This window comes from Arthrobacter sp. TJ-266 (assembly GCF_058269115.1).
In genome coordinates, this window is record NZ_JBZCNC010000002.1 from 171379 (window position 1) to 229049 (window position 57671).

Sequence of the window (57671 nt, forward strand, 5' to 3'; positions counted from 1 at the left end):
CCTGCCAGGTGAACCTTCTCCAGGCCAAGCTCATCAGTGATGAGGCCGTGAACGTACTTCGCGAGGGTCGCCTTGTCGTAGCTCGGGGGCGATCCCTCACTGTCACCGAGCCCTGGCAGATCGACGGCATACACGGTGTAGTGCTCCGCCAGGGCCGGCATGATCGTGTGCCACGCGTACCAGGACTGCGGCCACCCGTGCAGCAGGACCAGTGGTTCCCCTGTTCCGCCAGTGACGTAGTGCATGTTCACATCCTCAACCTGAGCTGTTCCATGACGGAAGGTCCGGTTGAACTCTTCATCGTCCTTCGTCGCAGAATCAGAACCTGCCGGTGAGGATCCGGTCGGGTTCGCCGACTGCGACTGCGACGAGGATGTCGACGTGGCAGCGGATTCGGGTGATGTGTTGGTAGTTGAGCATCCTGCAGATGTGAGAGCGAGGGCTACGAGCAGCGCCTGGATCTTACATATGCGGTAGGAACGGACAGCTGATGGTGGAACCGATGTGGTCATGTTTACCTCCGTGTCACAGCGTCAGTCGAGAGCATCCGTACTTGCAAATTTATTTGCTGATCCGCATTATGAGGTGGTGACCAGCGATGAGATGGACGTACTGTCAGCAGTCGGACCGAGGTTGCGAGAGCTGAGGAAAGCGCACCGGTTCACGCTTGTCGCGCTGGCGGAGGAGTCAGGGCTTGCGACGAGTACTTTGTCCCGGCTCGAGACCGGGAAGCTACGGCCGACGTTGGAGCAGTTGCTTCCGTTGGCGAGGGCGTTCAATTTGCCATTGGATGATCTTGTCGCGGCTCCTCTGACGGGGGATCCGCGGATTCACCTACGTCCTGTGCGGCACTCCGGCCTGACCTTCATTCCCCTGGCCCGACGTCCCGGCGGTATCCAGGCATACAAGATCGTGTACCCGCCGTTAGGCAAGGAATCGACGCTGAAGCGTCAGACCCACGAGGGCTACGAATGGCTGTATGTGCTCAACGGAAAGGTCAGGCTATTTCTCGGCGCCGAGGAGTTCCTGCTCGGGCCCGGTGAGGCGGCACAGTTCGATACACGGACCCCGCACTGGATCGGTAGCGCGACGAAGCAACCGGCCGAAGTCATCACCCTGATGGGTGCACAGGGAGAACGCACCCACCTGGCCGTTACTTCGAAGTGAATCCAAGCCGTGCAGTCGCCGGTAACGACAGAGCACGTGCCTTTCTGCTCTGTCATTGCGGACAAGGCATGACTCAAGCTTCGCGGCGCAGGACCACGATGTTTTCCGTGACCGCCGCCTGCGTCACTCCATCAGCGGGTGAGAGCGCGGTGCGGGTCCGGGCGGTGACAGTCAGGGACTGCCAGCCTTGATCCAGGCCTATCCCGGCATGGGTCTGCTCCACGGTTGGGTATGTGGCGTCCTGATTCCATGACCAGGGCGCTGAGGAGGCGTGGTCGATGATGATGAGCAGTCCGCCACGGCGGATCTGCTGCGCTGCGCGGCCAATGATGGCGTTGCGGTCAATGTTGACCGGTGACTGGAAATAGCAGCCAAAGACGAGATCGAACTCGCCGGCGGGTATGACTGACGCCAGATCGGCCTGGACCGCGTTCACGGAACCAGCGGTAAGCGTCCGCTGGGCAAGATCATTGAGGCGGCGAGCAGCAGTGGCTGATGCGTCAGTCGCTGTTACGGCCCACCCTTGTCCGGCCAGCCACAGCGCATCGCCCCCGCGTCCGGAGCCCAGCTCCAATGCGTGCCTCTGCCCGTGGTCAGGCGCGAATTCATTGATGATCGTGACGAAAGCGTCGTTGGGGTCAGGAGTCCCCGATGGTGGGTTGCTTCGTGCGTAGTGTGTTTCCCAGAAGCGTTCGCTCTCGGATCCGTTCGTGGTGTTCATACCCGGACATCCTGTGTCTGCCGCGCGGCCGCAATGTCGTCGAGGACAAGACTGTGGTTGATTGCCCCGGCCGCAGCGGCAGCTGCCCCGATCGAGATGGGGACATTCGCATAAGGGTTGGCGACGTTCCCTGCAGCCCAGATCCCCGGGATGCTCGTCTGCCCAGTGCCGTCGAGCTGCAGGAATTCCCCGCCGGGCATGGGGACCTTCGCCGGCTGCAGTTCCTGCAGGAAGTGATCGGCGGGAATGAGTCGGGGTGCGGTGAAGATGGCCGCCGCACTGATGTGTCGACCATCGACCATGTTCACCCCGGACAGCGTTCCATCATTGCCCGCACTCACATGCGCGACAGCACCTTCAACGATGTCGATGCCGCGTGCCTCGAAGTCCTTCCGATCCTCGTCCATCGGCGCTTCGAGTCCGTTCGTCAGGTAGACGATCTTCTCGCTCCACTGTCTGAGCAGCTGGGCCTGGAAGACACTTCCAGGCCCAGTAGCGAGGATGCCGATCGCCTGATCACGCACCTCATAGGCGTCGCAATAAGGGCACATCGCTACACCGCGTCCCCAGAACCGCTCGAGGCCCTCTACGTCAGGAAGCTCGTCCCGCCCACCGGTGGCGACGAGCACCCGGCGAGCTGTCTCCATACCGTTATCGGTGCTGATCTGGAAATCCACTGCAAGGCTGCTGATGCTATGAACGACACCGGAACGGATCACGCCACCGTATTGCTCGACCTCGCGGCGCCCATCGGCCAGCAACACGGCAGGAGATGTGCCATCCCGACCGAGAACGGCATGCATGTGATGCGTGAACCTATTCCGCGGTTGCCCAGTATCAAGAACAAGTACACGGCGACGAGCCCGTACGAGAGTGAGCGCACCGCTCAATCCTGCCGATCCGCCGCCGACAACGATCACGTCCCATACCTGGTTGCTTGTCATGCCGTAAGAATGGAGCTCACTCATCCTGAGAGTGAAAGATTTTTGCAGTCTCGCAAATCAGGACCCATCGAGGATCAGGGTTCGGTCCCCCTGATGCATTCAAGACCAGCCGAGGCCGACTCCAACCCTCGTGGCTCTATTCCCACTGTTGGTCCTACTAGCCCTAAGCCGGACCGGCTCCTGCTGTGCGCGACCACTCTGGGAGGAGGCTGTGCATAGCCACCGCCCGCCCTAGGTGAGCTACCGGTTCGGTGACGAATCGGGTGTGTGCGGACGGGCTCTCTGGTTCCTGCTGTCCAGATGTGTGCGGACCGAGCAGCGAAGCCTCGGACCTGGTGCCGTGCACATGTGGTCAGGAGCCGCACCACCGTTCCATGCCATTGGTCAGCTCCGACCGTTTGTGTGCCTATGCGTTTGCTACACAGCCGCTTCAAGCGCGTTGGTGGCTTATCGACGGTTGAAATGTCGGAAAACGTGGTCGTACAAAACACCGGTTGCTGTGGCCTGCACATATTTGTTGATGGTATCCACGGCCCAGTCCTGTGTGGTCCAGGTGCCGGGTTTGTAGATTCCCAGGGCGGTGTTGAGCAGTACATCCCCGGTGTAGACCACTGGGAACACGACCGCGACGGCTTTGGCACCACGAAGGCCCGCGTGAGCTGCGATTCCATACGCTGATCCCCACATGGTGCCGAGGCCGAAGTGGGTACACCAGTTCAGCTGGTCGCGTCCCCGTTGCGTCTGAGGGTGGACGGGCAGGATGTGCTCGGCGAGATCCGCGGGCGCGTAGCTGGTCTTCCGTTCAGTGAGAGGCATCTCGACGAATTTTTGGAAGGCGGCCATGACCACCGTTCCGGCAACGCCTGCCGCTAGCCCCCGTGTGATGGAACTGATCAGTGAGGGTTCCCGAGGGCTAGGCATGCTGCCGAGTATTGATTCGTCACGGGCGTGTTCGCAATGCTTGTTGCTCACGATGCTCTGGGTTGCTGGGTGAGTCCGCACGTGATGCGGCAGTGATGCAGTAGAAGGGCCTGCCTTGACAAGCTCAAGCAGGCGGTGTCGGTGGTGGTGAGCAGCTTCGGTGTGATGTACATCGGTTGGTGGGTTTGCCTGACTGTCGCGCTTCGCCTCAGGCGCCGGTAGCGTGATCGTTCAGGTCGGCCATCGGTGACCATCGGTGGCCGGGGTGGAAGGTGGAGTGTTCTGAGCGATCAAGTTGTTCTCGAGGAACTGTCTCTTCCAGGGCTGTTGCAGGACATGGTGCCAGAGAGCTCTGATGTGAACGAGTTCCTCGATGGGCTTGTGAAGCTAGCCGGTGACACTCTCTCCTCTCCCGGCCAGGAGACCCTGTGCGGGATCACGCTCTTGCGCGCACGAACCAAGGCAACGGTCGCGAGCAGCAATGAGCAAGCTCAACTCATGGACGAGATCCGGTACCCGTTCGACGACGGACCGTGCCTGCGCGCCGCGCGTGAGGGACAGGTGTACAGCGCCGGACCCTCACCTAGTGCCTGGTCGGACGCCGGCGGGAGTCGAGGGGGGCGGGTGACGCTTGGGCAAATGCGCGCCCGCCGGGGTAATTTCGTAGGGTGACTCCCGCCCCCGACGCAGCGCCGTCGTTCTACATCACCACCGCCATCTCCTACCCGAACGGTGAGCCGCACATCGGGCATGCCTACGAGACGCTCGCCGTGGACGCGATGGCGCGCTTCAAGCGCCTCGACGGGTACGACGTCATGTACCTCACGGGAACCGACGAGCACGGGCTCAAGATGCAGCAGGCGGCGGACCGCGAGGGCATCCCCGTGCGGGAGCTGGCGACCCGCAACGCGCGGGCGTTCCAGGAGATGAACGACGTCGTCGGGACCTCCTACGACCGCTTCATCCGCACCACCGACGAGGACCACTACGCCGCCGCGACCGAGATCTGGAAGCGCATGGAGGCCAACGGGGACATCTACCTCGACAAGTACGCGGGCTGGTACTCGGTGCGGGACGAGGCGTTCTGGGGCGAGGACGAGACCGAGGTGCGCGACGACGGCGTGCGCTATGCGAAGGAGACCGACACCGAGGTCACCTGGACGGAGGAGGAGAGCTACTTCTTCCGCCTGTCCGCCTACCAGCAGAGACTGCTCGACCTCTACGAGGCGCACCCGGAGTTCGGTGCGCCGCAATCGCGGTTCAACGAGGTCATCTCGTTCGTCACGCGGGGCCTCGAGGACCTCTCGATCAGCCGCACCACCTTCGACTGGGGCGTCCCGGTTCCGGGGAATCCGAAGCACGTGATGTACGTCTGGGTGGATGCGCTGACCAACTACCTGACCGGCGTCGGCTACCCCGACACCGCGTCCGAGCGCTTCCGGAGGTTCTGGCCCGCCGACGTGCACGTCATCGGGAAGGACATCTCCCGGTTCCACGCCATCTACTGGCCGGCCTTCCTCATGTCCGCCGGGCTCGAGGTACCGAAGCGCGTCATGATCCACGGCTTCCTGCACAACCGTGGCGTGAAGATGTCGAAGTCGCTGGGCAACACCGTGGCACCGGCGGACTGGGTGGACCAGTACGGCCTCGACCAGGTGCGGTTCTTCCTCCTCCGCGAGGTGCCCTTCGGCGCGGACGGCTCGTACAGCCACGAGGCCGTGGTGGGCCGCATGAACGCGGACCTCGCGAACAACTTCGGCAACCTGGCACAGCGCTCGCTGTCCATGGTGGCCAAGAACTGCGACGGGGCGGTCCCGCGGCCGGGGGAGTACGCCGCGGCGGACACGCAGATCCTCGACCAGGCGCACGCGCTCCTCGAGCTCAGCCGGGCAGCCTACGACCGCCAGGAGTTCTCCCGTGCGCTCGAGGCGGTATGGACGGTCCTCGGGGACACCAACGCCTACTTCGCGGACCAACAGCCCTGGGTGCTCCGCAAGACGGACCCGGAACGCATGAACACGGTGCTGTACATCACGCTCGAGGTCCTGCGGGTGGTCGCGGTCCTCGCCCAGCCGGTCATGCCGACCAGCTCCGGCGAGATCCTCTCCGCACTCGGTCAGGGCACGGGGCCCGACGACGCCCGCCGCCTCTTCAGCGCGCTCGGCGTCGCGATCGAGCCCGGCACGCCCCTGCCCGCGCCGACGCCGGTGTTCCCGAAGTACGAGGAGCCGACGGAGGCCTGACCCCGGCACCGCGCGGGCTCTCAGCGGCGCAGGAAGCGGGCGCCCGCCGTCTCCGTCATGACACGCGCCACGGTGTCCTGCTGCTGTTTGGACGCGTCGAGCAGCCGCACGAGGGCTGTACGGTTCAGCACGGCGTCCTGCGGGCCCACCGACGACGACGGCACGAGCGCCAGCAGGGTGGACCACAGTGCCTCCTTGCCCTTGAGGAGCGACTGCAGGGCCTCGAGCTCGAGCTGCGCCCCTCCCGTGGTCCTGCGCCGCGCCGGATTGAGCGGATCGAACCGCGCGACCACGGACGCGCCGTGGGCGAGGGTCATCTTCAGCAGGCTCGGTCGGTGGCCGAGGGCTTTGATGAGGCCCTTGAGGAACGCGCGTTCCTCGCCGATCTCGTGTGCAAGCCGGTCGAAGTCCTGCTCGTGGGGCGTCCCGGCCCAGGATCCACGTGCGGCCTCGAACAGCCGGACCCCGTTGGTGGCGCCCACGAGGTGTACGTCCAGGTACGGCAGCAGGGTGTCGAGGTCCAGCTGGGCGACCGGGATGAGGGAGGGGTGCGGCGAGGCATCCGTCATGGTGTCTCCGTCCAAGGGGCTTCGGGCGGTCCGACGGCCGCGTGGTCGAGCAGGGGCAGTGTGATGGCGACGGTCGTGCCTTCGCCGAGTTCGGAGGTGATGGAGATGGTGCCATGGTGCGCCTCGAGGGTCCGGCGTGCCACCGCGAGGCCCACGCCCGCACCGGGCAGCACCTGCTGGGTGTTGGCCGCACGCTCGAACGGGTCGAAGAGGCGGGGGAGGTCGTCCGGCGGGATCCCGATCCCGGTGTCCGTGACGAGCAGCGTGACGCCGGAGCCGGCGGGCTCCACGGCGAGCTCGGTGATGATCTCGCCGTCGGGCCGGCTGAACTTCAGGGCGTTCGAGAGGACGATCCCGAGAGCTGCTGCGAGCTCCTCCCGGCTCCCGGCCACCACGACGGCGCGGTCCGGTACGGAGCACGCGAGACGGACGCCGGCGTCGGCGGCCTCCGTCTCGAGGGAGCGCGTCATGTCCGCCACGAGGTGCGCGAGGTCCACGGGACCGTGCTCCGACGTGTCCGTCCGCTCCGTGGAGAGCGATGAGATGTTCTCGATCAACTGGTTCAGCTTGGCCGTGTTGCGCTCCACGGCCCGCAGCATGGTCTGCGCCTCCGCCGGCAGCTCACCGCCGAGCCCGTCGAGGATCATCTCCAGGTACCCGGTGATCGAGGCCAGCGGCGTCCTCAGCTCGTGGTTCACGCTGCCCACGAAGTCGGTCTTCGCCTGATTGAGCGCGCGCAGCTTCCGCACCGCCTGCTGCTGCCGGGAGATGAGCTGCGCCTGGATGAGGCCGTGGGCGAGGTTGCCGAGCACGTGCTGGGTCAGCGACGCCTCGACCGCCGACCAGCCGAGGGTCGAGGGCGCCTCGCTGACCAGCCAGAGGAGGCCGAACGGCGTGTCGCCCTCACCGAGCGCGAGGACCACACCGCTGACGCCCCCGGAGCCCGCGAGAGAGTCCGTGATCCAGGGTGGTACCGCCACCTTGCTCGACGCGCCTTCGACGGAGATCGCCTCCGTCTCATCCGGGTCCGCGCTGCTGAACGCGGCGACGATCGACCGCTCCCACAGGCCGAGGGCCAGCGCGAGGTCCTCCGGTCGGTGATCCTTCCGGGGGACGCCGAGCCCTGCGTGCCCTGACGCTGCGGTCCAGGCGCTGCCGCGCGCGGCGACCCGCTCGTCCTCGAACACCTCGAGCGCTGCGTGGTGTGCTCCGAGCGTCCTGCCCACCCCCGAGAGGAACTGCTCCGTCATCACCGTCGGGTCGTTGGTCGCGCGGATACCGGCGGAGATGTCGCGCATGGAACCCCGCAGCACGGCCGTTGCGTCGCGCTGCGCCCGGTGGCGGCGTCGTCGGCTGATGGCGGCCAGGGTGCGGTGGAGCAGCTCCGCGTCCCTGACGGGTCGGAAGACGACGTCGGAGACGTACGGGGCCATGGAGGGCGGGAGGGGCCCCACGCCGCCCTCGGGGAGCACCAGCAGCACGGGCAGGCTTGCGAGCTCGGGGTGATCGGCGATCATGCCCGCCGCCGACGCGGCGTAACCCCGGGCCAGGTCCAGATCCACGATCAGGACGTCCGGCCGGGAAGCCAGGACGTCCTCGAGCAGGGCGGGCGTGTCCGCCGCGGGCAGGGTCTGGAGTCCGCCCGCTGTCAAAGGAGCCGCGAGCGTGGCGCGGTCGCGCGCGGAAGCGCACGCGATGACCGCGAGTGCGCCCCCGGGCGTTCCTGCTGCTTCGTCCTCCGCCACGGCGTCCTCTCCGGCCTCGAGCTGCGAAGCCCATGATAACTGCCGGGCGCCCGACCGATCCTGACCCGCCGCGCGCATTCCCGCGCTTGTCAGGGCGACTCGGCGGTCGTGTGCACGCCCGTCGAACGTCAGTCGCTCGCCAGGCCGGCGACCGGCGAGAGCCGCGCCGCCCTGCGGGCCGGGAGCACCGAGGCGAGGAGCCCGGCTGCGACGGCCACCGCCAGCACGGCGCCCACCTGCCCCAGAGGGACCGACGGCGTGACCGCCGCGATGCCGCCCAGGGCCGACTGCGCCCCGAGCCACCCGTACAGGACACCGAGGACCGAGCCGAGCAGCGCGGCGACGCCCGAGATGAGCACCGCCTCCACGGCCAGCGTGCCCCGCAACTGCCCCCGGGTGAGGCCGAGGGCCCGCAGCAGCGAATTCTCGCGGCGTCGCTCGAGCACGGACAGCGAGAGCGTGTTGGCCACCCCGATGAGGGCGATGAGGACGGCCACGGCGAGCAGCGCGACCACGATCAGCAGCATCACGTCGATGATCTGGTTGTAGGCCACGCGCTCGATGGCCGCACCGGTGACCTGGTACTCCGAGAGTCCCGTCGCGTCGACGATGCGCGACTGCACGTCCACGACGGCTGCGGCATCCAGGCCGTCGTCGAGCTGCAGCCAGAAGGTGGGGCCCACGTAGGCGGCCAGCGTGGTGCCCTCGAGACCGTCGAGTACACCGGCGTCGGCGGATCCGGCAGGCGCGGCCGGGTCTGCACCGAGGTAGGTGCCGAGCGCGTCCGCGGGCGTCCCGCCGAGATCCGCAGCCGTGGCCTCGGTGATGAGCGGCCGGAAGAACGCGGCATCGGTCACCGTCACCGGCACCGTGGCCGGTCCGTCCGCACCCTCGAGGGTGACCTCCTCGTCGGTCCAGGTCTGCGGCGCCAGCACCATGCCGTCCACGAGCTCGACGCCCTGCGAGCGCAGCACGCCCGCCACCTCGTCGGGATCCACGGCGAACACGAGCTGCCCGCCGTCGTCCGCGCTCGTGAGCATCACCGGGGTGAGTTCCACGGCCTTCAGGACGCCGTCCACCGCCAGCAGGGTGGGAGCGTCGACCGTCGTGGCGGGTGCCCCGGACGCGGCTGCCGCCGAACCCGTACCCGCCACCTCGAGATCCACGGCGTAGTTCTCGGCCAGCTCGCGGTCGAAGGTGGTGCGCGCGGTCTGCGCGCCGACCATCATCATCGTCACCAGCGTGACCCCGACGATCAGCGCGGCCGACGACGCCGTGGTGCGCGCGGGGTTCCGCACGGCATTGACGGACGCGAGGTTTCCGGGAACGCCGAGGGGGCGCGCGAGGCGTCCCACGAAGGCGACGCTCGCGGGCACGAAGAACGGTGCCAGCAGCACGACGCCGAGGAAGGAGACCGCGCCGCCGGCCATCGCCGGCAGGATCGACACGGTGGCCGCGCCGAACGCGAGCAGTCCGCCGCCGAGCACGAGGGCGGCCAGCCCTGCGACGAGGCGGACACGGCCGCTCCTGCTGCCTGCCGCGACCGGGTCCGCGGGACGGAGGGCCGCCAGCGGCGCCACCCGTGTCGCGGCCCGAGCGGGCACGAGCGCCGCGAGGAGCGTCATGCCCACACCCACGGCGATGCCCGTGACGACGGCGGAGGCCGGGACGGCGAGCACCGCGAAGCTGCCGAACGAGGTCTGCCGCGCGAGGGCGACGAGGCCCGTCATGAGGCCCACCGCGAGCAGAACGCCCACGGCGGCGGACACGAGCCCCACGATCGCCGCCTCCACGAGGACCGAGGTGCGGATCTGGCGCCGGTCGGCGCCGATGCACCGCAGCAGGGCGAGTTCGCGGGTGCGCTGGGCCACGAGGACCGCGAAGGTGTTGGAGATGACCAGACCGGCGACGATCACGGCCACGGCGGCGAACGCCAGCAGGATCCCGGTCAGGACGTCGGTGCCGCCGGAGAGCCGTGCCACGTCGTCGACGGTCTGCTCGGCGGGGGTCCGCACCGAGAGTGCCACCTCGGACGCGTCGGCGCCGTCCGTGCTCGCGGCGTCACCGGAGGCATCTTGCGCGGACGCATCGGCCGAGGCGGCCGGACTCCCCAGCGCCGAGGCGACCTCGGCCGTGACGGCGGCGATGTCCGCGCCCGGCGAGAGCACCAGCTGCACGTTCACGGAACCGTTACCGGTTCCGGTTCCGGTTCCGGCGAGCGTCTGCACGAGCGCGGGCGATGCGAGGACCTGGACGGACGCGGACAGCGACGGGTCGGCGTTCGGCTCGAACACCCCGGTGACGGTCAGTGCGTCCGTGGGGGAGCCGGCCCCCGCGTCGGGCGTCGACGTGCCGGACGGGCCGAATCCGCCGTCGTCGATCGCGACGGTGTCACCGGGCGCGACGCCCAGCCGGGCCGCCGAGTCCTCGTCGAGGGCCACGTCGGAGGGGCCGGTGGGGTAGGACCCGCCGGTGACGACGGCCGTCTCCAGTTCCGACGGGGCGGTGGACGTGAGCACCGCCATCGAGGTCTCGGATCCGCTGGTGAGCTGCGTGTAGACGCGGTCGTACGGATGGGCGGTGGAGACGCCGGGAACGGCACGCAGCCGTTCGACGGCGTCGGACGGGACGTACTGGCCTCCCTCGCCGGTGACCACGAGGTCCGCCTTCGCGTAGGAGGACCCTATGCTCGCGCCGAGGCTCGCACGTGTGGTGGCGTTGACCATCAGGGTGGCGGAGAGGAAGGCCACGCCGAGCATCACGGCGAGGCCGACGGCGACGAACCGCCGGGAGTGGACGCGGACCTGCGCCAGGGCGACCTGCAGCACGTCAGGCTCCCAGCTGCGCGAGTGCGCCGGCGATGGCGTCGGGGGAGGACTGCGGGAGCGCGCCGACGAGCGCGCCGTCCTTGAGGAGCACCACGCGGTCGGCGTAGGACGCCGCCACGGGATCGTGCGTGACCATGATGATGCTCTGGCCCATCTCGCGGCTGCTGCGGCGCAGGAGCGAGAGGACCTCGGCCCCCGTGGCGGTGTCGAGGTTGCCCGTGGGTTCGTCACCGAAGACGACGTCGGGGCGGGTCAGGAGGGCGCGGGCGACGGCGACGCGCTGCTGCTGCCCGCCGGAGAGCTCGTGGGGGCGGTGCGAGAGGCGGTCCGTGAGTCCGAGCGTGGTGCAGATCTGCTGCAGCCAGTCCCGGTCCACCGTTGCTCCGGCCAGGGCCACGGGGAGGGTGATGTTCTGCTCCGCGGTCAGGGTCGGCACCAGGTTGAAGCCCTGGAAGACGAAGCCGACGCGCTCGCGCCGCAGCCGGGTGAGGGCGGCGTCGCCGAGGCCCGTGATGTCGGTGCCGCCGATCCGCACGGAGCCGGAATCGACGCCGTCGAGCCCTGCGAGGCAGTGCATGAGGGTGGACTTCCCCGAACCGGACGGACCCATGATGGCGGTGAAGCGTCCGCGCTCGAACTCCACGGACACGTTCGCGAGCGCCCGGACGGCCGTGCCGCCGTGTCCGTAGGTCTTCGAGATGGCGATGGCGGCGACGGCCGGCTCCGAGGCCCTGCCGTCGGTGCCGGTGCCGGAGGGGGTGTCAGAGGGGGTGTCAGAGGCGGTGCCGGTGCCGGTGTCGAGCGGCTGGAAGCCGCCGGAGTGCGAGCCGCGCGGCTCGGGGGTGAGGTTCGTGGTGGTCATATCTCGACGGTATCCACGCGCCGCGTTCCACGGATCAGCGCCTGGTCCGGGGTTCCCGGCAAGCACCTCATACCGGGGGATGAGCTCGTCTCATCCCCCGCAGGCGGTCAAGGACGGACGACGCCGGTCTCGTAGGCCATCACCACGGCCTGCACCCGGTCCCGTGCCTCGAGCTTCGCGAGGATGTGGCTGACGTGCGTCTTGATCGTCGCCTCGGACAGGAACAGCGTCACGGCGATCTCCGGGTTGGAGAGCCCCTGGGCGATCAGCTCGAACACCTCGCGCTCGCGCACGGTCAGCCGCTGCACGGCGGCGGCGTGGATGCTCTGGGTCTCGGACGGTTGGCGGAGCAGCGGTGCCACGTGATCCAGCAGGCGCCGGGTGGTCGAGGGGGCGATCACGGCGTCCCCGCGGTGCACCGTCCGGATGGCGTCGAGCAGTTCCTCGGGCGGAGCGTCCTTCAGCAGGAATCCGCTCGCGCCCGCGTGAATGGCGGACAGCGCGTACTCGTCCAGGTCGAAGGTGGTCAGCACCACGATGCGCGGACCGGCCGCCCCCGCGCCGGTGCCCGAGGTGAAGGGCGCCAGGATGCGCCGGGTCGCCTCGATGCCGTCCATGCCCGGCATGCGGACGTCCATCATGACGACGTCGGCCCGTGTGGCCGCGAGCGCCCGTACGGCCTCCTCGCCGTTCGAGGCCTCGCACACCACGTCGAGGTCCGGCTGGGACGTGATGAGCATGGCGAACCCGCTGCGCACGAGGTGCTGGTCGTCCACGATGGCGACACGGATCGGCCGGTCGCCCGCCGGAGCTTCCGCCGGCCGATCCGTCCGCGGGTCGCTGATGCCCGTGCCGCTGCTGTCCCCGGGTGTGCTCACGTGGTTCTGCTCCTGTCCCCGGTCGCGCGACCGGCGTGTGCGTTCCTGCTGGTGGTCTGGGTGTCGTGCTGCTGCAGATGATGCTGCGGAGTCGGTGTTACGCCTGCGTGTACGGGATGAAGGCCTTCACCTGGTAGCCACCGCCCGCACGTGGTGCGGCGGTGACGGTACCGTCGTACAGCCGCACGCGCTCCATCATTCCGGTGATGCCCTGACCCGCTCCGGCGGTCGCGGGATCCGGCGCTGCACCGCGGCCGTCGTCGTCGATCATGATGGTGAGGCCCCTTGCACCGTAGTCGAGCGTCACCTCCGTGGTGGTGTCCGCACCCGCGTGCTTGAGGACGTTCGTCAGCGACTCCTGGACCACGCGGTAGGCGGTGAGTTCGGCGCCGAGCGGCAGGGCCCGCCGGGGTGCCCCGATCCTGTGGCACGCGACCCTGACGCCGGACCTGCGGACCGACTGGATGAGGCCGTCGACGTCCGCGAGCGTGGGGAGCGGGCGCGTGGAGGCGGTCTCGTCGCCCCGCAGCACGCCGAGCAGCCGCCGCATCTCGCGCAGCGACCCCCGCCCGGTGTCGGCGATGGTGCCGAGGGTCTGCACGGCGACCTCCGGTGCGCGCGCGCTGGCGTACCGCGCGCCGTCGGCCTGCGTGATGATCACCGAGAGCGAGTGCGCCACGATGTCGTGCATCTCCCGGGCGATATGGCTGCGCTCGTCGGCTGCGGCGAGATCCCGCTCCTGCTGCCGCTCCACCTCGAGACGCCGCGTCCTGTCCTCGAGCGCCTGGTAGGTCAGACGGCGGGAGCGAGCGAGGTCCCCCGTGGTCCAGGCGAGGAGCACGAGCGCCTCGACGAGGAAGAGCAGGATGAGGAACACCGGCACCACGGTGAGCACCGAACCCTCGCCCACTCCGAGCAGGCTGCCGAAGCGCACGAGGCCCACGGCCCCACCGACGGCCGCGAGGGTGAGCCCACCGAGGCTGGCCCAGCGGGGACCGTGCGCGGCGAGCGTGTAGAGCGTGATGAGGATGACGAACTGGGCCGGCACGGGGTCGATCCCGAGGACCAGCTGGAGGACGGAGAACCCTGCGACGACACCCGCGGACGGGAGGACGTGCGACCGGCGCCACGCGAGAGGGGCGACGAGCACGGCCGAGACGATGAAGGCCGTCGCGTCCGAGGAGACGGCGAGGAAGACGTAGGGAAGGACGAGCGCGACGGCGAGCGCGACGGCCAGCCCCGCGTCGATGGAACTCGGATGCGCGCGGAACCAGTGCGCCAGACGCAGGTGGAGGTCCATGTGTACCAACTCTAGGACCGCGGCTCAGCGCGGCACATCCGACCGCGGGTGGAGATGTCTCACTCCTCGGACCGATTGTCGCGCCGTCGGGCCCGCTTCCTACGCTGGCTCCATGACCGCTGCTCCCCGCCACCTCGATCTCGCCGTCATCCCCGGAGACGGAGTCGGCCCCGAAGTCACCGCCGAAGCCGTGAAGGTCCTCCGGGCCGTCGTCGGGGAGGCCGTGGACCTCGCCCTCACGCACTACGACCTCGGCGCAGAGCACTGGCTCACCACCGGCGAGACCCTCCCGGACGAGACGCTCGCGCGTCTCCGCCGCCACGACGCCATCCTGTTCGGCGCCGTCGGGGCGGCCCCGGGGGACACGCGGATCCCCTCGGGCCTGATCGAGCGCGAGTTCCTGCTCAAGCTCCGCTTCTCCCTCGACCACTACGTCAACCTCCGCCCCTCGAAGCTCTACCCCGGGGTGCCGAGCCCGCTCGGCGACCCCGGCACCATCGACTTCCTGGTGGTGCGCGAGGGTACGGAGGGTCCGTACACGGGGAACGGCGGTACCCTGCGCGCGGGCACGCCCCACGAGGTGGCCACCGAGGTGTCGCTGAACACGGCGCACGGCGTGGAGCGCGTCGTCCGCGACGCCTTCGTCCGAGCAGCTGCGCGCCGGAAGAAGCTCACGCTCGTCCACAAGCACAACGTCCTCGTGTACGCGGGGCACCTGTGGAAGCGGACGGTGGAGGCCGTCGCGCTCGAGTTCCCGGACGTCGTGCACGACTACCTCCACGTGGACGCCGCCATGATCTTCCTCGTCACGGACCCCTCCCGCTTCGACGTGATCGTGACCGACAACCTCTTCGGGGACATCGTCACCGACCTCGCCGCCGCCGTCAGCGGGGGCATCGGCCTCGCGGCGTCGGCCAACCTGAACATGGACCGCACGGCGCCCTCGATGTTCGAACCCGTGCACGGCTCGGCACCGGACATCGCGGGCCGGCAGATCGCGGACCCCACGGCGGCCATCCTCTCGGCGGCGCTCCTCCTGCAGCACCTGGGGCTCGACGCCGAGGCACGGCGCATAGAGACCGCGGTCGAGGCGGACATCGCGGCCCGCGCGACGCTCATCGACGCGCCGCGCAGCACCTCCGCGGTGGGCGATGCCATCGCCGCCGCCGTGTCCTAAGGTGGTGACAGTTCACTGATCCGGCGCCCTGGCGGCGGCGGATCACCATTTCCACCACCTTTCACCAGCGGGACGACGGCGGCTGCCGGCGCGGCCCGGACCACCGCGGAGGACCCATGACAGCGACCGACACCCACTTCGCCCAGCACCTCTCGACGCAGCGGGCCACCGCCGAGCACCGGGCTGCCGTGCTGGCCGATCCGGGTTTCGGTAACTTCTTCACCGACCACACCGCGATCGTCGACTTCAGCGTCGACGAGTCCGGGGTGGGGGGTTGGCACAGCGCCCGGCTGGAACCCTACGGCCCCATCGCCCTCGACCCCGCCGCCGCCGTGCTGCACTACGGCCAGGAGATCTTCGAGGGGATGAAGGCCTACCGGCACGCCGACGGTTCGGTGTGGACGTTCCGCGCGACGGCCAACGCCGCGCGGCTCAACCGCTCGGCGGCGCGCCTGGCCCTGCCGCAGCTCCCCGAGGAGCTCTTCCTCGAGTCCCTCCGGCAGCTCGTGGTGGCGGACCAGGAGTGGATCCCCTCAGGCGACGGCGAGAGCCTGTACCTCCGGCCGTTCATGATCGCGACCGAGGCGTTCCTCGGGGTGCGCCCGGCACGGGAGGTCTCCTACCGCGTCATCGCCTCACCCGCGGGCAACTACTTCGGCGGTGCCGTCCGGCCCGTGGACATCTGGGTGTCGCGCACCTACGCCCGCGCGGGTCGCGGTGGCACGGGAGCTGCGAAGGCGGGCGGCAATTACGCATCCTCCCTCGCCGCGCAGCTCGAGGCGGAGGCGCACGGGTGCAAGCAGGTCCTGTTCCTCGACCAGTTCAACGACAACGCCGTCGAGGAGCTCGGCGGCATGAACGTCTTCTTCGTGTTCCGCGACGGGTCGCTCGTGACCCCTGCACTGTCCGGGACCATCCTCGAGGGCATCACGCGGTCCTCCATCATCCAGCTCGGGCAGGATCGCGGACTGCGTGTCAGCGAGCGGAAGATCACCCTCGACGAATGGCGCGAGGGCGTGGCGAGCGGCGACATCACCGAGGTGTTCGCCTGCGGCACCGCTGCGGTCATCACCCCCATCGGCAGGCTGCGCGACGGCGATGAGTTCATCGGTGCGGCCGACGCGCCGGTGGGTGAGGTCACCATGGGGATCCGGAGTCAGCTGCTCGGGATCCAGACCGGCACGGTCGAGGACACCCATGGCTGGCTGACGCGCCTCGCCTGATCGTCCGCGGGCAGTGGGGCCGGGCCGTGCCGAGCCCCTGTGCCAGTGAGCCCGGCTCTCCCGGCCGTGCGAGGCGGTCCGGACAGGGCTGACAGGACGAGCCGGTCCGGATCGAGCGGCTCGGCTGCATCGAGCAGGGGTCAGGGGGCGATGGCCCCGGCGGTCGTGCCCTCCGCGTCGGCACTTCCCCCGGGGATCTCCTCGACGCGGAGGAAGCGGGTGGTCGCGAGGAGTGCCCCGATCTCCTCCGCGGGCAGCGGGCGGCTGAAGTAGTAGCCCTGACCGCTCGCGCAGCCGAGAGCGCGCAGCTGGTCGGCCTGCTCACGGGTCTCGATGCCCTCGAACACGGCCTCGAGTCCGGCGGCGCGGATCAGTTGGAGGATCGCGGCGACGAAGTCGAGTTGACCGGGCTTGCTGTTGAGCTCCACGAGTAGTGAACGGTCCACCTTGACCATGCTCACGGGCAGTTCGCGCAGATAGCTGATCGAGGAGTATCCCGTCCCGAAATCGTCGATCTCGATCCCGACGCCCAACTGCTTGAGGCTGAGCAGCGAATACATCTCCACCTCACCCCGCGTCACGATCGCGGTCTCCGTGATCTCGACCACCAGGTTCTGCGCGGGAAGGTCGAGTTCCCTCAGGAGCGTCCGGATGTGGTCCACGAGGTCGAGCTGCTTCAGTTCGACCGCCGAGAGGTTCACGCGTAACTGGAAGTCCTGATCGAGCGGGTGCGACTTGCGCCACCGAGCGAGCTGCCGGAGGGACGCCGACATCACCCACCGGTCGAGGTCATGGATGACACCGATCTCTTCAGCCAGGGGGATGAAGGTGTCGGGCGGGATGAGCCCCCGGAGCGGGTGCTGCCAGCGCACCAGCACCTCGACCCCGAGGATCCGGTTGGTCGCGAGGTCCACGACCGGCTGGTAATGGAGTACCAGCTCGTCGGAGCTGATGGCGCCGCGCAGCTCGGTCGCCATCTGGCTACGGAGCTGCCGCGAGTACAGCATGACGGGCTCGAACACCTTGATGATGCTCCGCCCCTCGCGCTTGGCGGCATACATGGCGGTGTCGGCATCGAGGAGCAGCTCCTCGGCGGTCTGGCCGGCGGCGCCGAGCCGCACGCCGATACTCGCCCGCGAGTGCACGTAGAGCGAGTCGAGCCGTATCTGCTCGCCGAGGACCTCCAGGGCGCGGCGGGCCACCTGCATGGCAACGTCCATCGTCGCCTCGGGCAGGAGGATCGCGAACTCGTCGCCACCCAGTCGTGCCACGAGGTCGCTCTCGCGCACCACGCTGTTCAGGCGCGTCGCGACCTCCTGCAGCACCCGGTCCCCGGCGTCGTGCCCGAAGCGGTCGTTCACGTTCTTGAAGCTGTCGAGATCCAGCAGGAGCAGCGCTGGGGGAGCGGCCCCTGCTCCTGCCTGAGCGAGGGCTTCCTCGATGCCGTCCATGAGTGCAACCCTGTTGGCCAGTCCTGTCAGGGCATCGGACATGGCCATCTTCATCATGTCGAGGTGTGCCTGTCTCAGCATCGCGGTCCGGCTCTCCACGCGCTTCTCGAACTGCTCGTAGACCTGCTCGAGCTCCTCGGCGAGAAGGTTGACGCCGGTGATCACCGCGTCGACCTCGTCGCGAGCGCTGGAGGGCTCGATGCGGCTGCTCAGTTCACCGCGCGACAACCGCACGATGCTCTCCACGAGCAGAGCGAGGCGGGGATCCTTGTGGTCGGTGCTCATCGCTCTCAGAGTACATTCCGGGTGTCCGCGAGCCGGGCGGACGGGCCACGACCGGCGAAGCTCGTCGCGGCGACGATGGCGCGGGCCCGGCATGTCGACAACGGCAGTACTCGCGCCATGGATCCCCCTCCGAGCGTTCGCCGACGAAGACGTGGTGTGGGCCCAGTGGCGAGATGGACTCAGTAGATCATCGGAGGGATGCGCGGCGTTGTACGCCATCGGTTCCCTGACGGGAAAAACAGTAGCACCGGGTGCGAGGGTGGACGACGGCCTGGCTGCGCAGGATCTGCTCAAGGTAGGCATAGGTGCAGGCAGCCCGTGACCGCGGATCGGTCACCACCCGGCCGGGCTCCGTGGACCGCGCACGAAGGAGCCCCGGTCGGGGCGGGAGTAATGGGGGAAAACGCCCGGCCCGACCGGGGCCTGCTCACGATTCTACGTCAGGATCGTCGCCGCAACCGATCGAACCGCTCTCGCCCTACCCTTGACGATCCGTTCGGGGGCCGGGATCCGTCGAGTCAGACCCGTTCGATGCTGCGGATGAGGGTCCTGGCCGTGGAGGCCCTGTCCTCGGCCCCCGACTCGACGAACAGTTCCTCACTTCTGGCCAGCTGCGCGACGGCCTCAAGGTCGCGGTGCGTCGACATCAAAGCCTGCCCGAGGAGGAAATGGGCCTGCGCGGCGGTGTGCAGGGCGAGCAGGTCCTCCTGGCGGACGATGTCCTCGAGGCTGGGGAGGGCGGAGTCGAATTGTCCTGTGAGGACCAGCCAGTGGGCCCTGATGAGACGCAGCTCGACCTGGTCCCTCGCTGTTCCTCCCACGATCGAGCTCGCCATCTCCGCCCGCTCGATACACTCGAGGGTCTCGGGATCAAGCACACCAGCAGCGAGGCGAAAGTCTGCCGATCCGCGATTGAACCGTGCCCACAGGTCCAGATCATTGCTGGGTGACAATCTTTCTGCCGCACGGCGATGATACGAGACTGCGTCGTCGATTCGCTTGAGAAGAAAGGCCACGTTGCCGATGGCCCAGTAGGACTGACCTGCGTAGGTGTTCTCCGGGTCCCCCGCGAGGTGCTCGTCGAGGACGAGGCACTCCTGCCAGGCATCTTCGAGGGACCCGCTCTCGGCCAGGGCGGCGATCAGGGCATTCTGAGCTTCGATCGCGATCTCACGATGATCAGGCAGTTGCTGGGTCTCGCCGACGGCCGACCGAGCTTCCCGGATGGCCTGCTTCAGGTCACCGCTTCCCTGCAGAGCGAACGCGCGCAAGGTGAGGACGCGAGCCCGGAGTGCTGTGGAGTGTTGAGTCAGAGCGTGCATCGCGAGTTCATCGGCCCCGTCCTTGGACTCCAGCATCTTTCCTTGCTTCCTCAGCGCTTCTGCCCGCAGGTAGGACGCATTCCACCAGCTCTCCTCCTCCTGGTCGGCGAGCGAGGATGCTGCCCAAAGTTCTGCCAGTTCCTGCGCCGCCGAGTAGTTTCGCTGGGCCCACGCTTCGCGAGCGCGGAACTCAAGCATCATCCGTTCTCCGGAATTACCACCGCGAGTCATGTGCATGTGCCGCTTTCGCTGGGAGACCCTGACCCGAACATCCTCTGTCCTTTGCCACGCGCCCACAACGACGCACAGAAGATCTTTAAAGTTTTTCCGAAGAATGTTACCAAAGTGACTGGTGTGGCTTACGATGAATTCCGAGCCGCTTGTGATAGAGCGGCGGTCTCAACCACTGTCGACACACCCACCGAAGGACCCACCATGAAGCGCTTCACCTCCGCCCTCCTGCTCGCCGGCCTCCTCGTCTCCGGCGGCGCTGCTGCTGCCCAGGCCGCACCGGCCAAGGCCGGTGTCACGGCTCCCGTCTCATCGACCGATCGCGTCGGCTCCTGGCCGTTCTAGTCGTCGACGCAGGATCCCTCGGTCCTGCTGCTCGTGTGACTGCTCTGCACTGAACTGCGGGTCCCGCTGAAGAGTGGGGCCCGCAGTGCCGTTTAACCACTGTCTTCAAAGACTGCTCTGCCGGCCCTTCCATCGGGCCGGGAACGCCGGAAGCCGCCACGGCCGATCAGGCTAGGCTTGGCGGCATGCGTATTGCTCGGTTCGTTGTCAGTGATGATCCCCTCTTCGGCATCGTGGAAGGAACACCCGGTGAGGAGGAGGTCGCCGTCATCCAGGGTGACCCCTTCTACGCCGGGATCCAGTTGACGGGAGCCCGCCACGCGCTCGAGGACGTCCGGCTGCTGGCCCCCGTCATCCCGCGGAGCAAGGTCGTCGGGATCGGCCGTAACTACGCCGACCACATCCAGGAGATGGGGAGCGAGACACCGGCCGCCCCCCTGATGTTCCTGAAGCCGAACACGTCCGTGATCGGCCCCGGTGACCCGATCATGCTGCCCTCCTTCTCCGACCAGATCTCCTACGAGGCCGAACTTGCCGTGGTCATCGGCCGGATCTGCAAGGACGTCCCTCTGGAGCGCGTGGACGACGTCGTGTTCGGCTACACGTGTGCCAACGACCTCACCGCGCGTGATGTGCAGAAGACGGACGACCAGTGGGCGCGGGCGAAGGGTTTCGACACCTCGTGCCCCATCGGGCCGTGGATCGAGACGGACCTCGATCCGGAGAACCTGAGCGTCAGGGGAACCCTCGACGGCGACCTGCGGCAGGACGGCTCGACGAGCGACATGATCTGGGGTGCGCGGGAACTCGTCGCGTACGTCTCCCAGGCCTTCACGCTGCTCCCCGGGGACATCATCCTCACGGGCACGCCGGCCGGTGTCGGGATGATCACCGACGGGCAGCGGTTCGACGTCGACATCGAGGGGATCGGCCGACTCTCCAACCCGGCACGGCGCTAGGCCGGGCACCGGCGCATTCGCTCCTACGGGCGGTGCGCACGCGGCTCCGCGCGGCAGCATCACGGGGGGTCCCGCCTAGACTGGGGGCACCATGACTACTGCCGCAGATCTCCCCACCGTCACCGATTCCACTCCCGTCAGGGTCCGCTTCTGCCCGTCACCGACCGGCACGCCGCATGTCGGCCTCATCCGGACGGCGCTCTTCAACTGGGCCTACGCGAGGCACCGTGGCGGCAAGCTGGTGTTCCGCATCGAGGACACGGATGCTGCACGTGACAGCGAGGAGAGCTACCACCAGCTCCTCGAGGCGATGACCTGGCTCGGGATCGACTGGGACGAGGGCGTGGAGGTGGGCGGTCCGCACGCGCCGTACCGCCAGTCCGAGCGTGGCGACCTCTACCGCGACGTGATCGACCGGCTGACCGCAGCCGGGCACCTCTACGAATCCTTCTCCACGCCCGAGGAGGTCGAGGAGCGGCACCGCGCCGCGGGTCGCGACGTGAAGCTCGGGTACGACAACCACGACCGTCACCTCAGCGACGAGCAGAAGGACGCCTTCCGCGCGGGCGGCCGTCCCGCCGTCCTGCGCCTGCGGATGCCCGACGAGGACATCACGTTCACCGACCTGGTGCGGGGTGAGATCACCTTCCGGGCCGGCAGTGTCCCGGACTTCGCCGTGGTGCGCGCGAACGGCGCCCCGCTCTACACGCTGGTCAACCCGGTCGACGACGCCCTCATGGGCATCACGCACGTGCTGCGGGGCGAGGACCTGCTCTCGTCGACCCCCCGGCAGGTCGCGCTGTACCGCGCACTGATCGACATCGGCGTGGCGAAGTACATGCCGCTCTTCGGCCACCTGCCGTACGTCATGGGGCAGGGCAACAAGAAGCTGTCCAAGCGGGACCCGGAGTCGAACCTCTTCCTGCACCGCGAACGCGGCTTCATCCGCGAAGGGCTGCTCAACTACCTCTCCCTGCTGGGCTGGAGCCTGTCCGCGGACGAGGACATCTTCTCCGTGGAGCAGCTCGTCGAGGCGTTCGACGTCCGGGACGTCCTCGCGAACCCGGCACGCTTCGACCTCAAGAAAGCGGAGGCGATCAACGGGACCCACGTGCGCCTGCTGGACCCCGCCGAATTCCGCAGCCGCCTCCTGCCGTACCTCGCAGCTGCCAGCCTGATCGGGGCCGATCCGACCGACGCGGACCTGCGGCTCGTGGCTGCCGCCGCACCGCTCATCCAGGAACGCATCACGCTGCTCGGCGAGGCACCGGAGATGCTCTCGTTCCTCTTCAAGGCCGACGACGCCGTCGACGTCGCGGACGACGCTCGGAAGGGCCTCCCCGAGAACCTCGGTGAGGTGCTCGACGCCGCGCTCGCCGCCCTCGAGGAGTGCGAGCCCTGGGAGACGGAAGCGCTCCAGGCCGCCCTCCGGTCCGCGCTCGTTGACACCCTCGGACTGAAACCCCGCCTCGCGTTCGGGCCGGTGCGGACCGCCATCACGGGGCGCCGGGTCTCACCACCGCTCTTCGAATCGATGGTCATCCTCGGCCGCGAGTCCTCGCTCGCACGGCTGAGGGCCTTCCGCTCCTCGGTCGACGACGCGTGACGCAGGAGCGAAGCGCGCCGGGCGCGCAGGATACGGGCGCGCAGGTTTCGGGCGGGTCCGCGGTCCTGTTCGACATCGACGACACGCTCGTGGACCTCGCGCAGGCGATGGGCACCACGCTGCAGGCCATCCCCGACCCCGCGCTCGACCATCTCGGTGATGACGACTGGGTGCGGTACAAGGCCCTTTACGCCACGGATCCGCAGCGACACTACGACCGCTTCCTGGCCGGTGAGCTGACCTTCGAGGAGCAGCGCGTCCATCGGGTGCGTCACGCACGCGCCGTCTTCACTCCCGAGCCCTTCCTCGGCCGGATGGCCGAGGACTGGGTGCGCGAGTACGAGCGGACGCTGCCGCTGCACTTCAGGGCGTACGACGACGTCGTGCCCCTGCTCGACGCCCTTGACGCCCGTGGGATCCCCTACGGGGCGGTGAGCAACAACGTCGAGGCCTACCAACGGGCAAAGCTGGACCGCGCGGGCCTCCAGCGGATCGTGGTCCTCGTGGGCATCGACACCGTGGGGGTCGCGAAACCGGATCCCGGAATCTTCCTCGAGGGTGTCCGGCAGCTCGGGTCCGACGCGGCCCGGACGGTGTACGTGGGCGACAACCGGATGGTCGACGGCATCGGAGCGCGGGCGGCCGGCCTGATCGGTGTCTGGCTCGACCGGTCGGGAGCGGGGTACGTCCCACGAGCGGGGAGCACGGGTGTGACGGGCATGCCTCCGGAGGTGCCAGCCGATGACGTGCACAGCATCCCCACGCTCGACGCCGTTTTGCAGTTCGTCCCCTCGGTCCGGTAAAGTCGATTCTCGGCGCGGAGCAGTTATGCGGCCGGAGCACAGCACGATCAGGGCTCCGGAACGTGCCATTGGGGTATGGTGTAATTGGCAACACACTGGTTTCTGGTACCAACATTCTAGGTTCGAGTCCTGGTACCCCAGCGCACTTCGGTCCACGGATCGGATGGCACGAGCAGTACAGCAGCAGTAGTAATATGGAGAGTACTGGCCCCATCGTATAGCGGCCTAGTACGCTGCCCTCTCACGGCGGTAACGCGGGTTCGAATCCCGCTGGGGTCACAACGTCCTCGTGGACACACGAAGCAAGTCCCGGTCACCATCACGGTGGCCGGGACTTTCTCGTTTCCGGAGGCCCGCCTTCCCGGTTCCTGTCCCGGTTCCACTCCCGTCCCCGGTCGTCGTGAGCACCGATGCACCGTTGCGCCGGTGAAGACTACCCGGCGACGACGCAGATCGGTCCCCGCGGGCGCGCGGTGACGGCTGGCATGATGGAGCAATGAGCGCACCCTCCTCGGCCGGCGGACCCCGCGGACTCGCCCCGCTGCTGCGGGAGGTCCACACGGCCCTCGAGCGACTCTCCTTCCCCCTGGCCCTCCCGACGTCGATCCGCGCACGCACGGAGACGACGGCCGCCCGCGAACAGCTGACGGACTACATCCTTCCCCGGCTCGCCCACCTCGACGCGCCGCTCCTCGCCGTCGTCGGAGGCTCCACGGGCGCGGGGAAGTCGACGCTCGTGAACGCACTGATCGGGCGGCCGGTGTCCGTCACCGGGGCGGTGCGCCCCACGACACGGCAGCCCATCCTCCTGCACCACGCCTCCGACGCCGGCTGGTTCGACGACGCGCGCATCCTCCCCGGGCTCAGCCGCGTCCGCCTCGCGGACGACGGCGCTGCCTCCGAGCACTCCGGGGAGCAGGCGGTGCGCGGCCCGGGCGGCACGACCGGTAGGGTCCGTGACGCGGTGGAAGATGGCTCCGCGACCGGCCGTACCCGGCAGCAGGTGCCTCCGGGGTACCTGCCGCAGCAGGCGTCCTCGACTTCCCCGAACACCCTGCTGCTCAGGCCGACAGCTGCTCTCCCCGCCGGCCTCGCCCTGCTCGATGCCCCCGACGTCGATTCGATCGCCGACGAGAACCGGCGCCTGGCCGGACAGTTGCTCGCGGCCGCCGATCTGTGGATCTTCGTGACGACCGCGAACCGGTACGCGGACGCCGTCCCCTGGGCGCTGCTCGCCGAGGCAGGGCGCCGGGACGTGCTGGTCGCCGTCGTCCTGGACCGCGTGCCACCCGGTGTGGAGGAGGAGATCCGCGGAGATCTGATGACACTGCTCAGCGCGGAGAACCTCGGGCACGCGCCCATCTTCGTGGTCCCGGAGCTCCCGCTAGGCGGGGACAGGATGCTGCCCCCGAGCGCGGTGGAGCCGATCGCCCGGTGGCTCCGTGCTTTGGCCGCGGACGCCGAGGGCCGCCGCGACATCGCCCGGCGTACGGTCGCCGGAGCCACGCGCGCCCTCGCCGGCAGGATCGACACGATCGGCACCGCGGTGGCTCAGGAGCAGTCGGCCGGGGACGCCCTTCGAGCGGCAGCGGACCAGGCCTACGGGGACGCCCTCGACGCCGTCATGGCCACGACCGAGGACGGCACGCTGCTGCGGGGGGAAGTGCTGGCGCGCTGGCAGGACTTCGTGGGGACCGGCGAGTTCATGCGCGGTATCGAATCGAGGATCGGACGCGCGAGAGACCGCATCGGCGCCTTCTTCACCGGCCGTCCCGCGCCCGCGGAGACCGTGGCGGAAGCGATCGGCAGCGGGCTGCAGACCGTCGTCGTCGAGGAGGCGGCGCGTGCGGACGAGACGACGCGCAGGCGCTGGCGGACGGAGCAGGCCGGCGAGGTTCTGCTCGCCGACGTACCGGCCTGGCGGTCGGAGCAGGTCTCGGAGGACATCGCACGGGAGATCCGCGCCTGGCAGCAGTCGATCCTGGAACTCGTGCAGGCCGAGGCCGGTGACAAGCGATTCACCGCGCGCATGCTGTCCTTCGGGGTGAACGGCGTCGCCGTCGCCCTGATGGTCGTCGTCTTCGCGTCCACCGGAGGGCTCACGGGAGGTGAGGTGGGCATCGCGGGCGCCTCCGCGATCGCCGGCCAGAAGCTCCTCGAGGCGATCTTCGGCGACGACGCCGTGCGGCGCCTCGCCGCCCGCGCCCGGAAGGACCTCGCGGAACGCGTCGGAACGCTGCTCCGGCGGGAGCGCGAGGGCTTCGACCGGGTGCTCGAACCGCTCTCCGGGCAGACGGCCGCGGAGACGCTCCGCGTGCTCGCCCACGAACTCAGGACCGCGCTGCCCGCGGACCAGCGCTCCACGGAGGGTCCGGCGTGAGCCGACACAGGGGAGCGGTCGTCGAGTCCTCGCTCGCGGCCTCGCTGACCTCCACCCTCGACCAGCTGCGCCATGTTCTCGAGCTCGGGGAAGGACGGATTCCCGAGGAGGTGCTCGCACGTGTGCACGCCACCCTCGATCGCGCGGGAAGCCGGCGATCGCTGTCCGGCGACCACACCGTGGTGGGGATCTTCGGCGCGACGGGGAGCGGCAAGTCGTCCCTCGTGAACGCTCTCAGCGGCACGGACGCGGCGCGGGTGGCCGTCCGCCGACCGACGACCTCCGAACCGCTCGCCCTCATCTGGCGGTCAGCAGGCAGCGGGGAGCTCCTCGACTGGCTCGGCGTCACGCAGCGCTTCGAGCTGCCCGAGGGTACGCCCCTCCTCCCCGGTCGGGCGGTGCCGGGCGTCACGACGGAGAGCCCGGCCGGCTCCGTGTCCGGAGGCGGGGGCGGTGCGGGCGATCAGCAGTTCGACGCGGTTTCCGACAACGCCCCCGCGGGGCCGTCGGCGCCTGCTTCGGAGGTGCGCGGCACAGGAGGCGTGCTCGCCCGCCTCCTCCGACGACGTCGGAACCCGGGTACCGGTGCTGCGGGTCCTGATCCCATGGGTAGGTCGCAGGGCGGCGCAGAGGCCGGTTCGTCACCGGTCCGTCACCGCGATGACCGAGGATCCTCCGACGGAGCCCAGAGGACCCGGACCGCTCCGATGCTGTCCACGCCGGCTGTGAGGGCCGACGACAGGGGTGTCCGGGCCGGCGATCGGGCCGACGCGGCAGGCGACCGGACCGCCCCCGAGAGCGATCAGGCCGGCCTGATCCTGCTCGATCTGCCCGACTTCGACTCCACGGCGCTCGCCCACCGGGAGATCGTGGAGCGCCTCGCCGGCCAGGTGGACGTCCTCGTGTGGGTCGTGGATCCGCAGAAGTACGCGGACGCGGCGCTGCACCACGGCTTCCTCCGCGGGTTGACCTCGCACGCGACGGTGACCCTCGTTGCCCTCAACCAGGTCGATCGGCTCGCACCCGCGGATGTGGCCCCCGTTCTGGACTCACTCACGGGCATTCTCGCGGAGGAAGGGCTCGCCGGGGTGACGGTGCTCGCGGTGTCGGCGCGGACAGGCGCCGGCCTCGAGGAGCTCGCCGCCCAGATCCGGACGCTTGCGGAGACCCGCGCGGCAGCCACCAGGCGGCTCGCAGCCGACGCCTCGCGTGCGGCGTCGGAGCTCAACCCCCTCGCCGTCCGGCACCCTGTCGCGATGCCGTCGCGGGAGGCGCAGCAGGCGCTCACCGCACGGCTCGGTGCGGCCGCCGGCGTGCCGACCGTCGTCGACGCCGTGCGCAGTGCCTACCGACGGGACGCCCACGCCATCACGGGCTGGCCCGGCACCCGCTGGCTCGCGCGGTTCCGCCCCGATCCGCTCCGACGGCTCAACCTCCGCCGGCAGGAGGTGCTGCCTGATCACAGGAGATCCTCACTCGCCCTCACCCTGCCCGCGCAGGGCGCCACCGTGGATCAGGCCCTGCGCGTGTTCGGGGACGCGACCGCCGGGGACGTCGTCGAGCCCTGGCGCTCCTCGCTCCGCGATGCGGCGCGCTCGACTGCGCCCCGGTTGACGGACGCGCTCGACGCGGCGGTGACCGGTACCGACCTCGAGACGGGCCGCCGCGCGTGGTGGGGGCTGTTCGGCGTCCTGCAGTGGATCGCGTTCGCCGCGTTCGTCGCCGGCCTCGCCTGGCTGGGTGTCCTCGCCGTCCTCGGCTTCCTGCAGCTGCCCGCCGTCGACGTGCCGCGCGTGGGAGGGTTCCCCGTGCCGACACTCCTGATCGTCGGCGGCGTGGCCGGAGGGATCCTGCTGGCCGTGATCGCGGCGCTGCTCGCCCGCGTGGGAGCGGCGCGGCGGGCACGGCGCGTCCGACGGCGGTTGCTCGAAGCGTGCGGGCGCGTGGCCACAGACGTGGTGCTCGCGCCGGTCGGTGCGGAGGTGGAGCGCTGCAACGCGTTCCGCGCGGCCGTCACGGCAGCGATGCATCACGCCTGAGCTGCTCGCTCCTGACCGGCTCCCGGCACGCCCGCCCGGGGTCTGCTCTCGGGCGTGCCGGAACGTCAGGGTGTGCCGGCGGTCCTCCTGGCAACGCGGTTGTGTCCAGAGCACACCCAGTCGACGCCGCCGGTCCGGATGTGTTCGGCCAGGAGCTGCACGGTGCGCGCGGCAACCGGTTTGTCGTTGATGGTGATCGCGTAGAAGTCGCTCACGGTGCCGTCGGGCGAGACCTTCGCCGCGTCGCCGGTGAACAGCACACCGCCCCACTGCAGTGCATAGTGCCCGGGTGTGTGGCCCGGGGTGGGGAAGAACGAGAGTCCTGTGAAGATCTCACCGGAGCCCACCAGCTCCCGGGCGCCCTGCGGCAGCGTCACCTTCGCGACGCGCTTCAGCAGTTTCCGGAACAGCGTCTTCGGCCTGGTGCGGCCGCGGAGCACCTCGGCATCCGCGGAACCGATCCACACCGTCGCTCCCAGCGCCTTCCGGAGGCGCTCGGCGACCTGCGCGTGATCGGCGTCGTAGTGCGTGAGCACGATGTCCGTGACCGTCCCGATGGTGGTCTCGGCCGCACGCAGCTCCGCGAGGAGACCCTCGTAGCCCGAGGACATACCGGGATCGATCACCGCGGTGCGGCTGACGCCGCTGACCACGTAGCCGTTGGAACCCTTCTGCTGCTCGAGCTGGTAGCAGTCCTGGGCGATGAGTCGCATGGTGTCCTCCGGGGTGGGTGAGCGTGGGCTGAACATTACCAATCGGGCCGGGAGGCGCCTGTCACGGGTCAGGGCATCTGCCGCAGGATCTTCCGGACGGTCGCCACGTTCCGCGTGGTGGTCGTGGACGCGTAGCGGCGGCGGGCGAGCAGCTTCGCGAGCGGAACCTCGGTGGACCGTCCCTTGGGCGAGAACCAGGCGACCGCCGGAGCGCCCTCGAGCACGGCGGGCCGGTCCTCGAGATCCCGTGCGTCCTCGAGGAGCGCGTCCAGCGCGTCGGCGTCGCTGAAGAACGTCACGTAGGTGTGGACGTCGTCCTGCGCGGCCGGTCCGGCCGGGGGCGCGGCCGGCACGGAGTCCGCGACGGTGCGGAGGTGGTCGGCGGGGACGACGACGACCCACGCCTCGTACCCGTAGTGGCGCCGCAGGGCGTCCTCGGTCAGGCGCTTCACCTCGACGGCGGGCAACACCGTGCGGCAGACGACGTTGCCGCTCGCGAGGACCGTGCCGACGTCCTGGAGGGGAAGCCGGCCGAGGACGTCGCGGAGTTCGGCCATGCGCATCGTGACGCCGCCGACGTTCACCCCTCGCAGGAGGATCGCGTAGGCCATGGCCGGCGCCCGCCTCACTCGGCGGTCTTGGCGACGGCGAGGGTCAGTGTCCGGGCGGCATCGGAGACCACCTCGGCGTGGATGCGCCCGGGCTGGCGGGTCAGCCGCTCCATGGGACCCGAGATCGAGACGGCCGCGATGACCCGACCCGACGGCCCGCGGACCGGCGCGGACACGGACGCCACCCCGGCTTCACGCTCGCCGAGGCTCTGGGCCCAGCCGCGTCGTCGGACGCCGGCCAGGACGGTGGGGGTGAAGCGCGCGTTCTGCAGTCCGGTGAGAAGGCGGTCGTGGTCCTCCCAGGCGAGGAGGCACTGCGCGGCGGAGCCGGCCTTCATGGACAGCTGCGTCCCGACGGGGATGGTGTCCCGTAGCCCCACCGGCCGTTCGGCGGAGGCGACGCAGATGCGCCAGTCGCCCTGGCGGCGGAACAGCTGGGCACTCTCGCCCGTCGCATCGCGCAGCCCCAGCAGCACGGGGCCGGCCGCGGCGATCAGGCGGTCCTCTCCTGCTGCCGATGCCAGCTCCACGAGCCGGCTCCCCAGCACGAACCGGCCCTGCATGTCGCGGCCCACGAGCCGGTGGTGCGCGAGGGCCAGCGCGAGGCGGTGGACCGTCGGCCGGGCGAGGCCGGTGGAGGCCACCAGCTGGGCGAGCGTGGTGGGTCCGGCCTCGAGTGCGTCGAGGACGAGGGATGCCTTGTCGATGACGCCGACGCCACTGGAAGTGTCCATGGAGTGATATTGCCGTCTCACCATCTGAGACGCAACCCCGAGGAGTGGCGGAGGTGCGGGCGGCGCTGGTTGAGTTGTCCCACGGACCGTGGGCACCCCCGCGACACCGCGGACCGATTGTGCACCACTGAGGGCAATCAGCAGCATCTGGAGGCGAAGGTCATGGGCAGGACACTGGCGGAGAAGGTGTGGGACGCGCATGTCGTCCGCAAGGGAGAGGTCGTCGGCGAGGAGGCCCAGCCGGACCTCCTCTACATCGACCTGCACCTCATCCACGAGGTCACCTCCCCGCAGGCCTTCGAGGGCCTCCGCCTCGCGGGCCGGCCGCTGAGGCGGCCCGACCTCACGATCGCCACGGAGGACCACAACACCCCGACGCTCGACATCGACAAGCCGATCGCCGACCTCACCAGCCGCACGCAGATCGAGACGCTGCGCTCCAACTGCCGCGAGTTCGGCGTCCGGCTGCACTCGCTGGGCGACGCCGAGCAGGGGATCGTGCACGTGGTGGGCCCGCAGCTGGGGCTGACGCAGCCCGGCCTCACCGTGGTCTGCGGCGACTCCCACACCTCCACCCACGGTGCCTTCGGCGCGCTCGCCATGGGCATCGGCACCTCCGAGGTGGAGCACGTGATGGCCACCCAGACGCTGTCCCTGAAGTCCTTCAAGACCATGGGCATCACGGTGGAGGGCACGCTGAAGCCCGGCGTCACGTCGAAGGACATCATTCTCGCGGTGATCGCGAAGATCGGCACCGGTGGCGGCCAGGGGTACGTGCTCGAGTACCGCGGATCTGCCATCCGCGCGCTGTCCATGGAGGCGCGCATGACCATCTGCAACATGTCCATCGAGGCGGGAGCCCGCGCGGGAATGGTGGCGCCGGACGAGACGACCTTCGCCTACCTGAAAGGCCGCCCGCACGCACCCGAGGGTGCGGACTGGGATGCCGCCGTCGCGGAGTGGCGGGAACTGCGGACGGACGACGACGCCGTGTTCGACGCCGAGGTGTTCCTCGACGCGAACGAGCTCGAGCCCTTCGTGACCTGGGGGACCAACCCGGGCCAGGGTGTCTCGCTCTCGCAGTCCGTGCCGTCACCCGACGACTTCGCCGACGAGAACGACAAGGCGGCGTGCACCCGCGCCCTGGAGTACATGGCGCTGGAGCCCGGCACGCCGATGAAGGACATCCGCGTGGACACCGTGTTCCTCGGTTCCTGCACCAACAGCCGCATCGAGGACCTGCGCGTGGCCGCAGACATCATCCGCGGCCGCGAGAAGGACCCGGCGATCCGCATGATGGTGGTCCCCGGTTCGGCGCGCGTCCGCCTGCAGGCCGAGGCCGAGGGCCTCGACCGCGTGTTCACCGACTTCGGAGCGGAATGGCGGTTCGCCGGCTGCTCCATGTGCCTCGGCATGAACCCCGACCAGCTGGCTCCGGGGGAGCGTTGCGCCTCCACCTCCAACCGCAACTTCGAGGGACGCCAGGGCAAGGGCGGGCGCACGCACCTCGTCTCTCCCGTGGTCGCCGCGGCCACCGCGGTGCGCGGCACCCTCAGCTCGCCGTCGGACCTGGACCCGCTGCCCGGTGGATCGCACGCCGCCCCGCCCTCGACGACGTCGTCCACCACGTCCGGCACGCCGGTCACCTCGACCGCCGCCTCGACAGCCGCCTAGGAGCCGCCGCCATGGAGAAGATCACCACGCACACCGGCATCGGCGTCCCGCTGCGCCAGAGCAACATCGACACCGACCAGATCATCCCGGCCGTGTACCTCAAGCGGATCACGCGCACGGGCTTCGAGGACGCCCTGTTCGCGGGGTGGCGCAAGGACGAGGAGTTCATCCTCAACCGGGAGCCCTACACGCGTGGCTCCGTGCTCGTCGCCGGGCCCGACTTCGGCACCGGCTCGTCGCGGGAGCACGCCGTCTGGGCCCTCAAGGACTACGGCTTCCGGGCCGTGCTGTCCTCACGGTTCGCGGACATCTTCCGCGGTAACTCCGGCAAGCAGGGCCTCGTCGCGGCGCAAGTGGCACAGGATGACATCGAGCTGATCTGGAAGGTCCTCGAGAACGAGCCCGGCGCCACGGTGACGGTGGACCTCGAGGCGCGCCAGGTGCAGTGCGGGGCCGTGAGTGCGCCCTTCCAGCTCGACGACTACACGCGCTGGCGCCTGCTCGAAGGGCTGGACGACATCGGGCTGACCCTGCGGCAGGAGGAGCACATCACCGAGTTCGAGACCCGCCGCCCCTCGTTCAAGCCGACTACGCTGCCCGCGCGCACCTGATCCGCAGGACCTCGCCCGCGTGCGCGGCGGGGCCGGGCGGCGTGCCATCGACGCCCTTGTGGCGGCCGGTCCGCGGGTGCGAGGAATCACTGAGCGCCGTGACGGGTTGCTACCTGCGTGCAGGGGCGACTCACAGTACCCTTGTATTTCTGTCCGCTCCGTGGCGCTCCTATGCTTGATCCGAGCAATGTCGACCCCGCGGTGATTCAACGTACGAGGAAATCAGGTATTCATGGGTAGCGTTCTGACCATTCGCGGCGGCATTCCGTTGAGCGGCAAGGTGTCCGTCCGCGGGGCGAAGAACCTCGTACCCAAGGCCATGGTGGCCTCCCTTCTCGGCAACACGCCGTCCGTGCTGCGGAACGTGCCCGAGATCAAGGACGTCGACGTCGTCACCAGCCTCCTGCAGCTCCACGGGGTGACCGTCACGAAGGACCCGGTGACGGGCGACCTCACGATGGACCCGAGCGACGCGAAGATGGCGCGCTCGAAGGACATCGACGCCCACGCCGGCGACTCCCGGATCCCCATCCTGTTCTGCGGCCCGCTCATGCACAGCATCGGCGAGGCATTCATCCCCGACCTCGGGGGCTGCAAGATCGGCGACCGGCCGATCGACTACCACCTGGAAGTGCTCCGCAACTTCGGCGCCGTGGTGGACAAGCGGCCCGGCGGTATCTCCATCTCCGCCCCGAAGGGACTGCACGGCGCGAAGCTCGCCCTGCCGTACCCGAGCGTCGGGGCGACGGAGCAGGTGCTGCTCACGGCCATCCGCGCCGAGGGCATCACCGAGCTCTCCGGTGCCGCGGTGGAGCCCGAGATCATGGACCTCATCGCGGTGCTGCAGAAGATGGGTGCCATCATCACGGTGCAGACGGACCGCGTGATCCGCATCGAGGGCGTCCGCGAGCTCACCGGCTACAACCACAAGGCCATCTCCGACCGCAACGAGACGGCGTCCTGGGCGTCGGCCGCCCTCGTCACCAAGGGCGACATCTACGTGGAGGGCGCCCGGCAGCTGGACCTGACGGCGTTCCTCAACACCTACCGCAAGGTGGGAGGCGCGTTCGACGTCGACGACGACGGCATCCGCTTCTACCACCCCGGCGGACCGCTCTCGCCCCTGGTCCTCGAGACCGACGTGCATCCCGGCTTCATGACCGACTGGCAGCAGCCGCTCGTCGTCGCCCTCACGCAGGCCTCCGGCGTGTCGATCGTGCACGAGACCGTGTACGAGAACCGTTTCGGCTTCACCGAGGCGCTGATCCGCATGGGCGCGAACATCCAGGTGCACCGCGAGTGCCTCGGCAGCGTTCCCTGCCGCTTCGGCCAGCGGAACTTCCTCCACTCCGCGGTGATCTCCGGCCCCACGCAGCTGCGCGGCGCGGACATCGACATCCCGGACCTCCGCGGCGGGTTCAGCCACCTCATCGCCGCCTTCGCGGCGGAGGGCGTCTCCCGCGTCACGGGGATCGAACTCATCAACCGCGGCTACGAGAGGTTCCAGGACAAGCTCGAGGGACTCGGCGCCGACTTCGACATCACGGAGGATGGCCCGGCCGCCGCCGTGGCGTCCGCGTAGGCCGCCTGATGGGGGAATCCCGCGGCTCACGCGCCATGTTCACGTTCCTCGCCACCTGGGTGAGGCCGGTGATGAACGCGCTCCTGGCCAAGGAGTGGCACGGCCAGGAGAAGCTGCCGAGGAACACGGGCATGATCGTGTGCCCCAATCACGTCACGGAGATCGATCCCGTGGTGGTGGGTCACTTCCTGTACAACCAGGGCGTGATGCCGCACTTCCTCGCGAAGGCCTCGATCTTCGGCGTCCCGGTGATCGGGTGGATCCTCCGGGTCATCAAGCAGATCCCCGTGGAGCGGAGTTCTGCCGGTGCGAACCGTTCGCTGGAGGCGGCGCGCGAGGCACTCGCGGACGGCGGGGGGATCATCATCTACCCCGAGGGGACGCTCACGCGTGACCCGGACATGTGGCCCATGAAGGGACGGACCGGCGCGGCCCGCCTGGCCCTCCAGACCGGCGCTCCCGTGGTGCCCCTGGCCCACTGGGGCGCGCAGGACGTCTTCCCCCGGTACGCCAGGCGCTTCCACCTCCTCCCGCGCAAGCGGGTCCGCGTGCTGGTCGGCGAGCCGGTGGACCTCAGCGACTTCCGGGACGCACCGCTCACCCGCACCACCCTCGACGCCGCGACCGAGCGGATCGTCGACGCCATCACGGCGCTCGTGGCAGAACTGCGGGACGAGCAGCCCCCCGCCACCCGGTGGGACCCCGCGCAGAAGCCGGCGTCCGGCCGGACCCCCGAGGGAAGCGATCCGACGACGGACGACGGCGGGAAGGCCGACGGCACGACGGGTACGACGGACACCACGGGCACGAGCGGAACGGACGACGGCGGCACGCCCGGTCCGTCCTCGGTCGGGGGAGCGGCATGACCGCGCCGGGTCACACCGCGGCCGCGCCGGGGAGGATCGCCGTCCTCGGGTCAGGCAGCTGGGGCACCACGTTCGCGAAGGTCCTGGCCGACTCCTCGCCCGCCACCGTCGTCGCACTCTGGTCACGGCGTCCCGAGGTCGCGGAGGAGATCCGCACCACGCACCGCAACCCCCGGTACCTCGGTGACACGCTCCTGCCGGGGAACGTCACGGCGTCCGCCGACGTCGCCGAGGTCCTGGCCGGGAGCGATCTCGTGGTGCTCGCCGTCCCCGCGCAGACGCTGCGTGCGCAGCTCCCCGCGTGGCGCCCGCTCATCCCCGGACACGCCGTCGTCGTCTCCCTCATGAAGGGGCTCGAGGTGGGCACGGACGCCCGCATGAGCGAGGTCATCGCGGAGGAGCTCGGCCTGCCCGCGGAGCGCATCGCCGTGGTCTCCGGGCCCAACCTCGCACTGGAGATCGCCCGTGAGGAGCCGACGGCGTCGGTGGTCGCGTGCCCGGACCACGGCACCGCCACCTGGATCGCCGCCGCCTGCACGGCGTCCTACTTCCGGCCCTACACCTCCACGGACGTCATCGGCGTGGAGATCGGCGGGATCGTCAAGAACGTGATCGCCCTCGCCGTCGGCATCTGTGAGGGGCGCCGCATGGGGGACAACACGAAGGCCTCGGTGATCACCCGTGGGCTCGCCGAGACGACCCGCCTCGCCGTCGCGCTCGGGGGCAGGCCGGAGACCATGGCCGGACTCGCGGGCATGGGTGACCTGATCGCCACCTGCTCCTCGGCGCTCTCACGCAATCACACCGCGGGTCAGCTGCTCGGGCAGGGGCTCACCCTCGAGCAGGTGACGGTGCGGATGAACCAGACCGCCGAGGGCATCAAGTCGGCGCAGGCGGTGCTGGAGTCCGCCCGGAAGCTCGGCGTGGACATGCCCATCACGGAGAGCGTGGTGGCCGTCCTGCAGGGCAGGCTGTCCGTGAACGACCTGGGGCCGCGCCTGCTGTCCCGCAACCTCAAGCCGGAAGGCGACACCCCCGCGTGAACGACAGCACGACCGCTCCTGCCACCACCGCTCCTGCCACCTCCCCTCACACCACAGCACGCAAGCCGCGCGTCCTCGTCCTGTTCGGCGGACGCTCCAGCGAGCACTCCGTGAGCTGCGTGACGGCTGCCGGCGTCCTCGAGGCGATCGATCGCACGCGGTACGACGTGGTGCCCGTGGGCATCACGAAGAGCGGCCAGTGGTCGCTGGTCTCCGCCGACCCGTCGGCGTGGTCGCTACGCTCCGACGTCCTGCCGGAAGTCACCATGACCGAGCAGGCGGTGGTCATGGGAACGGCCGTGGACGGCAGCGCCGGTCAGGAGCTGCTCCTTGCCGCGCCCGGAGCCGTGCCCGAGAGTCTCGGCGGGGTGGACGTCGTCCTGCCGCTGCTGCATGGTCCGTTCGGCGAGGACGGCACGGTGCAGGGGCTGCTCGAGCTCGCCGACATGCGCTACGTGGGCGCAGGCGTGCTGGCCTCCGCCGTGGGCATGGACAAGCACTACATGAAGGTGGTGTTCGCCGCGGCCGGGCTCGAGGTGGGCCCGTACGAGGTCATCACCGACCGGCAGTGGCGCCGCGACCCCGAGGGCTCGGCACACCGGGCGGCGACGCTCGGCTTCCCCGTGTTCGTGAAGCCCGCCCGCGCCGGTTCGTCGATGGGCATCAGTCGCGTCGAGGACGCCGACGCCCTGCCCGCGGCCATCGAGGCCGCGCGCGTGTTCGACCCCAAGGTCGTCGTCGAGGCAGGAATCGTGGGCCGCGAGATCGAGGTGGCGGTGCTGCAGGGCCGCGGGCTCGACGCGCCCCGCACCTCGCTGCCGGGCGAGATCGCGATGCAGCCGGGCGACCACGCCTGGTACGACTTCGAGGCGAAGTACGTGGACGGTGGAGCCGCCGAACTCTCCTGCCCCGCCGATCTCCCCGCCGGGATCCAGGACACGGTGCGCGCCCTCGCGGCCACGGCGTTCGACGCGATCGGTGCCGAAGGGCTCTCACGCGTGGACTTCTTCTACACCCCGGACAGCAGACTCGTGATCAACGAGATCAACACGATGCCCGGCTTCACGCCCATCAGCATGTACCCGCAGATGTGGGCCAAGTCCGGTCTGGGCTACACGGAACTGATCGACGAGCTGATCGGTCTCGCGCTCGAGCGGACCACCGGACTGCGCTGACCCCGTCGCTCCCTGCAGTAGGTCCTGCAGGTTCGCGTCGCGGCGCCGGGCACGTCCTGCGGCGCTCCGGCCGGCCGGGACCGTGCGACCCCTAGGTGAGGACGAGGATCCCGAGTAGGGACACGACGGCCAGGAACGCCGTCGACACCGCGCCCACCGCCGCGAACCGGCCCCCCGTGCGCAGGAGACGCCGGACGTCGATGCCCGCCCCGAGACCGAACATGCCTGCCGCCAGCAGCACCGTGGTCAGCGTGCGCCCGAGATCGAGCACGGGCTCCGGCAGCACGCCGAGCGACCTCAGGGCCACCATGGCGAGGAACCCGACGACGAAGAGGGGCACGAGCGGGGTGCCGCCGGCACTGCGGGCCGCGTCCACCGGTGCCGCCATGCCGGCGGTCCGGGCCGAAACAGCGGCCCGGCGTCGCTCCCCGAGACCCGCTGCGGCCGCGACCGGCGCGAGCATGAGGACGCGCCCCAGCTTGACCACCGTGGCCGAGGCGAGTGCCACCGAACCGGCGGTGCTGGCCACCGCCACCACCTGTGCCACTTCGTGCACCGCGAGGCCCGACCACACCCCGAAGCGCGCCGGGTCGAGCCCGATGACCGCGTTGAGCAGGGGCAGCGCCACGATCATGAGGGAGCCGTAGAGGGTGACCATCGCGACGGCGGAGGCCACCTCGTCGTCGTCGGCGTCGACGATGCCCTGCATACCGGCGACGGCCGACGCCCCGCAGATGGAGAACCCGGCGGCCATGAGGAGGGAAGCCTTCCTGCTGAGGCCGAACCTCCCGCCGATCCAGAGGGTGCCGTAGAAGCTGAGGGTGACGCAGGCGACGATCAGCAGGATCACCCCGGGGCCGAGCGCGAGGATGTCCGGCAGGGCGAGCTGCAGCCCGAGCAGCACCACACCCGAGCGGAGCAGGCGCTTCGTCCCCCCGCCGATCCCGGTCTTCAGCACCGGCGTGTAGAGCCCCGAGTTGCCGAGAAGGATCCCGAGGACGAGCGCGATGACCAGGGCGCCGATGACCGACTGGAGACCGGCGAGGACCAGCGCGAGCGTCACACCCGCAGCCATGACGAGCAGCCCCGGCAACCAGGCCCTGAGCCCTGCGAGCCTCGTCCGGGGCGTCGCAGGGCGGGCGTCATGGCTGCTCATGGTCGGGATCGGTCCTTCCGGGGCAGCGCGGGGAGCGCGTCGGTGTGCGTCGGTGTGCGAGGGATCGGGCGACCCCGGGCCAGTCTAGGACGGGCTCGGGGGCGTCCGATGCTCCGCACCGATCAGAGGATGCCCTCGGTCAACCCGTTGGGAGTGCCGAAGCGGTGGGCCGTGATGCTGATGGCCTGCTCCTGCAGGAACGGCAGCAGTTCGACCCGCCCGGACTCCGTGACCGGCTGCGCGTAGATCGCCAGGTCGGGGCGCCCGCCCGTGGCCGCGGCGAGCGCGCTCGCGTCCCCGCCGATCAGGCGCACCCGCCGGGCCGTCAGCCGGTCCGCGCCCGCGAGCCACGCGGCGTCATCCTCCACCGTCCAGCGCACGGCGAGGGATCCGACGGCGGACCGCACGCCGGCCGGCAGGTCGACGGCGGTGGAGATCTCCACCGGCGCTCCGGCAGTACGGGCCGCGAGGAGCACGCGGAGGAGGTCGGCGAGCGTGCCGGCCTCCCCGAGGCGGACGGTCACCGGGTGCGCGAGATACCGGAACAGGTTCCGCTCCGCCGAGAGCGCCGACACGTCGGACACGCATCCGTAGGTCGCCACCCAGGCAGCGGCGTCCGACGACGCAGCGCGTGCGAGGCGGGCGACGTCGTCCCCGGTCAGGCCCGCTGACCGCGCGGGCGCGAGCAGGGGCGTGACGACGGGCAGCGGCGGCTGGTCCGCGGTGGACGGACGGGAGCTCCATGAGCCGAGACCCACGAGGTAGTTGGGGCCGCCCGCCTTCGTGCCGGCGCCGACGGCGGACTTCTTCCACCCGCCGAACGGCTGGCGCCGGACGATCGCACCGGTGATGCTGCGGTTCACGTAGAGGTTGCCCGCCTGCACGCCGTCGATCCAGGCGGCGATCTCCCGGCTGTCCAGCGAGTGGATGCCCGAGGTGAGCCCGTAGTCGATGTCGTTCTGCAGGGCGATGGCCTCGTCGAGGGTCGCGGCCGTCATGATGCCGAGGATCGGCCCGAAGTACTCGGTGAGGTGGTAGGTGGAGCCGCGCGTCACGCCGTCGCGGATCCCCGGGCTCCACAGGCGGCCCGTGTCGTCGAGCGGCCGGGGCTCCACGAGCCACGACTCGCCCTCGCCGAGCGTGGCCAGGCCGTCGAGGAGCTTGCCGGCGGCGGGCTCGATCACGGGGCCCATCTGGGTGCCGGGGTCCGAGGGGTAGCCGACGGTGAGGGAGGTGACGGCGTCGAGCAGCTGGTGGCGGAAGCGCTGGGAGGTGGCCGCGCTGCCCACGAGGATCACGAGCGAGGCGGCGGAGCACTTCTGGCCGGCGTGGCCGAACGCCGACTGCGCCACGTCCTTCGCAGCGAGGTCCAGGTCCGCGCTCGGCGTCACGATGATGGCGTTCTTACCCGACGTCTCCGCGAGCAGCGGCAGGTCCGAGCGGAAGCTGCGGAACAGTTCCGCAGTCTCGTACCCGCCGGTCAGGATCACGCGGTCCACGCGGGGATCGGCGATGAGCTGCCGGCCGAGATCGTTCTCCTCGACCTGCACGAGGCGGAGGACCTCACGTGGTACGCCGGCCGACCACAGGGCGTCCACCATGACGGAGCCGGAGCGGCGGGCCTGGGAGGCGGGCTTGATGATCACCGAGGAGCCGGCGGCGAGGGCCGCGAGCGTGGACCCGGCGGGGATGGCGACGGGGAAGTTCCACGGGGGAGTGACCACGGTGAGCCGCACGGGCGAGAACGCCGCTCCGTCGACGTCGTCGAGCTCCCGCGCCCGCTCCGCGTAGTAGTGGGCGAAGTCGACGGCCTCGGAGATCTCGGGGTCCGCCTGGTCGAGCGTCTTGCCCGTCTCGGCCGCCATGACCTCCATGAGCTCGGCGCGCCGGGCCTCGAGGGCGTCGCCTGCGCGGTGCAGGACGACGGCCCGCTCGGCGCCCGTCATGGCTCCCCAGGCGTTCGAGGCGGTGACGGCGCCGGCGATGGTGTCCTCGAGGTCCTCGGCCCGAGTGAGCGTGGTCTCCGCCACGAGGTCCTCGCCGAGCCGCGAGGTGGGGACCCGATCGAGGATGGCCCGGCCCCAGGCCCGGTTCGCGGGCAGCGAGGGGTCGGTGTCCGGCGTGTTCACGAAGCCGGAGCCGGCGTGCGACGGCGCCGGGACGGTGCGGTCCTGCGTCCGGCGGGGCGAGGGCACCGAGTCGTCGAGGTCGGCGAGGGAGGCGAGGAAACGGTTCTTCTCGCGCTCGAACAGTGCCTCGTTCTCGCTGAGCTCGAACACGGCGGACATGAAGTTGTCCTGGCTCGCGCCCTCCTCGAGGCGGCGGATCAGGTAGGCGATGGCGACGTCGAACTCACCCGGGTGCACCACCGGCGTGTACAGGAGCAGGGACCCGACGTCGCGCTTGACGGCCTCGGCCTGGCCCTGGGCCATGCCGAGGAGCATCTCGAACTCGATGCCCCCGCTGACGCCGCGCTCGCCGGCGAGGAGCCAGGCGAAGGCGAGGTCGAACAGGTTGTGGCCGGCGACGCCGATCCTGACGTTGTCCACGCGCCCGGGCTGCAGGGCGTAGTTCAGCACGCGCTTGTAGTGCGTGTCCGATTCCCGCTTCGACCCCCAGGTGGCGAGCGGCCAGTCGTGCAGGGAGGCTTCCACCTGCTCCATCGGCAGGTTGGCGCCCTTGACCACGCGCACCTTGATGGCGGCGCCACCGCGTGCCCTCCGCGCGGCCGACCACTCCTGCAGCCGGATCATCGCCGCGAGCGAGTCGGGGAGATAGGCCTGGAGGACGATCCCGGCCTCGAGGTCGAGGAACTCGGGTCGGTCGAGGATCTCCATGAACACCGCGAGCGTGAGGTCGAGGTCCTTGTACTCCTCCATGTCGAGGTTGATGAACGTCCGAGCCCGGGGCCGCGCGGCGAGCGTGTAGAGCGGCGCGAGCTTCTCGGCGACGTGCTGCACCGCCTCCTCGAACGCCCAGACGGGGTGCGGGGCGACCGTCGAGGAGACCTTGATGGACACGTAGTCGACGTCGTCGCGCTCGAGGAGGCGGACGGTGCCGTCGAGGCGACGCTGGGCCTCGCGCTCGCCGAGCACCGCCTCGCCCAGCAGGTTGACGTTGAGCCGGACGCCGTCGCGCCTGATCTTCGCGATCGACCGACCCAGCCGGGCATCGGTCGCGTCGATGATGAGGTGTCCCACCATCTCCCGCAGGACGCGGCGGGCGATGGGGATGACCACGCGGGGCAGGACCGGCGCGACGGCGGCACCCACCGTGACGGCCGAGCGCATGTACCAGGGGAGGAACGCGGGTACGCGGGGCGCGAGAGCCCGGAGGTTGCGAGCCGCGACGGAGAGGTCCTCGGGGCGGATGACGCCGTCCACGAAGCCGACGGTGAAGGCGAGGCCGTCCGGGTCCTTGAGGACGCCGGCGAGCTGCCGCGCCGAGGAGTCCACCGGTACGGAGGAGGCCTCGGTCAGCCACCGCCGCACCAGGGCGACCGCCTCGGTCGGCAGCGCTGCCGGGATGTCCGTGGTGCCGCCGGGGGAGGCACCGAAGCTGGAGGACGTCACTGCCGGGTCGGCCAACGGGGTGATCGGGCGGTCCGGGGCGGCGGTGTGGTCACGCGGCGGGATCTGTGTGGTCACGGCTCGGCTTTCGATCGGACGGCGGTGGCCGTGCGCACGGGTCATGCTTCGGTCCCGTCAGTATCCGCCCGCCCCTATGATGAGGAAAAGCGATGAATACCGAAGAGTATTCGTCGAGTTCACCGAAGGATCAGTGGATACTCCTCGGGACAGGGCGGGCTTCTACGGCTCGAGGAAGGCGGGGGACGGTGCTCGATCTGCGCAGACTCCGGCTCCTGCGCGAGCTGAAGCTCAGGGGAACGCTCGGCGCCGTGGCCGCCGCGCTGAACTACAGCCCGTCCTCGGTGTCCCAGCAGCTCGCCCTCCTCGAGCAGGAGGCGGGCGTCGAACTGCTGCGGAAGAACGGCCGGCGCGTGGTGCTGACGCCCCAGGCGGAGGTCCTCGTGGCGCACACCGCGGAACTCCTCGAGACGCTCGAGCGGGCCGAGGCCGATCTCGCCTCCTCGCTCACCACCGTCTCGGGGACGGTGCGCGTCGCCGTCTTCCAGTCCGCCGCACTGGCGCTCATGCCGGATGCCCTGACCGCGATGACGCGCGACTACCCGGATGTCCGCGTCGAGATGGTGCAGCGGGAGCCGGAAGCCGCACTCTACGAGACGTTCGCGCGCGACTTCGACCTCGTGATCGCCGAGCAGTACCCGGGTCACGCGGCTCCCCGCCACCCCGAGCTCGACCACGTGGCGCTCACCGAGGATGCCATCCGCCTCGCCGTCCCGCCGTCGCAGTCCTCGGACCACGCGCCCGCCTCGATCGCCGAGGCCGCCGGCGCCGCCTGGGTGATGGAGCCGCGAGGCGCGGCGTCGAGGCACTGGGCCGAACAGGCGTGCCGCCGGGCAGGCTTCGAGCCGGACGTGCGCTACGAGACGGCGGACCTCCAGGCGCAGATCCGGCTGATCGCCTCCGGGAACGCCGTGGCCCTCATGCCCGACCTCGTCTGGACCGGTCGGGACACGCCCGTCGTGCTTCACGGGCTCGACGACGACCCCCGGCGCTCCATCTTCACGTCCGTGCGGCGCGCAGGTGCACGCAGGCCGGCGGTCCTCGCGTTCCGGGCCGTGCTGGGGCAGGCGGCGGAGGCCGTGCGCCTGGCCGCGGCGGACTGACACCACGACGCTCCTGCGCGCTGGCCGGTCCAACCCTGCCGTGAGACTTCTGTGTCCTCGCCGGTCGAGCCCTGCCGCGAACCACGCTGCGAGTGCCGTCGCCACCCGCTGAGCTCGTCCGGACGCCGGGCACGGTGTCCGCAGCGTGTGTGTCGGCCGTTTACCGCTGAGCGCACCCGCCCTCCTAGAGTTGTGCCATGTCCGCCCAGCCCGTCCGATCCCCGGACGACCCCCGCCCGCTGCCCCGCCCTGCGCGGGCCGAGAGGGTCGACGGGGCGACCGACGCCCGACGCGAGCCCGCAGGAGTGTCCGCGAGCGTCGAGCGTGTCGTCGAGACGGTCCTTCCGACGAGGCACGGCGTGTTCCGTCTGCTCGGCTACCGGGACGGAGCCGGCACCGAGCACGTGGCGCTCGCCCTGGGCATCGCCGACGGTGTCTCCGAGGGGATCGCCGACCGCACCCCGGCCGCTGTCATCGACGGGATCGCCGACAGCAGCACAGGTACCGGCGCAGGTATCCGGTCGGAACAGGCACCGCTCGTCCGCGTTCACAGCGAGTGCCTGACGGGGGACGCCCTCGGGTCGCGGCGATGCGACTGCGGCGAACAGCTCGACGCGGCGCTCGCGGCCATCGCGACCGAGGGGCGCGGGGTGGTGGTGTACGTGCGCGGCCACGAGGGACGCGGCATCGGGCTGCTGGCGAAGCTGAAGGCCTACGCGCTCCAGGACCGCGGGATCGACACCGTCGATGCGAACACGGCTCTCGGCCTGCCCGTCGACGCCCGCCGGTACGACTCGGCGGCGGAGATCCTGCAGGATCTCGGGATCGGCGCCATCAGGCTGCTCTCGGGCAACCCGGCCAAGCAGGAGGCCCTCGAGCGGCTCGGTATCGACGTCGTCGAGCGGCAGGGGCTCGCCGTGCCCGAGCACGCGGAGAACGCGGGCTACCTCGCGACGAAGCGGGCGCGCATGCGCCACGACCCGGCGCCCTCGGCGGGCGTGTGGGGTGACCTGCTCGACGGCGTGATCCCCCCGGCGCCCGCGCAGGGGGAGGGCGAGGAATTGACGCACCGCTACGGTTTCCTCGCGGGGGCCGCCGGGCCGATGGTGGTCGCACGACTGCGGCAGAGCCTCGACGGGTTCATCGCCTCACGATCGGGTGATCCGGCGTTCCACGAGGACGGCGGAGACCGGGAGCACCTCCAGCGGTTGCGTGCCCTGGTCGACGCCGTGGTGGTGGGCGCTTCGACGGTCCTGGGGGAGGACTGCTCGCTCGCTGTGGTCGACGTTCCGGGTGCCCACCCCGTCCGGGTGGTCCTCGACGCCGCGGCGAAGGTGCCGCTCGGAGCCCGCGTGCTCGCGGACGACGGCGTGCCGACGCTGTGGATCGTGGGCCGTGACGCCGTGGTGCCCGGGACGCCTCCGGCGACGGTCGACGTGGTGAGGCTGCCGCAGGAGGACTTCGCGCCCGAACGCGTGCTGGCGGTGCTGCAGGCGAGGGGCCTGGACCGCGTGCTCGTCGAGGGCGGCGGGAACACCGTCTCGCGCTTCCTCGAGGCCGGCGTCCTCGACCGGCTCTACCTGACCACCTCGCCGGTCCTCGTGGGCGACGGCGTGCCGGGTATCAGGTTCAGTGGATCGGACGTCCTGGCCGAGGCGCGCACGGCACCGGTGCGCCGTTTCGTCTTCGGCCAGGACATCTGCACCGAGTTCAACTTCGCAGCCGTCCGTTGACGCGATCCTGCGAGGACGCCCGGGCGGACGGCTGCGACGCCGCAGCGGTCAGTCGTCCGTGAGGCGCTTGCTCTTGCCCTGCAGGCGGTCGATGTGCTCGGACGCCTCCGCCTTGTTGATGTCCGCGGGGATCTCCTCGCCGGCTTCCCGGGCGAGGGTGTCGAGGTAGCTGCGCTGGGCTGCGGTCATGGGCTCGTCGCCGGTCACCCAGTCGGACGGATCGCGTTCGAAGCCGCCGTCGGGCTCGGAGTTCGGGCTACCCAGTGTGTCTGCCATGTGTGTTCCTTCGCGTGATGGTGCTGCGTGGACGTGCGGAACCATCAGCATACTGAGCGTCACCGACACCCTTGTAGGGTGGCCCCATGATCACTGTCGAAGGCACCGTCAGCAGCATCCTGCCCCCGGACCAGGCTTTCGCCTTCCTGTCCGAGTTCGAGAACACGAGTTCCTGGGATCCGGGCACACCGGTGGTCGAGAAGCTCACGGCCGGTCCTGCGGCCCTGGGGCACCGCTACCACGCGGAGGCCGATTTCCGCGGCAAGCGGTCCTCACTCGAGTACCGCATCATCGATCTGTTGCCTGCGCACATCACGCTGCGGGGGGAGAACAAGACCGTCGTCGCGTTCGACTCGATCGACGTCGCCCCGTCGTCGTCCATCCCGGGCGGCAGCGACGTGACGTACACCGCCCGGTTCAGCATCAAGGGCATCCTGAAGGTGGCGCAGCCGTTCCTGAAACCCGCGTTCGACTCGCTGCGCGACCCGGCCCTCAACGGACTCAAGGCGAAGCTCGACTCGCTCGCCGGAGGGCAAGGCGCCGCCTGATCTGGTGGTCCGGTCGCCGCCTGCAGGATTCACCGGCCGCCCGACGACGGCGACGACGGGGACGGTGACGGCGACGGCAGCGACGACGGCGCGCCGCCCGCTGCGATCCGCGCGCGCAGCTGCCTGACGGAGTGCGCGGCGAGCCGCATCCGGCCGCCCGCGTAGCGCACACCGCCGCGCGCCCGGCTGACCACGGCCAGCCCGCTCGCCACCGCCCGCTCGAGCACCCACAGCGGAGCCCAGAGACAGGTGCCCGGAGGGAACACGGCGGTACCGTCTCGCCGTCGTCGTCCGCTCTCCGCGACGAGAACGACGGCGAGGGCCGCGAGCGCCGCGGTGCGCGGTGGCCGAGCAGTCCGCCCCACGAGGAGCAGGGCGGGCAGGAGTCCGAGTTCGATGGCGCGGCGCCCTGGCTGGGCGAAGCTGTCGTAGGCCTGACGGACGCGCTGGCGGGCGAAGTGGCGGAACGAACAGGAGATGCGGCGGATGACGAGATCGTCGGCGCGCACCTGGCGACCGCCCGCGGCGAGACCTCCTACCGGGGCTCCGGGCGACTGGAGGGCAAGAAGGCCGTGATCACCGGTGGCGACAGCGGGATCGGCCGCGCGGTCGCGATCGCCTACGCACGGGAGGGCGCGGACGTGGTGATCAGCTACCTGGACGAGGACGACGACGCCCGCGAGACCGCGCGCTGGGTGGAGGAGGCGGGCCGCAAGGCCGTCCTGTTTCCCGGGGAGCTCGCGGACCCGGCCACCTGCCGCGCGCTGACCGACGCGGCGGTCGCAGAACTCGGCAGGGTGGACATCCTGGTCAGCAACGCCGCGTTCCAGATGACGCACGAGACCATCGAGGAGATCCTCGACGAGGAGTGGGACCACACGCTCGCGACCAACCTCAGCGCGTTCTTCCACCTCACAAAGGCGGTGCTCCCGCACATGGGCCCGGGCGGTTCGATCATTGGCTCCAGTTCGGTGAACTCGGACAACCCCGTGCCCACCCTGATGCCCTATTCGGCCACGAAGGCGGGCATCGCCAACATGGCCGCGCCCATGGCCCAGCTCCTCGCCGGGCGCGGGACCCGCGTCGACTCCGTGGCCCCCGGGCCCATCTGGACTCCGCTCATCCCGGCGACCATGCCCACGGAGCAGGTGGAGAGCTTCGGCCAGCAGGTGCCGATGCAGCGCGCGGGCCGGCCCGCCGAACTCGCACCGGTGTACGTGCTCCTGGCATCGGACGAGGCCAGCTACGTCTCGGGCGCGCGGATCGCCGTCACGGGAGGGCAGCCGATCCTCTGACGGGTCCCGTCCCACCGACAGGGTGTCGGTGGCCCGATCGGCACCCATCCACCTCGAGCGTTGGTCCGAATGCTGGTGGGCATCCCTCCTGCGGGCGCATGACAGTGGTCGTTCGCAGGAGGGTGCACCCCTTCCCGTGCGGGTTCCCGACGGAGACCCGGGCCGCTCAGGCCCTCGGCGTCAGCTGGGGACATCGACCCCCGGACATCAGCTCCCAGAGGTCAGCCTTCGAACATCAGGCCGCGGTCCATCGACGCGCGGACGTCAGCCCTCGAACATCGGCAGCGCCGCACCGACGACACCCGGCGTGACCGCGAACAGGGCCCCGGCGTGTGGCTCCGACCCCTCGGGGATGTTCTCCCGCGTGGTCGTGATGAACAGCGTCGAGAGGTCCGGCCCGCCGAAGGCGCAGGCCGTGATGTTGGTGACGGGCAGCGGGATGTGCTCCGACAGCCTGCCGTGGGCGTCGAACCGTGCCACCGCCCCACCGCCGTAGAGCGCGGTCCAGATGCCGCCCTCCGCGTCGATCGCCATGCCGTCGGGCATGCCGAGCGCGGGTTCGACGACGGCGAAGGTGCGACGGTCGGTGAAGCGGCCCGCCTCGATGTCGTAGCCGAGGGCGTCGATGCGGCCCGTCGGGGTGTCGCTGAAGTACGCGGTGCCGCCGTCGGGGGAGAAGTGCAGGCCGTTCGAGATGGTGATGCCGGTGAGCACGGTCGACACCGCGTGGTCGGGTCCCAACGAATAGAGGGTGCCGGCCCCGAAGCCGCCCTCCCAGCCCATGGAGCCGCAGAGGAAGCGCCCGCGGGGGTCGCAGCCGCCGTCGTTCATCCGCACCGAGGTGTCGGTGAAGGCCTCGGGCCCTGCATCGAGCACCGAGAAGTCGTCGTCGGCGAAGAGGAAGCCGCGCTCCACGCCGATCACGTACCCGCCCGAGGATCGCCCCCGGATCACGCCGGCGAGGCTCGGGTGGACGTCGTGGCGGTCGATCGAGCCGTCGTCGTGCCGCACCAGCACATCGCCCTCCATCATGTCCACGAGCATCAGCTCGCTGCGCCGCGGGTCCCAGTAGGGCCCTTCGCCGTGGAAGGTGACGACGTCGGAGATCTGCTCGGCTTTCACGGTGCCTCCCGGCGGTGGTGGGGTGGTCCTGACGGATGTCTGTCGTCCAGCCTGCGGGGAAGGGGGCGCACACGCCAGTGGTCGTGCGGGGTTGCGGCGGGCAGCACGCGTGGTCAGCCGCCCTCGGGGACCGGGGTGGCCTCGGCGAGTCCCACGCAGGCGCGGGTCTGCTCCACCCGCGAGACGGCGTCGCCGAGTTCCACCAGCACGGTGCTGGAGGCCACCTCGTCCGGATCGAACAGGACCTCCACGGCGGGCTCACGCCCGTAGGTGGTCGCAGTCCAGGCGGGGTCACCCTCGCGGACCACCCAGTCGACGTCGTTCACCGTGACGCACGGGTCCGTCGTGGGGCCCGGGGCGGTGACGCCGCAGCGCAGCACCACTTTCGAGGGGTCGCCCCAGGCGGAGGTCGCCTGGCTGTTCGTCTCCCGCTGGTCGTTCTCGGCGACCAGCGGCGGCAGGGCGATCATCACGTCGGCGCATCGGGCGTCGTCGGCGTCCTCCGCGGCGTCGACGTCAACCACGGAGGCGCAGCCGGTCAGTGCGGTCAGGAGGGCGGCGGACATCAGTGCCAGCGCCGCGCGGGAGGGGGCACGCATGGGCTCAGCCTAGTAGGTGGTGCGGCCGCGACAGGGTGGAGGCGCCCTGGACCTGCCCCAATCCTGCCCCAGCTCTGTCCCGGACCGGCCCCGGACCGCCCCGCCTGGCCGGGGCCGGAACTTCGCCGCCGGTCCGCAGCCGATCCAGCGCCGATCCCGCCGCGCGCGACACGACCGGCGCGGTGGCGTCCGGGCCGTGATCCGGTGCCTGGCGCCGGTACGATTCAGGTGCCGCGGCGGTCTCAGGCCGCGGCCCACCACCCGCGGCCGGCGTCCGACGCCGTCGCGAGAGCCCGATCGAGGACGAATGACAGCCCCGCACCGCAGCACCCCGACCGCATCGATGACGCTCAAGTCCCGCCGCCTCCCCGTCGCCGCCGCGCTGGCAGCGGCCGGATTGCTGGTCGGAGGCTCCTCGGCGTCCGGGGCCCTGCTGGCGGTACCCGCCGTCGTGGAGCAGCCGGCCGTCGTCGAGCAGCCCCAACCCGGCGCCACCTTCGGCGAGCCCGCTCCTCCGGCCGTCGATCCGCTGGCCACGGACGGGATCGACCCGGCCACGGGCTTCGCGATCAACGCGCGCACCCGGTTCCTCGTGCATCCCGGAACGGGCCACCTCATCGAGCCGGGCACCGGGAACCTCGTGTTCGCGGACACCCTGATCTACACCAATCTGCGCTACGACCCGGTCACCGGGGAGGTCGTGCCGATCGAGGGCGAGGAGCCCGCACCCGCGCCCGGTCCGGCCGAACCGACAGCATCCTCCTCGCCGGGCACGACGGCGACGGCCTCCGCGACCGCCGCGACCAGCGCTCCTGCGACACCATCCACGCCCGCCCCGGACGTCGCGACCCCGACGCCTGCAGCGCCCATGGCACCCTCCGTCGGCCCCACGGGCGCCGACGTCACCACCAGCGCCACGCCTCGTGCAACCCGGACAGCCACGGTGTCCGGTGACCCGGTGGTGGCGGAGGAGGAACGGGCGTCCTCGCCCCTGCCGGTGGTCCTCGTCGGTGCAGGAGTCCTCGCGGCCCTGGTCGCCGCAGGCGTCGTCTACGCGGTCCGCCGGCGGGGCCTCCACCAGTAGGCAGCCCGGCAGGACGAATCGGGGGTCCGGGCGTCGCGGAGGGCCCGGCCGGCACTCGACCGGTAAAGTGCAGGGCGTGAAGAATCTTCTGGTGACCGGCGGCGCCGGCTTTATAGGGTCCAACTTCGTGCACTACCTCATGGAGCACACCGACGCCTCCGTGACCGTGCTGGACAAGATGACCTACGCCGGCAACCACGCCTCCCTGGAGGGGCTGCCCGCCGACCGCTTCGAGCTCGTGGTCGGGGACATCGCGGATGCCGCCGTCGTGGACCCCCTCGTGAGGCGTGCCGACGCCGTCGTTCACTACGCGGCGGAATCGCACAACGACAACTCGCTGCACGACCCCCGGCCGTTCCTCGACACCAACATCATCGGCACCTACACCCTGATCGAGGCGGCCCGCCGTGACGGCGTGCGCTTCCACCACATCAGCACCGACGAGGTGTACGGCGACCTCGAGCTGGACGACCCCGCCCGGTTCACCGAAAAGACCCCCTACAACCCGTCGAGCCCGTACTCCTCGACGAAGGCCGGTTCCGACCTCCTGGTGCGCGCGTGGGTGCGCTCCTTCGGCCTCCAGGCCACCATCAGCAACTGCTCCAACAACTACGGCCCGTACCAGCACGTCGAGAAGTTCATCCCGCGCCAGATCACCAACGTGATCGACGGCGTCCGCCCCAAGCTCTACGGCGAGGGCCTCAACGTGCGGGACTGGATCCACGCCAACGACCACTCCTCGGCCGTGTGGACCATCCTGAACAAGGGTGCGATCGGCCAGACCTACCTGATCGGCGCTGACGGCGAGCGGAACAACAAGGACGTCGTCGAACTCATCCTGACCGAGATGGGCCAGGCTGCCGACGCCTACGACCACGTGGTGGACCGTGCCGGGCACGATCTCCGCTACGCGATCGACTCCACCAAGCTGCGCACCGAGCTCGGCTGGGAGCCCGAGTTCGACCACTTCGAGCAGGGCCTCCGCGACACCATCGCCTGGTACCGCGTCAACGAGGCGTGGTGGCGGCCGCAGAAGGCCGTGACCGAGACCAAGTACACCGAGCTGGGGCAGTAGAGCGTGGGCCCCACCTTCTCCAAGCCCCTCGGTTCCCGCGAGACGCCGATCCCCGGCGTCGTCCTCTTCGACCTCCCGGTGCACGGCGACAACCGCGGCTGGTTCAAGGAGAACTGGCAGCGGGCCAAGATGACGGCTGCCGGACTCGAGGACTTCGGACCCGTGCAGAACAACATCTCGTTCAACGAGACCGCCGGCACCACGCGCGGCATCCACGCCGAGCCCTGGGACAAGTTCATCTCGGTGGCCACGGGGCGCGTCTTCGGAGCATGGGTGGACCTCCGCGAAGGGCCCTCCTTCGGTGCCGTCTTCACGGCCGAGCTCGATCCCTCCACCGCCATCTTCATCCCGCGCGGCGTGGGCAACGCCTTCCAGACGCTCGAGGACGGCACGGCCTACACCTACCTCGTCAACGACCACTGGTCGGCCGACGCACAGGGGCAGTACGTCTTCCTGAACCTCGCCGACGAGACGGCGGACATCCCGTGGCCCATCCCGCTCGCCGACGCGGAACTCTCCGAGAAGGACCGGCAGCACCCCCGCCTCGCCGACGTCACCCCCCTCGCACCCCGGACCACCCTGGTGGTGGGTGCGGACGGCCAGCTCGGGAAGGCCCTGCGGACGGCCCTCGCGGGTCACCCCTCGGTCGAGTTCGCCTCCCGCGCGGACCTCGACCTGCTCTCCGGCACCCTCGACACGGCCCGGGCATGGTCCGGATACGGCACCATCATCAACGCCGCCGCCTACACCGCGGTGGACGCCGCCGAGACCCCCGAGGGCCGCGCTGCCGCCTGGGCCGTCAACGTCACGGGAGTCGCTGCCCTCGCCCGCGTGGCGACGGCGCACCGCCTGACCCTCGTGCATGTCTCCAGCGACTACGTCTTCGACGGCTCGAAGGCGCTGCACCACGAGGACGAGCCGTTCAGCCCGCTCGGGGTGTACGGCCAGACGAAGGCGGCGGGAGACGCGATCGTCGCCACGGTTCCGCGCCACTACGTCCTCCGCACCAGCTGGGTCATCGGCGAGGGCGCGAACTTCGTCCGCACCATGGCGAACCTCGCGGGCCGCGGCATCTCGCCGAGCGTCGTGGACGACCAGATCGGTCGCTTGAGCTTCACCGAGGACATCGCCGCCGCCGCGCTCCACCTGTTGCAGATGGGGGCCCCGTTCGGGACGTACAACGTCACCAACGAGGGCGAGCCCGAGAGCTGGGCGGACATCGCCGCGGAGGTCTTCGCGCTCAGCGGTCGGGAGCGCCGGGACGTCACCGGCGTCAGCACGGCCGAGTACTTCGCGGGCAAGGAGGCTGCGCCGCGCCCGCTGCAGAGCGCGCTCGACCTGTCCAGGATCCGTGCCACGGGCTTCTCGCCCGCTCCGGCCGCCGAGCGGCTCGCGGCCTACGTCGCCGCGCTGACGCCGTCGTCGTGACCGGTCGCCGTCCGGCCGGTGGACGGTCCGGTCGGTACCGGGCCGTACGGTAGGACGCATGTCCCCGATCCCGCGCAACTCCCGCGGCTCCGGCGGCTCCGACGGCCCAGCCCACGCACCGACCGTCGCGGAGCTCAGCGAGGGTGAACTGCTCGCGCGGATCCTGCCGCTCCTCGGCGCTCCGCACAGTGCCGTGGTGGGACCGGGCGACGACGCCGCCGTGCTCGTGCCGACGCCGGGTCCGGTGGTCATCTCCATGGACACTCTGACGGAGGACCACGACTTCCGGCTCCTGCGCGCCAACGGCTTCGTGACCACGGGGTACGACGTCGGGTGGAAGTCCGCGGCGCAGAACCTCAGCGACATCAACGCCATGGGCGGGAGAGCCACGGCGCTCGTCGTGAGCCTCACCCTCCCGCGGCACACGCCCGTCCCCTGGGTGGAGGACTGCGCCCGGGGTCTCGCCGCGGCCCTCCTCGGGCTCGGGGCGCACGAGTGCTCCGTGGTGGGCGGTGACCTCGGGGGAGGGGCGCAGCTCGTCGTCACGGCGGCCGTGACAGGAGTGCTCGACGGGCCCGCCGTCGTGCGATCCGGAGCGAGGGTCGGCGACGTCGTCGCGGTCGCGGGAACGCTCGGCCGGGCCGCCGCTGGGCTCGCCATCCTCGAGGACGGTGGAGCTCCCGCCCGGTTCGGCGCCCTCGGCGAGGCGCTGGTCGCCGCGCAACTCCGCCCGTCGCCCCCGCTGGATGCGGGACCCGCCGCCGCCCGCGCGGGAGCCACGGCCATGCTGGACATCTCCGACGGGCTCGTGCGCGACGCCGGGCGGATCGCCGCGGCGAGCACCGTGCGGCTGGACCTCGACGCAGACGCACTACAGCCCTTCACGAGCGCCCTCGCGCCCGCCGCGGAGCAGCTGGGAACGGACGCGATGGACTGGGTGCTCGGGGGTGGGGAGGACCACGGACTGCTGGCGACGTTCCCGGGAAACACCCCCCTGCCACCGGGTTTCACTGCGGTAGGCTCGATCGTGCCGGGCACGCCGCAGGTGACACTGGCGTCACGGGCGACAGCTCTCAGGGGATGGGATCACTTTGCACACTAAGGTCACCGCGAACGCCGCGGCGATGAAGCGCTGGTTGAGCAAGGCCGAAGAATCCCTCGGTAACCACAGCGACCGCCTGAACGCCATCAACATCTTCCCGGTCGCGGACGGCGACACCGGTACCAACCTCTACCAGACCGTACGGGCCGCGGCCCGGGCCGTGCACGGCGATCCGACCACGGATCTGGGGGACCTCCTCACCATCGCGGGGCGCGCAGCCATGGAGGACGCCCGCGGCAACTCCGGGACGCTGTTCGCCGTGTTCCTCGCGGCCTTCGCGGAACCGCTGCACGGCGTCACCCGCCTGACGTGCACGCTCCTCACGGCATCCCTGCACCGCGCGCAGATCCGCAGCTGGTCCGCCCTCAGCGACCCCGTACCCGGCACCATGCTCTCCGTGCTCGAGGCGAGCGCCCGGGCAGCGGGCACGACCTCCGCGGCGCACGCCTCGGACGACAGCAACCATGCGCTCGCGCTGACCCTCGAATCCGCCGTCCAGGACGCCCTGCGGGCGGTCGTGGACACCGAGAGCCAGCTGGGCGCCCTCACCGCCGCGAAGGTCGTCGACGCCGGCGGCGTCGGCTTCCTCCTCATCCTCGATGCCCTGAGGGCCGCGGCGCTCGGGGAGGAACTGCAGGACGAACTGCTGGACGGGCTGCACGGCTACGCCGTCCAGGCGCCCCACATCCACGCGGGCGGCGACGCCGAGGGCGTGGAGGTCATGTGCACCATCAACCTCAGCCCCCTGGACGCCGCAACCCTCCGCCTGCACCTCGACGAGCTCGGTGACTCCGTGATCATGAGTGCGGTCACCGAGGCACCCGAGGGGTACCGCTGGAGGGTCCACGTGCACGTACCGGACCCCGAGCCCGCGCTCGCGCTCATCCACCAGGCGGGCGAACCGGTGAACATCAGCGTCACGCAGCTCGCCGCACCCCACGCCACGGACGTCGGAGCCGAGGCCCGTGACACCTGACGCCCTCCCGGCAGCGCGCGTCCCGGAGCTCGACGCCCCGCTCGAGAGGCGCCTCGGCGCGGTGGCGAAACCGCTCGAGAAGCACTTCGGCATCACCACCGTGGGCGAGCTGCTCAACCACTTCCCGCGCACCTACCTCAAACGAGGCGAGCTGACACCCATCGCCGACGTCCCCGTGGACGAGGAGGTGACGCTGATCGCCCGGGTGCAGTCCGCTGCCTCGCGGAGGATGCGCACACGCAAGGGCATGCTGCTCGAGGTCACCATCACCGACGACGCCGAGGGCGGCCTCGGCGGGATGAACCTCACCTACTTCAACGGCTACGCCGCGGAGCGCGAGCTCCGCCCGGGCGTGCGCGCCATGTTCTCCGGCAAGGTCACCGTCTACCGCGGCAAGCTCTCGCTGACCAACCCCCGGTACTCCCTCCTCGACGAGGGCGACGCCCCCGAGGACATCAACCGCCCCATCCCGGTGTACCCGGCGGTGGAGAAGCTGGACAGCGAGAAGATCGCCAAGGCGGTCGCCACCGTGCTGGACACGCTGCAGCTGACCGAGCTGGACGATCCCGTGCCGGCGTCGATCGCCCGCCGCGACAAGCTCATGAGCATCACGTCGGCGTACGAGCTGGTGCACCGCCCGCAGCAGGTCGAGGACGCCTACCGCGCCCAGCACCGGCTCCGCTACCAGGAGGCGTTCGTGCTGCAGGCGGCGCTCGCCCGGCGTCGTGCGCTCGCGGCACGTGAGGAGGCCACGGCCCGCCCGCCGCGCACCGACGGCCTCCTCGCGCAGTTCGACGCCCGCCTGCCCTTCACGCTGACCCAGGGGCAGCTCGACGTCGGCGCGACGCTCGCGGAGGATCTCGCGCGGGACCACCCGATGAACCGCCTGCTCCAGGGCGAGGTGGGGTCGGGCAAGACCCTCGTGGCCCTACGCGCCATGCTCCAGGTCATCGACGCCGGCGGGCAGGCCGCGCTCCTCGCGCCCACCGAGGTCCTCGCGGCCCAGCACCTGCAGTCCATCACGCGCACGCTCGGTCCCCTCGCCGAAGGCGGGATGCTCGGTGGAGCGACGGACGGCACGCGCGTGGTGCTGCTCACCGGCTCCATGTCGACGGCGCAGCGCAAGAGGTCCCTCCTCGACGCCGCGTCCGGCGACGCAGGCATCGTGATCGGTACGCACGCCCTTCTCTCGGACAACGTCACCTTCTTCGACCTCGGCCTGATCGTGGTGGACGAGCAGCACCGGTTCGGTGTGGAGCAGCGCGACGCGCTCCGCACCAAGGCGCGCACCTCGCCCCACGTCCTCGTCATGACGGCGACGCCGATCCCGCGGACCGTCGCCATGACCGTCTTCGGTGACCTCGAGACCTCCACCCTGTCCGAACTGCCGGCGGGCAGGTCGCCCATCGCGACCCACGAGGTGGGGCTCACCGAGCACCCCGCATGGATGCAAAGGGTGTGGTCGCGGGCGCGCGAGGAGATCGACGCCGGCCGGCAGGTCTACGTGGTGTGCCCCAAGATCGGTGACGACGCGAAGGGCGACGACGACGCCCCCGAGGTGCTCTACGGTGACCAGCCGACGGAGGCCAAGGCGGCCCAGCCCCTCACGAGCGTGGTGGGCCTCGCGGCGTCGCTCGCGGACGTCCCGCAGCTCGACGGCGTGGTGACGGGCATCCTGCACGGACGCATGGATCCCCAGGACAAGGCCGACGTCATGGCCCGCTTCGCGGACGGCGCCGTGGACCTCCTGGTGGCGACGACGGTGATCGAGGTGGGCGTCGACGTCCCCAATGCCACGCTCATGGTGATCATGGACGCGGACCGCTTCGGCATCTCGCAGCTTCACCAGCTCCGCGGCCGGATCGGACGCGGAGGGCACGCGGGGACCTGCCTGCTGGTGACGTCCCTCGAGCCCGAGCACCCCAGCAGGGAGCGCCTCGCCGCCGTGGCGGCCACGACCGATGGCTTCGAGCTCTCGCAGAAGGACCTCGAGCTGCGGCGGGAGGGCAACATCCTCGGGGCGTCGCAGTCGGGCGGGCGGTCCGCGCTGCGGTTCCTCAAGATCACGCAGCACGGCAAGGTCATCGAGAAGGCCCGGACGGACGCGCAGGAGATCGTCGCGGAGGACCCGGACCTGCGGGAGTACCCGGGGCTGATCCTCGCCATCGAGCTCTACCTGAATCCCGAGAAGGAAGCGTTCCTCGAGAAGGGCTGACGCACCTCGCTTCCGCGTCTGAGGGAGTAGCATCCGTTCCATGACGCAATTACGGATCGCGGACGCGGCCCGCTATCTCGCCGTCAGCGACGACACCGTGCGCCGCTGGATCGACGGCGGCGCCCTCGGGAGTTCGAAGGACGCCTCGGGCAGGACCGTCGTCGAAGCCCTGGACCTCGCGCGGCTCGCGCAGCGCACCGCCGTGCTGCCCGGTGACCCCTCGGACGTGGGGCGCTCGGCCCGCAACCGATTCGTGGGGATCGTCACGGCCATCACGATGGACACCGTGATGGCGCAGGTGGAACTCCAGTGCGGTCCCCACCGGGTGGTCTCGCTCATGAGCAGCGAGGCGGTCCGTGATCTCGGTCTGGAAGAGGGCTCCGTGGCGATCGCCGTCGTCAAGGCGACGACCGTCATCGTCGAGACCCCCGGGGGCAGGGCGTGACCGGCGCACAGGGTTCGAGCGGAGGCCCGGAGCCGGAGGCCTCTGCGCGCACGTCCAGTTCCGGCCCTGCCAGTTCCGGCCCTGCCGCGGAGGCCCCTGCGCGCACGGCCCGTTCCGGCCCTGCCCGTTTCAGCCTGATGCTTGCGCCCGTAATGCCTCATCGTCCGCGGCCCAGGCACGTCACGGTCCTCGCAGCCCTCGCGGCGGCCGGGCTGGTCCTCGCCGGCTGCGGAGGACCCGCGGACCAGGGACCGGGCGCTGATGGCTCAACGGACGCGACGGGTGCGGTCGACGGCAGCATCACGGTGTTCGCCGCCGCCTCGCTGAGCGACGCCTTCACCGAGATCGCAGCGCGCTTCGAGGACGCTCATCCCGGCAGCGCGGTCACGCTGAACGTCGGGGGTTCCTCGGACCTCGTCACGCAGATCCTCGAGGGCGCGCCCGCCGACGTCCTCGCCTCCGCCGATGAGCGGAACATGGGCAAGGTGCACGAGGCCGGCCTGCTCGCGGGCTACGCACGCACCTTCGCCACGAACACCCTGCAGCTCGTGGTGCCCGCCGACAACCCCGCGGATATCACGACCCTCGCGGATGCCGCGGAGCCGGACGTGAAGATGGTCGTCTGCGCCGAGCAGGTTCCGTGCGGGGCGGCCGCAGCCCTCGTGACGGAGGCAGCAGGCGTCAAGCTCACCCCGGTCAGCGAGGAATCATCGGTGACGGACGTCCTCGGCAAGGTCGTCTCGGGGGAGGCCGACGCCGGGCTGGTCTACGTGACCGACGTGCGGGCCGCGGGGGATGCCGTCCTCGGGATCGGGATCCCCGAGGCGGCGGACGCCGTCAACGTGTACCCGATCGCTGC

General features: G+C 70.4%; 49 protein-coding genes and 2 tRNA genes (2 of these 51 only partly in view). 30 read left to right on the top strand and 21 right to left on the bottom strand.

Going from position 1 to position 57671, the window contains the following annotated elements:
* Positions 1 to 245, bottom strand: the start of a protein-coding gene (locus tag AC4D12_RS05585) for an alpha/beta fold hydrolase (protein ID WP_490948932.1). 598 nt of this gene lie to the left of the window's left edge; only the first 245 of its 843 coding nucleotides appear in the window; the start codon lies at positions 243 to 245; the stop codon falls past the left edge of the window.
* A 343-nt stretch (positions 246 to 588) separates the two neighbouring features.
* On the opposite strand from AC4D12_RS05585, the gene AC4D12_RS05590 reads away from it, so the two are divergent.
* Complete coding sequence (locus AC4D12_RS05590; RefSeq protein WP_490948933.1) at positions 589 to 1167, top strand: helix-turn-helix domain-containing protein; 579 nt, start codon at positions 589 to 591, stop codon at positions 1165 to 1167.
* 73 nt (positions 1168 to 1240) lie between these two features.
* Here the strand turns inward: AC4D12_RS05590 and AC4D12_RS05595 are convergent, their stop codons facing one another.
* The 3 genes from AC4D12_RS05595 to AC4D12_RS05605 form a co-directional block, all read right to left on the bottom strand.
* Positions 1241 to 1888 carry a class I SAM-dependent methyltransferase gene (locus AC4D12_RS05595; protein ID WP_490948934.1) on the bottom strand — a complete coding sequence of 216 codons (648 nt, stop codon included), beginning with the start codon at positions 1886 to 1888 and terminating at the stop codon, positions 1241 to 1243.
* Complete coding sequence (locus tag AC4D12_RS05600; protein ID WP_490948935.1) at positions 1885 to 2856, bottom strand: NAD(P)/FAD-dependent oxidoreductase; 972 nt, start codon at positions 2854 to 2856, stop codon at positions 1885 to 1887. The genes AC4D12_RS05595 and AC4D12_RS05600 overlap by 4 nt, the downstream gene beginning before the upstream one ends.
* A gap of 423 nt (positions 2857 to 3279) precedes the next feature.
* Positions 3280 to 3675 (bottom strand): hypothetical protein, encoded by a 396-nt coding sequence (locus AC4D12_RS05605; RefSeq protein ID WP_490948936.1) that lies wholly within the window; start codon positions 3673 to 3675, stop codon positions 3280 to 3282.
* A 746-nt stretch (positions 3676 to 4421) separates the two neighbouring features.
* Between AC4D12_RS05605 and metG the strand changes: the two genes are divergently transcribed.
* Positions 4422 to 5996, top strand: coding sequence for a methionine--tRNA ligase (gene metG, locus AC4D12_RS05610; protein ID WP_490948937.1), 1575 nt, complete (start codon positions 4422 to 4424; stop codon positions 5994 to 5996).
* Between the two features lie 20 nt (positions 5997 to 6016).
* Here metG and AC4D12_RS05615 read toward each other — a convergent pair whose 3' ends face one another.
* The 6 genes from AC4D12_RS05615 to AC4D12_RS05640 form a co-directional block, all read right to left on the bottom strand.
* Positions 6017 to 6565, bottom strand: coding sequence for a hypothetical protein (locus AC4D12_RS05615; RefSeq protein WP_490948938.1), 549 nt, complete (start codon positions 6563 to 6565; stop codon positions 6017 to 6019).
* Complete coding sequence (locus AC4D12_RS05620; protein WP_490948939.1) at positions 6562 to 8310, bottom strand: ATP-binding protein; 1749 nt, start codon at positions 8308 to 8310, stop codon at positions 6562 to 6564. The genes AC4D12_RS05615 and AC4D12_RS05620 overlap by 4 nt, the downstream gene beginning before the upstream one ends.
* A 128-nt stretch (positions 8311 to 8438) precedes the next feature.
* The gene (locus tag AC4D12_RS05625) at positions 8439 to 11138 is read right to left on the bottom strand and encodes an FtsX-like permease family protein (protein ID WP_490948940.1); all 2700 of its coding nucleotides are present in this window, start codon (positions 11136 to 11138) and stop codon (positions 8439 to 8441) included.
* A gap of 1 nt (position 11139) precedes the next feature.
* Positions 11140 to 12000 (bottom strand): ABC transporter ATP-binding protein, encoded by an 861-nt coding sequence (locus AC4D12_RS05630; RefSeq protein ID WP_490948941.1) that lies wholly within the window; start codon positions 11998 to 12000, stop codon positions 11140 to 11142.
* 107 nt (positions 12001 to 12107) lie between these two features.
* The gene (locus tag AC4D12_RS05635; protein ID WP_490949489.1) at positions 12108 to 12845 is read right to left on the bottom strand and encodes a response regulator; all 738 of its coding nucleotides are present in this window, start codon (positions 12843 to 12845) and stop codon (positions 12108 to 12110) included.
* 130 nt (positions 12846 to 12975) lie between these two features.
* Positions 12976 to 14178 (bottom strand): sensor histidine kinase, encoded by a 1203-nt coding sequence (locus AC4D12_RS05640; protein ID WP_490948942.1) that lies wholly within the window; start codon positions 14176 to 14178, stop codon positions 12976 to 12978.
* Positions 14179 to 14290: 112 nt separating this feature from the next.
* Here AC4D12_RS05640 and AC4D12_RS05645 point away from each other — a divergent pair, with 112 nt between their 5' ends.
* Together AC4D12_RS05645 and AC4D12_RS05650 are read left to right on the top strand one after the other, a co-directional pair.
* Entirely contained in the window at positions 14291 to 15355 is a 1065-nt protein-coding gene (locus tag AC4D12_RS05645) for a 3-isopropylmalate dehydrogenase (RefSeq protein WP_490948943.1), read from the top strand.
* Between the two features lie 116 nt (positions 15356 to 15471).
* A complete protein-coding gene (locus AC4D12_RS05650) occupies positions 15472 to 16578 on the top strand; it encodes a branched-chain amino acid aminotransferase (protein WP_490948944.1) in 1107 nt (368 codons plus the stop codon).
* A gap of 140 nt (positions 16579 to 16718) precedes the next feature.
* On the opposite strand, the gene AC4D12_RS05655 is transcribed toward AC4D12_RS05650, so the two are convergent.
* A complete protein-coding gene (locus AC4D12_RS05655; RefSeq protein WP_490948945.1) occupies positions 16719 to 18314 on the bottom strand; it encodes a putative bifunctional diguanylate cyclase/phosphodiesterase in 1596 nt (531 codons plus the stop codon).
* 518 nt (positions 18315 to 18832) lie between these two features.
* Positions 18833 to 19837 carry a hypothetical protein gene (locus AC4D12_RS05660; RefSeq protein WP_490948946.1) on the bottom strand — a complete coding sequence of 335 codons (1005 nt, stop codon included), beginning with the start codon at positions 19835 to 19837 and terminating at the stop codon, positions 18833 to 18835.
* Between the two features lie 234 nt (positions 19838 to 20071).
* On the opposite strand from AC4D12_RS05660, the gene AC4D12_RS05665 reads away from it, so the two are divergent.
* The 8 genes from AC4D12_RS05665 to AC4D12_RS05700 all read left to right on the top strand — a co-directional run bounded on the left by AC4D12_RS05665 (position 20072) and on the right by AC4D12_RS05700 (position 27999).
* A complete protein-coding gene (locus tag AC4D12_RS05665; protein WP_490948947.1) occupies positions 20072 to 20212 on the top strand; it encodes a hypothetical protein in 141 nt (46 codons plus the stop codon).
* A 185-nt stretch (positions 20213 to 20397) separates the two neighbouring features.
* Entirely contained in the window at positions 20398 to 21171 is a 774-nt protein-coding gene (locus AC4D12_RS05670; RefSeq protein ID WP_490948948.1) for a fumarylacetoacetate hydrolase family protein, read from the top strand.
* A 91-nt stretch (positions 21172 to 21262) separates the two neighbouring features.
* Positions 21263 to 22777 (top strand): glutamate--tRNA ligase, encoded by a 1515-nt coding sequence (gene gltX, locus AC4D12_RS05675; RefSeq protein ID WP_490948949.1) that lies wholly within the window; start codon positions 21263 to 21265, stop codon positions 22775 to 22777.
* Entirely contained in the window at positions 22774 to 23580 is an 807-nt protein-coding gene (locus tag AC4D12_RS05680) for an HAD family hydrolase (RefSeq protein WP_490948950.1), read from the top strand. Before gltX ends, AC4D12_RS05680 begins: the two co-directional genes overlap by 4 nt.
* A 69-nt stretch (positions 23581 to 23649) precedes the next feature.
* Positions 23650 to 23721 (top strand) — tRNA-Gln (locus AC4D12_RS05685).
* 65 nt (positions 23722 to 23786) lie between these two features.
* Positions 23787 to 23859: transfer RNA gene (locus AC4D12_RS05690), tRNA-Glu, on the top strand.
* Positions 23860 to 24076: 217 nt separating this feature from the next.
* Positions 24077 to 25960, top strand: a complete 1884-nt coding sequence (locus AC4D12_RS05695) for a dynamin family protein (RefSeq protein ID WP_490948951.1) — start codon at positions 24077 to 24079, stop codon at positions 25958 to 25960.
* Entirely contained in the window at positions 25957 to 27999 is a 2043-nt protein-coding gene (locus tag AC4D12_RS05700; protein WP_490948952.1) for a GTPase, read from the top strand. The genes AC4D12_RS05695 and AC4D12_RS05700 overlap by 4 nt, the downstream gene beginning before the upstream one ends.
* Positions 28000 to 28064: 65 nt before the next feature.
* Here AC4D12_RS05700 and AC4D12_RS05705 read toward each other — a convergent pair whose 3' ends face one another.
* The 3 genes from AC4D12_RS05705 to AC4D12_RS05715 form a co-directional block, all read right to left on the bottom strand.
* A complete protein-coding gene (locus AC4D12_RS05705) occupies positions 28065 to 28712 on the bottom strand; it encodes an MBL fold metallo-hydrolase (protein ID WP_490948953.1) in 648 nt (215 codons plus the stop codon).
* A gap of 68 nt (positions 28713 to 28780) precedes the next feature.
* Positions 28781 to 29323 (bottom strand): DUF1697 domain-containing protein, encoded by a 543-nt coding sequence (locus tag AC4D12_RS05710; protein ID WP_490948954.1) that lies wholly within the window; start codon positions 29321 to 29323, stop codon positions 28781 to 28783.
* Positions 29324 to 29337: 14 nt separating this feature from the next.
* Positions 29338 to 30057, bottom strand: coding sequence for an IclR family transcriptional regulator (locus AC4D12_RS05715; protein ID WP_490948955.1), 720 nt, complete (start codon positions 30055 to 30057; stop codon positions 29338 to 29340).
* A gap of 162 nt (positions 30058 to 30219) precedes the next feature.
* Between AC4D12_RS05715 and leuC the strand changes: the two genes are divergently transcribed.
* The 6 genes from leuC to AC4D12_RS05745 all read left to right on the top strand — a co-directional run bounded on the left by leuC (position 30220) and on the right by AC4D12_RS05745 (position 37008).
* On the top strand, positions 30220 to 31731 hold the full coding sequence (gene leuC / locus AC4D12_RS05720; RefSeq protein ID WP_490948956.1) for a 3-isopropylmalate dehydratase large subunit: 1512 nt from the start codon (positions 30220 to 30222) through the stop codon (positions 31729 to 31731).
* A gap of 11 nt (positions 31732 to 31742) precedes the next feature.
* Positions 31743 to 32342, top strand: a complete 600-nt coding sequence (gene leuD, locus AC4D12_RS05725; protein WP_490948957.1) for a 3-isopropylmalate dehydratase small subunit — start codon at positions 31743 to 31745, stop codon at positions 32340 to 32342.
* A 232-nt stretch (positions 32343 to 32574) separates the two neighbouring features.
* Complete coding sequence (gene murA / locus AC4D12_RS05730; RefSeq protein ID WP_490948958.1) at positions 32575 to 33924, top strand: UDP-N-acetylglucosamine 1-carboxyvinyltransferase; 1350 nt, start codon at positions 32575 to 32577, stop codon at positions 33922 to 33924.
* Positions 33925 to 33932: 8 nt separating this feature from the next.
* Positions 33933 to 34790 carry a lysophospholipid acyltransferase family protein gene (locus AC4D12_RS05735; protein WP_490948959.1) on the top strand — a complete coding sequence of 286 codons (858 nt, stop codon included), beginning with the start codon at positions 33933 to 33935 and terminating at the stop codon, positions 34788 to 34790.
* Positions 34787 to 35833 carry an NAD(P)H-dependent glycerol-3-phosphate dehydrogenase gene (locus AC4D12_RS05740; RefSeq protein WP_490948960.1) on the top strand — a complete coding sequence of 349 codons (1047 nt, stop codon included), beginning with the start codon at positions 34787 to 34789 and terminating at the stop codon, positions 35831 to 35833. Before AC4D12_RS05735 ends, AC4D12_RS05740 begins: the two co-directional genes overlap by 4 nt.
* A gap of 80 nt (positions 35834 to 35913) precedes the next feature.
* The gene (locus AC4D12_RS05745) at positions 35914 to 37008 is read left to right on the top strand and encodes a D-alanine--D-alanine ligase family protein (RefSeq protein ID WP_490949490.1); all 1095 of its coding nucleotides are present in this window, start codon (positions 35914 to 35916) and stop codon (positions 37006 to 37008) included.
* 91 nt (positions 37009 to 37099) lie between these two features.
* Here AC4D12_RS05745 and AC4D12_RS05750 read toward each other — a convergent pair whose 3' ends face one another.
* Together AC4D12_RS05750 and AC4D12_RS05755 are read right to left on the bottom strand one after the other, a co-directional pair.
* Positions 37100 to 38164, bottom strand: a complete 1065-nt coding sequence (locus tag AC4D12_RS05750; RefSeq protein WP_490948961.1) for a YeiH family protein — start codon at positions 38162 to 38164, stop codon at positions 37100 to 37102.
* A 122-nt stretch (positions 38165 to 38286) separates the two neighbouring features.
* On the bottom strand, positions 38287 to 41736 hold the full coding sequence (locus AC4D12_RS05755) for a bifunctional proline dehydrogenase/L-glutamate gamma-semialdehyde dehydrogenase (RefSeq protein ID WP_490949491.1): 3450 nt from the start codon (positions 41734 to 41736) through the stop codon (positions 38287 to 38289).
* Positions 41737 to 41999: 263 nt separating this feature from the next.
* On the opposite strand from AC4D12_RS05755, the gene AC4D12_RS05760 reads away from it, so the two are divergent.
* Together AC4D12_RS05760 and ribA are read left to right on the top strand one after the other, a co-directional pair.
* Positions 42000 to 42914 carry a LysR substrate-binding domain-containing protein gene (locus AC4D12_RS05760; RefSeq protein ID WP_490948962.1) on the top strand — a complete coding sequence of 305 codons (915 nt, stop codon included), beginning with the start codon at positions 42000 to 42002 and terminating at the stop codon, positions 42912 to 42914.
* Between the two features lie 197 nt (positions 42915 to 43111).
* The gene (gene ribA, locus AC4D12_RS05765) at positions 43112 to 44647 is read left to right on the top strand and encodes a GTP cyclohydrolase II (protein ID WP_490948963.1); all 1536 of its coding nucleotides are present in this window, start codon (positions 43112 to 43114) and stop codon (positions 44645 to 44647) included.
* 48 nt (positions 44648 to 44695) lie between these two features.
* Here the strand turns inward: ribA and AC4D12_RS05770 are convergent, their stop codons facing one another.
* Positions 44696 to 44923, bottom strand: a complete 228-nt coding sequence (locus tag AC4D12_RS05770) for a DUF3072 domain-containing protein (protein ID WP_490948964.1) — start codon at positions 44921 to 44923, stop codon at positions 44696 to 44698.
* Positions 44924 to 45009: 86 nt separating this feature from the next.
* Here AC4D12_RS05770 and AC4D12_RS05775 point away from each other — a divergent pair, with 86 nt between their 5' ends.
* Complete coding sequence (locus AC4D12_RS05775) at positions 45010 to 45471, top strand: SRPBCC family protein (RefSeq protein ID WP_490948965.1); 462 nt, start codon at positions 45010 to 45012, stop codon at positions 45469 to 45471.
* 29 nt (positions 45472 to 45500) lie between these two features.
* On the opposite strand, the gene AC4D12_RS05780 is transcribed toward AC4D12_RS05775, so the two are convergent.
* Entirely contained in the window at positions 45501 to 45980 is a 480-nt protein-coding gene (locus tag AC4D12_RS05780) for a hypothetical protein (RefSeq protein WP_490948966.1), read from the bottom strand.
* Here AC4D12_RS05780 and AC4D12_RS05785 point away from each other — a divergent pair.
* On the top strand, positions 45930 to 46766 hold the full coding sequence (locus AC4D12_RS05785; protein ID WP_490948967.1) for an SDR family oxidoreductase: 837 nt from the start codon (positions 45930 to 45932) through the stop codon (positions 46764 to 46766). The two genes, AC4D12_RS05780 and AC4D12_RS05785, sit on opposite strands and share 51 nt — an antisense overlap.
* A gap of 264 nt (positions 46767 to 47030) precedes the next feature.
* On the opposite strand, the gene AC4D12_RS05790 is transcribed toward AC4D12_RS05785, so the two are convergent.
* Both AC4D12_RS05790 and AC4D12_RS05795 read right to left on the bottom strand, forming a co-directional pair.
* Positions 47031 to 47888: an SMP-30/gluconolactonase/LRE family protein gene (locus AC4D12_RS05790; RefSeq protein WP_490948968.1), complete on the bottom strand. Its 858-nt coding sequence runs from the start codon at positions 47886 to 47888 to the stop codon at positions 47031 to 47033.
* A 113-nt stretch (positions 47889 to 48001) separates the two neighbouring features.
* Entirely contained in the window at positions 48002 to 48487 is a 486-nt protein-coding gene (locus AC4D12_RS05795; protein WP_490948969.1) for a DUF3515 family protein, read from the bottom strand.
* Between the two features lie 307 nt (positions 48488 to 48794).
* Here AC4D12_RS05795 and AC4D12_RS05800 point away from each other — a divergent pair, with 307 nt between their 5' ends.
* The 8 genes from AC4D12_RS05800 to modA form a co-directional block, all read left to right on the top strand.
* A complete protein-coding gene (locus AC4D12_RS05800; RefSeq protein ID WP_490948970.1) occupies positions 48795 to 49571 on the top strand; it encodes a hypothetical protein in 777 nt (258 codons plus the stop codon).
* Positions 49572 to 49647: 76 nt separating this feature from the next.
* On the top strand, positions 49648 to 50646 hold the full coding sequence (gene rfbB / locus AC4D12_RS05805; RefSeq protein ID WP_490948971.1) for a dTDP-glucose 4,6-dehydratase: 999 nt from the start codon (positions 49648 to 49650) through the stop codon (positions 50644 to 50646).
* 3 nt (positions 50647 to 50649) lie between these two features.
* Positions 50650 to 52074 (top strand): sugar nucleotide-binding protein, encoded by a 1425-nt coding sequence (locus tag AC4D12_RS05810; RefSeq protein WP_490948972.1) that lies wholly within the window; start codon positions 50650 to 50652, stop codon positions 52072 to 52074.
* Positions 52075 to 52132: 58 nt separating this feature from the next.
* Positions 52133 to 53176 (top strand): thiamine-phosphate kinase, encoded by a 1044-nt coding sequence (gene thiL / locus AC4D12_RS05815; protein WP_490948973.1) that lies wholly within the window; start codon positions 52133 to 52135, stop codon positions 53174 to 53176.
* 22 nt (positions 53177 to 53198) lie between these two features.
* Positions 53199 to 54152 carry a DAK2 domain-containing protein gene (locus AC4D12_RS05820; RefSeq protein ID WP_490949492.1) on the top strand — a complete coding sequence of 318 codons (954 nt, stop codon included), beginning with the start codon at positions 53199 to 53201 and terminating at the stop codon, positions 54150 to 54152.
* Positions 54142 to 56367 carry an ATP-dependent DNA helicase RecG gene (locus AC4D12_RS05825; RefSeq protein WP_490948974.1) on the top strand — a complete coding sequence of 742 codons (2226 nt, stop codon included), beginning with the start codon at positions 54142 to 54144 and terminating at the stop codon, positions 56365 to 56367. Before AC4D12_RS05820 ends, AC4D12_RS05825 begins: the two co-directional genes overlap by 11 nt.
* Before the next feature lie 40 nt (positions 56368 to 56407).
* A complete protein-coding gene (locus AC4D12_RS05830; protein WP_490948975.1) occupies positions 56408 to 56812 on the top strand; it encodes a TOBE domain-containing protein in 405 nt (134 codons plus the stop codon).
* Between the two features lie 137 nt (positions 56813 to 56949).
* Positions 56950 to 57671 carry the 5' portion of a molybdate ABC transporter substrate-binding protein gene (gene modA / locus AC4D12_RS05835; RefSeq protein WP_490948976.1) on the top strand. It continues 106 nt past the right edge of the window, so the window shows 722 of its 828 coding nt (coding positions 1-722); it begins with the start codon at positions 56950 to 56952; its stop codon lies beyond the right edge, outside the window.

Excerpts from the sequence above, each read along its gene's own strand:
- AC4D12_RS05595 (WP_490948934.1), bottom strand. The coding sequence starts at position 1,888 with ATGAACACCACGAACGGATCCGAGAGCGAACGCTTCTGGGAAACACAC.
- AC4D12_RS05600 (WP_490948935.1), bottom strand. The coding sequence starts at position 2,856 with ATGAGTGAGCTCCATTCTTACGGCATGACAAGCAACCAGGTATGGGAC.
- AC4D12_RS05605 (WP_490948936.1), bottom strand. The coding sequence starts at position 3,675 with ATGGCCGCCTTCCAAAAATTCGTCGAGATGCCTCTCACTGAACGGAAG.
- AC4D12_RS05615 (WP_490948938.1), bottom strand. The coding sequence starts at position 6,565 with ATGACGGATGCCTCGCCGCACCCCTCCCTCATCCCGGTCGCCCAGCTG.
- AC4D12_RS05630 (WP_490948941.1), bottom strand. The coding sequence starts at position 12,000 with ATGACCACCACGAACCTCACCCCCGAGCCGCGCGGCTCGCACTCCGGC.
- AC4D12_RS05640 (WP_490948942.1), bottom strand. The coding sequence starts at position 14,178 with ATGGACCTCCACCTGCGTCTGGCGCACTGGTTCCGCGCGCATCCGAGT.
- AC4D12_RS05645 (WP_490948943.1), top strand. The coding sequence starts at position 14,291 with ATGACCGCTGCTCCCCGCCACCTCGATCTCGCCGTCATCCCCGGAGAC.
- AC4D12_RS05650 (WP_490948944.1), top strand. The coding sequence starts at position 15,472 with ATGACAGCGACCGACACCCACTTCGCCCAGCACCTCTCGACGCAGCGG.
- AC4D12_RS05655 (WP_490948945.1), bottom strand. The coding sequence starts at position 18,314 with ATGAGCACCGACCACAAGGATCCCCGCCTCGCTCTGCTCGTGGAGAGC.
- AC4D12_RS05660 (WP_490948946.1), bottom strand. The coding sequence starts at position 19,837 with ATGATGCTTGAGTTCCGCGCTCGCGAAGCGTGGGCCCAGCGAAACTAC.
- AC4D12_RS05665 (WP_490948947.1), top strand. The coding sequence starts at position 20,072 with ATGAAGCGCTTCACCTCCGCCCTCCTGCTCGCCGGCCTCCTCGTCTCC.
- AC4D12_RS05670 (WP_490948948.1), top strand. The coding sequence starts at position 20,398 with ATGCGTATTGCTCGGTTCGTTGTCAGTGATGATCCCCTCTTCGGCATC.
- gltX (WP_490948949.1), top strand. The coding sequence starts at position 21,263 with ATGACTACTGCCGCAGATCTCCCCACCGTCACCGATTCCACTCCCGTC.
- AC4D12_RS05695 (WP_490948951.1), top strand. The coding sequence starts at position 24,077 with ATGAGCGCACCCTCCTCGGCCGGCGGACCCCGCGGACTCGCCCCGCTG.
- AC4D12_RS05705 (WP_490948953.1), bottom strand. The coding sequence starts at position 28,712 with ATGCGACTCATCGCCCAGGACTGCTACCAGCTCGAGCAGCAGAAGGGT.
- AC4D12_RS05710 (WP_490948954.1), bottom strand. The coding sequence starts at position 29,323 with ATGGCCTACGCGATCCTCCTGCGAGGGGTGAACGTCGGCGGCGTCACG.
- AC4D12_RS05715 (WP_490948955.1), bottom strand. The coding sequence starts at position 30,057 with ATGGACACTTCCAGTGGCGTCGGCGTCATCGACAAGGCATCCCTCGTC.
- leuC (WP_490948956.1), top strand. The coding sequence starts at position 30,220 with ATGGGCAGGACACTGGCGGAGAAGGTGTGGGACGCGCATGTCGTCCGC.
- leuD (WP_490948957.1), top strand. The coding sequence starts at position 31,743 with ATGGAGAAGATCACCACGCACACCGGCATCGGCGTCCCGCTGCGCCAG.
- murA (WP_490948958.1), top strand. The coding sequence starts at position 32,575 with ATGGGTAGCGTTCTGACCATTCGCGGCGGCATTCCGTTGAGCGGCAAG.
- AC4D12_RS05735 (WP_490948959.1), top strand. The coding sequence starts at position 33,933 with ATGGGGGAATCCCGCGGCTCACGCGCCATGTTCACGTTCCTCGCCACC.
- AC4D12_RS05740 (WP_490948960.1), top strand. The coding sequence starts at position 34,787 with ATGACCGCGCCGGGTCACACCGCGGCCGCGCCGGGGAGGATCGCCGTC.
- AC4D12_RS05750 (WP_490948961.1), bottom strand. The coding sequence starts at position 38,164 with ATGAGCAGCCATGACGCCCGCCCTGCGACGCCCCGGACGAGGCTCGCA.
- ribA (WP_490948963.1), top strand. The coding sequence starts at position 43,112 with ATGTCCGCCCAGCCCGTCCGATCCCCGGACGACCCCCGCCCGCTGCCC.
- AC4D12_RS05770 (WP_490948964.1), bottom strand. The coding sequence starts at position 44,923 with ATGGCAGACACACTGGGTAGCCCGAACTCCGAGCCCGACGGCGGCTTC.
- AC4D12_RS05775 (WP_490948965.1), top strand. The coding sequence starts at position 45,010 with ATGATCACTGTCGAAGGCACCGTCAGCAGCATCCTGCCCCCGGACCAG.
- AC4D12_RS05795 (WP_490948969.1), bottom strand. The coding sequence starts at position 48,487 with ATGCGTGCCCCCTCCCGCGCGGCGCTGGCACTGATGTCCGCCGCCCTC.
- AC4D12_RS05800 (WP_490948970.1), top strand. The coding sequence starts at position 48,795 with ATGACAGCCCCGCACCGCAGCACCCCGACCGCATCGATGACGCTCAAG.
- thiL (WP_490948973.1), top strand. The coding sequence starts at position 52,133 with ATGTCCCCGATCCCGCGCAACTCCCGCGGCTCCGGCGGCTCCGACGGC.
- AC4D12_RS05820 (WP_490949492.1), top strand. The coding sequence starts at position 53,199 with ATGAAGCGCTGGTTGAGCAAGGCCGAAGAATCCCTCGGTAACCACAGC.
- AC4D12_RS05830 (WP_490948975.1), top strand. The coding sequence starts at position 56,408 with ATGACGCAATTACGGATCGCGGACGCGGCCCGCTATCTCGCCGTCAGC.